This is a genomic window from Ensifer sp. CCNWLY38, assembly GCF_037120565.1.
GTDB classification, from domain to species: Bacteria; Pseudomonadota; Alphaproteobacteria; order Rhizobiales; family Rhizobiaceae; genus Ensifer; species Ensifer adhaerens_H.
Map to the genome: position 1 here is coordinate 237989 of NZ_JBBBBO010000002.1, position 56644 is coordinate 294632.

The 56644-nt window shown below is 63.0% G+C and carries 53 protein-coding genes and 1 riboswitch (2 of these 54 cut by a window edge); of the genes, 32 read left to right on the forward strand and 21 right to left on the reverse strand.

Annotation, left to right across the window (positions count from 1 at the left end; all coding sequences use genetic code 11):
* The 4 genes from V7S54_RS05410 to V7S54_RS05425 all read right to left on the reverse strand — a co-directional run.
* A protein-coding gene (locus V7S54_RS05410) for a quaternary amine ABC transporter ATP-binding protein (RefSeq protein ID WP_065376538.1) crosses the window boundary here: on the reverse strand, positions 1 to 935 show its 5' portion. 112 nt of this gene lie to the left of the window's left edge; only the first 935 of its 1047 coding nucleotides appear in the window; the start codon lies at positions 933 to 935; its stop codon lies beyond the left edge, outside the window.
* Positions 928 to 1839, reverse strand: coding sequence for an ABC transporter permease (locus V7S54_RS05415; protein WP_065376537.1), 912 nt, complete (start codon positions 1837 to 1839; stop codon positions 928 to 930). The genes V7S54_RS05410 and V7S54_RS05415 overlap by 8 nt, the downstream gene beginning before the upstream one ends.
* Before the next feature lie 298 nt (positions 1840 to 2137).
* Entirely contained in the window at positions 2138 to 3136 is a 999-nt protein-coding gene (locus V7S54_RS05420; protein WP_065376536.1) for an ABC transporter substrate-binding protein, read from the reverse strand.
* Between the two features lie 788 nt (positions 3137 to 3924).
* Complete coding sequence (locus tag V7S54_RS05425) at positions 3925 to 4068, reverse strand: hypothetical protein (protein ID WP_093234608.1); 144 nt, start codon at positions 4066 to 4068, stop codon at positions 3925 to 3927.
* Positions 4069 to 4317: 249 nt separating this feature from the next.
* Here V7S54_RS05425 and V7S54_RS05430 point away from each other — a divergent pair, with 249 nt between their 5' ends.
* Together V7S54_RS05430 and V7S54_RS05435 are read left to right on the forward strand one after the other, a co-directional pair.
* The gene (locus V7S54_RS05430; RefSeq protein WP_065376596.1) at positions 4318 to 5775 is read left to right on the forward strand and encodes a cobyric acid synthase; all 1458 of its coding nucleotides are present in this window, start codon (positions 4318 to 4320) and stop codon (positions 5773 to 5775) included.
* A gap of 159 nt (positions 5776 to 5934) precedes the next feature.
* Positions 5935 to 6561: a class I SAM-dependent methyltransferase gene (locus tag V7S54_RS05435; RefSeq protein ID WP_065376535.1), complete on the forward strand. Its 627-nt coding sequence runs from the start codon at positions 5935 to 5937 to the stop codon at positions 6559 to 6561.
* Between the two features lie 36 nt (positions 6562 to 6597).
* Here V7S54_RS05435 and V7S54_RS05440 read toward each other — a convergent pair whose 3' ends face one another.
* Entirely contained in the window at positions 6598 to 8829 is a 2232-nt protein-coding gene (locus tag V7S54_RS05440) for an adenylate/guanylate cyclase domain-containing protein (RefSeq protein ID WP_065376534.1), read from the reverse strand.
* A gap of 238 nt (positions 8830 to 9067) precedes the next feature.
* A riboswitch (cobalamin riboswitch) is annotated at positions 9068 to 9240 on the forward strand.
* A 412-nt stretch (positions 9241 to 9652) separates the two neighbouring features.
* On the opposite strand from V7S54_RS05440, the gene cobU reads away from it, so the two are divergent.
* The 5 genes from cobU to V7S54_RS05465 all read left to right on the forward strand — a co-directional run bounded on the left by cobU (position 9653) and on the right by V7S54_RS05465 (position 16345).
* The gene (gene cobU, locus V7S54_RS05445) at positions 9653 to 10177 is read left to right on the forward strand and encodes a bifunctional adenosylcobinamide kinase/adenosylcobinamide-phosphate guanylyltransferase (RefSeq protein WP_065376533.1); all 525 of its coding nucleotides are present in this window, start codon (positions 9653 to 9655) and stop codon (positions 10175 to 10177) included.
* Between the two features lie 3 nt (positions 10178 to 10180).
* Positions 10181 to 11245, forward strand: a complete 1065-nt coding sequence (gene cobW / locus V7S54_RS05450) for a cobalamin biosynthesis protein CobW (RefSeq protein ID WP_065376532.1) — start codon at positions 10181 to 10183, stop codon at positions 11243 to 11245.
* 101 nt (positions 11246 to 11346) lie between these two features.
* Positions 11347 to 15123, forward strand: coding sequence for a cobaltochelatase subunit CobN (gene cobN, locus V7S54_RS05455; RefSeq protein WP_065376531.1), 3777 nt, complete (start codon positions 11347 to 11349; stop codon positions 15121 to 15123).
* A 152-nt stretch (positions 15124 to 15275) separates the two neighbouring features.
* Entirely contained in the window at positions 15276 to 15920 is a 645-nt protein-coding gene (gene cobO / locus V7S54_RS05460; RefSeq protein ID WP_065376530.1) for a cob(I)yrinic acid a,c-diamide adenosyltransferase, read from the forward strand.
* Positions 15920 to 16345 (forward strand): EamA family transporter, encoded by a 426-nt coding sequence (locus V7S54_RS05465; RefSeq protein ID WP_065376529.1) that lies wholly within the window; start codon positions 15920 to 15922, stop codon positions 16343 to 16345. The genes cobO and V7S54_RS05465 overlap by 1 nt, the downstream gene beginning before the upstream one ends.
* Positions 16346 to 16390: 45 nt before the next feature.
* Here the strand turns inward: V7S54_RS05465 and V7S54_RS05470 are convergent, their stop codons facing one another.
* Positions 16391 to 16984, reverse strand: a complete 594-nt coding sequence (locus V7S54_RS05470; protein WP_065376528.1) for a methyltransferase family protein — start codon at positions 16982 to 16984, stop codon at positions 16391 to 16393.
* Between the two features lie 348 nt (positions 16985 to 17332).
* On the reverse strand, positions 17333 to 17455 hold the full coding sequence (locus V7S54_RS05475; RefSeq protein WP_268753073.1) for a hypothetical protein: 123 nt from the start codon (positions 17453 to 17455) through the stop codon (positions 17333 to 17335).
* Positions 17456 to 18273: 818 nt separating this feature from the next.
* On the opposite strand from V7S54_RS05475, the gene V7S54_RS05480 reads away from it, so the two are divergent.
* Positions 18274 to 18804: an HD domain-containing protein gene (locus V7S54_RS05480; RefSeq protein WP_065376527.1), complete on the forward strand. Its 531-nt coding sequence runs from the start codon at positions 18274 to 18276 to the stop codon at positions 18802 to 18804.
* Positions 18805 to 18938: 134 nt separating this feature from the next.
* Here the strand turns inward: V7S54_RS05480 and V7S54_RS05485 are convergent, their stop codons facing one another.
* The 3 genes from V7S54_RS05485 to V7S54_RS05495 form a co-directional block, all read right to left on the reverse strand.
* Complete coding sequence (locus V7S54_RS05485; protein WP_234793181.1) at positions 18939 to 19256, reverse strand: DUF6678 family protein; 318 nt, start codon at positions 19254 to 19256, stop codon at positions 18939 to 18941.
* Between the two features lie 87 nt (positions 19257 to 19343).
* Entirely contained in the window at positions 19344 to 20129 is a 786-nt protein-coding gene (locus tag V7S54_RS05490) for a TSUP family transporter (protein ID WP_065376526.1), read from the reverse strand.
* Positions 20130 to 20177: 48 nt separating this feature from the next.
* Complete coding sequence (locus V7S54_RS05495; RefSeq protein ID WP_176707611.1) at positions 20178 to 20438, reverse strand: hypothetical protein; 261 nt, start codon at positions 20436 to 20438, stop codon at positions 20178 to 20180.
* Positions 20439 to 20617: 179 nt separating this feature from the next.
* Between V7S54_RS05495 and V7S54_RS05500 the strand changes: the two genes are divergently transcribed.
* From V7S54_RS05500 to V7S54_RS05525, 6 genes are all read left to right on the forward strand, one after another.
* Complete coding sequence (locus V7S54_RS05500; RefSeq protein WP_234793180.1) at positions 20618 to 21052, forward strand: cobalamin biosynthesis protein; 435 nt, start codon at positions 20618 to 20620, stop codon at positions 21050 to 21052.
* Between the two features lie 130 nt (positions 21053 to 21182).
* Complete coding sequence (gene cobA / locus V7S54_RS05505) at positions 21183 to 22022, forward strand: uroporphyrinogen-III C-methyltransferase (RefSeq protein WP_419178184.1); 840 nt, start codon at positions 21183 to 21185, stop codon at positions 22020 to 22022.
* Positions 22019 to 23320 (forward strand): cobyrinate a,c-diamide synthase, encoded by a 1302-nt coding sequence (locus V7S54_RS05510; RefSeq protein ID WP_065376523.1) that lies wholly within the window; start codon positions 22019 to 22021, stop codon positions 23318 to 23320. The genes cobA and V7S54_RS05510 overlap by 4 nt, the downstream gene beginning before the upstream one ends.
* Positions 23317 to 24378, forward strand: coding sequence for a threonine-phosphate decarboxylase CobD (gene cobD, locus V7S54_RS05515; RefSeq protein WP_065376522.1), 1062 nt, complete (start codon positions 23317 to 23319; stop codon positions 24376 to 24378). The genes V7S54_RS05510 and cobD overlap by 4 nt, the downstream gene beginning before the upstream one ends.
* Positions 24379 to 25350 carry an adenosylcobinamide-phosphate synthase CbiB gene (cbiB, locus tag V7S54_RS05520; protein ID WP_065376521.1) on the forward strand — a complete coding sequence of 324 codons (972 nt, stop codon included), beginning with the start codon at positions 24379 to 24381 and terminating at the stop codon, positions 25348 to 25350.
* Between the two features lie 148 nt (positions 25351 to 25498).
* Positions 25499 to 25927 (forward strand): L,D-transpeptidase, encoded by a 429-nt coding sequence (locus tag V7S54_RS05525; RefSeq protein ID WP_065376520.1) that lies wholly within the window; start codon positions 25499 to 25501, stop codon positions 25925 to 25927.
* Between the two features lie 337 nt (positions 25928 to 26264).
* On the opposite strand, the gene V7S54_RS05530 is transcribed toward V7S54_RS05525, so the two are convergent.
* On the reverse strand, positions 26265 to 27002 hold the full coding sequence (locus V7S54_RS05530; RefSeq protein ID WP_065376519.1) for a Crp/Fnr family transcriptional regulator: 738 nt from the start codon (positions 27000 to 27002) through the stop codon (positions 26265 to 26267).
* A gap of 216 nt (positions 27003 to 27218) precedes the next feature.
* Between V7S54_RS05530 and hemN the strand changes: the two genes are divergently transcribed.
* From hemN to V7S54_RS05570, 8 genes are all read left to right on the forward strand, one after another.
* A complete protein-coding gene (hemN, locus tag V7S54_RS05535) occupies positions 27219 to 28568 on the forward strand; it encodes an oxygen-independent coproporphyrinogen III oxidase (protein ID WP_065376594.1) in 1350 nt (449 codons plus the stop codon).
* A 207-nt stretch (positions 28569 to 28775) separates the two neighbouring features.
* On the forward strand, positions 28776 to 29060 hold the full coding sequence (locus V7S54_RS05540) for an acyl carrier protein (protein ID WP_089044188.1): 285 nt from the start codon (positions 28776 to 28778) through the stop codon (positions 29058 to 29060).
* A 130-nt stretch (positions 29061 to 29190) separates the two neighbouring features.
* Positions 29191 to 29676, forward strand: a complete 486-nt coding sequence (locus V7S54_RS05545; RefSeq protein WP_065376518.1) for a 3-hydroxyacyl-ACP dehydratase FabZ family protein — start codon at positions 29191 to 29193, stop codon at positions 29674 to 29676.
* 1 nt (position 29677) lies between these two features.
* Entirely contained in the window at positions 29678 to 30880 is a 1203-nt protein-coding gene (locus V7S54_RS05550) for a beta-ketoacyl-ACP synthase (RefSeq protein ID WP_065376517.1), read from the forward strand.
* Positions 30881 to 30892: 12 nt separating this feature from the next.
* Entirely contained in the window at positions 30893 to 32176 is a 1284-nt protein-coding gene (locus tag V7S54_RS05555) for a beta-ketoacyl-ACP synthase (protein ID WP_065376516.1), read from the forward strand.
* Positions 32177 to 32278: 102 nt separating this feature from the next.
* Complete coding sequence (locus V7S54_RS05560) at positions 32279 to 33307, forward strand: zinc-binding dehydrogenase (RefSeq protein WP_065376515.1); 1029 nt, start codon at positions 32279 to 32281, stop codon at positions 33305 to 33307.
* Between the two features lie 11 nt (positions 33308 to 33318).
* Positions 33319 to 34248, forward strand: coding sequence for a lipid A biosynthesis lauroyl acyltransferase (locus V7S54_RS05565; RefSeq protein ID WP_065376593.1), 930 nt, complete (start codon positions 33319 to 33321; stop codon positions 34246 to 34248).
* Between the two features lie 363 nt (positions 34249 to 34611).
* Positions 34612 to 35322: a PAS domain-containing protein gene (locus tag V7S54_RS05570; RefSeq protein ID WP_057254468.1), complete on the forward strand. Its 711-nt coding sequence runs from the start codon at positions 34612 to 34614 to the stop codon at positions 35320 to 35322.
* 95 nt (positions 35323 to 35417) lie between these two features.
* Here V7S54_RS05570 and V7S54_RS05575 read toward each other — a convergent pair whose 3' ends face one another.
* Entirely contained in the window at positions 35418 to 36830 is a 1413-nt protein-coding gene (locus V7S54_RS05575; RefSeq protein ID WP_234793179.1) for a DUF1254 domain-containing protein, read from the reverse strand.
* Between the two features lie 275 nt (positions 36831 to 37105).
* Positions 37106 to 37606, reverse strand: a complete 501-nt coding sequence (locus V7S54_RS05580) for a hemerythrin domain-containing protein (RefSeq protein ID WP_065376513.1) — start codon at positions 37604 to 37606, stop codon at positions 37106 to 37108.
* 189 nt (positions 37607 to 37795) lie between these two features.
* Here V7S54_RS05580 and ccoN point away from each other — a divergent pair, with 189 nt between their 5' ends.
* The 4 genes from ccoN to ccoP are packed head-to-tail and all read left to right on the forward strand — an operon-like array spanning position 37796 to position 41206.
* On the forward strand, positions 37796 to 39427 hold the full coding sequence (ccoN, locus tag V7S54_RS05585) for a cytochrome-c oxidase, cbb3-type subunit I (RefSeq protein ID WP_065376512.1): 1632 nt from the start codon (positions 37796 to 37798) through the stop codon (positions 39425 to 39427).
* 13 nt (positions 39428 to 39440) lie between these two features.
* Positions 39441 to 40172 (forward strand): cytochrome-c oxidase, cbb3-type subunit II, encoded by a 732-nt coding sequence (gene ccoO / locus V7S54_RS05590; RefSeq protein ID WP_065376511.1) that lies wholly within the window; start codon positions 39441 to 39443, stop codon positions 40170 to 40172.
* A 13-nt stretch (positions 40173 to 40185) separates the two neighbouring features.
* Positions 40186 to 40338, forward strand: coding sequence for a CcoQ/FixQ family Cbb3-type cytochrome c oxidase assembly chaperone (locus tag V7S54_RS05595; RefSeq protein WP_057254226.1), 153 nt, complete (start codon positions 40186 to 40188; stop codon positions 40336 to 40338).
* A 4-nt stretch (positions 40339 to 40342) separates the two neighbouring features.
* Positions 40343 to 41206: a cytochrome-c oxidase, cbb3-type subunit III gene (gene ccoP / locus V7S54_RS05600; RefSeq protein ID WP_065376510.1), complete on the forward strand. Its 864-nt coding sequence runs from the start codon at positions 40343 to 40345 to the stop codon at positions 41204 to 41206.
* 283 nt (positions 41207 to 41489) lie between these two features.
* Here ccoP and V7S54_RS05605 read toward each other — a convergent pair whose 3' ends face one another.
* From V7S54_RS05605 to V7S54_RS05620, 4 genes are all read right to left on the reverse strand, one after another.
* Positions 41490 to 42386, reverse strand: a complete 897-nt coding sequence (locus V7S54_RS05605; RefSeq protein WP_065376509.1) for a hypothetical protein — start codon at positions 42384 to 42386, stop codon at positions 41490 to 41492.
* A 404-nt stretch (positions 42387 to 42790) separates the two neighbouring features.
* Positions 42791 to 43144: a VOC family protein gene (locus tag V7S54_RS05610; RefSeq protein WP_065376508.1), complete on the reverse strand. Its 354-nt coding sequence runs from the start codon at positions 43142 to 43144 to the stop codon at positions 42791 to 42793.
* A 4-nt stretch (positions 43145 to 43148) separates the two neighbouring features.
* Positions 43149 to 43559, reverse strand: coding sequence for a polyketide cyclase (locus V7S54_RS05615; RefSeq protein ID WP_065376507.1), 411 nt, complete (start codon positions 43557 to 43559; stop codon positions 43149 to 43151).
* Between the two features lie 64 nt (positions 43560 to 43623).
* Positions 43624 to 44421, reverse strand: coding sequence for an AraC family transcriptional regulator (locus tag V7S54_RS05620; protein WP_065376506.1), 798 nt, complete (start codon positions 44419 to 44421; stop codon positions 43624 to 43626).
* A gap of 312 nt (positions 44422 to 44733) precedes the next feature.
* Between V7S54_RS05620 and ccoG the strand changes: the two genes are divergently transcribed.
* The 5 genes from ccoG (at position 44734) to gndA (ending at position 50856) form a co-directional block, all read left to right on the forward strand.
* On the forward strand, positions 44734 to 46308 hold the full coding sequence (gene ccoG / locus V7S54_RS05625) for a cytochrome c oxidase accessory protein CcoG (protein ID WP_065376505.1): 1575 nt from the start codon (positions 44734 to 44736) through the stop codon (positions 46306 to 46308).
* Positions 46305 to 46802 (forward strand): FixH family protein, encoded by a 498-nt coding sequence (locus V7S54_RS05630; RefSeq protein WP_065376504.1) that lies wholly within the window; start codon positions 46305 to 46307, stop codon positions 46800 to 46802. The genes ccoG and V7S54_RS05630 overlap by 4 nt, the downstream gene beginning before the upstream one ends.
* Entirely contained in the window at positions 46799 to 49090 is a 2292-nt protein-coding gene (locus tag V7S54_RS05635; RefSeq protein WP_065376503.1) for a cation-translocating P-type ATPase, read from the forward strand. Before V7S54_RS05630 ends, V7S54_RS05635 begins: the two co-directional genes overlap by 4 nt.
* Positions 49087 to 49245, forward strand: a complete 159-nt coding sequence (gene ccoS, locus V7S54_RS05640; protein ID WP_043615060.1) for a cbb3-type cytochrome oxidase assembly protein CcoS — start codon at positions 49087 to 49089, stop codon at positions 49243 to 49245. The genes V7S54_RS05635 and ccoS overlap by 4 nt, the downstream gene beginning before the upstream one ends.
* 180 nt (positions 49246 to 49425) lie before the next feature.
* The gene (gene gndA / locus V7S54_RS05645; RefSeq protein WP_336408418.1) at positions 49426 to 50856 is read left to right on the forward strand and encodes an NADP-dependent phosphogluconate dehydrogenase; all 1431 of its coding nucleotides are present in this window, start codon (positions 49426 to 49428) and stop codon (positions 50854 to 50856) included.
* A gap of 131 nt (positions 50857 to 50987) precedes the next feature.
* Here gndA and V7S54_RS05650 read toward each other — a convergent pair whose 3' ends face one another.
* The 4 genes from V7S54_RS05650 to V7S54_RS05665 all read right to left on the reverse strand — a co-directional run bounded on the left by V7S54_RS05650 (position 50988) and on the right by V7S54_RS05665 (position 54995).
* Entirely contained in the window at positions 50988 to 51239 is a 252-nt protein-coding gene (locus tag V7S54_RS05650; RefSeq protein ID WP_210183827.1) for a hypothetical protein, read from the reverse strand.
* A 168-nt stretch (positions 51240 to 51407) separates the two neighbouring features.
* Entirely contained in the window at positions 51408 to 51668 is a 261-nt protein-coding gene (locus V7S54_RS05655; RefSeq protein WP_141679581.1) for a hypothetical protein, read from the reverse strand.
* A 340-nt stretch (positions 51669 to 52008) separates the two neighbouring features.
* Positions 52009 to 53631, reverse strand: coding sequence for an ABC-F family ATP-binding cassette domain-containing protein (locus tag V7S54_RS05660; protein ID WP_065377093.1), 1623 nt, complete (start codon positions 53629 to 53631; stop codon positions 52009 to 52011).
* Positions 53632 to 53939: 308 nt separating this feature from the next.
* Positions 53940 to 54995 carry a LacI family transcriptional regulator gene (locus V7S54_RS05665; RefSeq protein ID WP_336408417.1) on the reverse strand — a complete coding sequence of 352 codons (1056 nt, stop codon included), beginning with the start codon at positions 54993 to 54995 and terminating at the stop codon, positions 53940 to 53942.
* 520 nt (positions 54996 to 55515) lie between these two features.
* Here V7S54_RS05665 and V7S54_RS05670 point away from each other — a divergent pair.
* A protein-coding gene (locus V7S54_RS05670; RefSeq protein ID WP_065377091.1) for an ABC transporter substrate-binding protein crosses the window boundary here: on the forward strand, positions 55516 to 56644 show its 5' portion. It continues 107 nt past the right edge of the window; only the first 1129 of its 1236 coding nucleotides appear in the window; its start codon is at positions 55516 to 55518; the stop codon falls past the right edge of the window.

The following is a 56644-nucleotide window of genomic DNA, read 5'->3' on the forward strand; positions in this document are numbered from 1 at the left end:
GAGACCCGGGCAGCGGTCATCATGCGGGCGGCCGATTCCAGCACGGTGCCGGTTACGAGCGGTACGCCTTCGGCATTGCCCGAGAGCGGGCGCATGATCGTCTCGACATTGATCACCCGCCCACGGTTCACTTCCTTGACGAAAGCGGTGATGTAGTCGTCGGCCGGCGAAAGCACGATCTCCTGGCCGGTGCCCTGCTGCACCACGCGGCCGTCGCGCAGGATGGCGATCTTGTCGCCGAGGCGCAGCGCCTCGTCGAGATCGTGGGTGATGAAGACGACGGTCTTCTTCAGTTCCTTCTGCAGGTCGAGAAGCACGGTCTGCATGTCGACGCGGATCAGCGGATCGAGCGCCGAATAGGCTTCGTCCATCAAGAGGATATCGGCATCGTTGGTGAGCGCGCGGGCAAGGCCGACGCGCTGCTGCATGCCACCCGAAAGCTGGTTCGGATAGTGGTTCTCGAAGCCCTTGAGGCCGACGCGCTCGATCCAGCCACGGGCGCGTTTCTCGCTTTCCTTGCGCTCGACGCCCTGGATCTCCAGCCCGTAGACCGTGTTGTCGAGCACGGTGCGGTGCGGCAGCAGTGCGAACTTCTGGAACACCATCGCTGTCTTGTGGCGGCGGAATTCCCGGAGAGCGTCGTCGTTCATCTTGCAGACGTCGACACCGTCATAGAGCACTTCTCCGGATGTCGGGTCGATCAGCCGGTTGATGTGGCGGATCAGCGTCGACTTGCCGGAGCCGGAGAGCCCCATGACGACCATCACGCTGCCGGCGGGCATGGAGATGTTGATGTCCTGCAGGCCGAGCACGTGGCCGTGCTGCTCGTTGAGCTCGGCCTTGCCCATGCCCTTCTTGACGGCGTCGACAAAGTCGCCGCCGCGGGGCCCGAAGATCTTGTAGAGGTTCTTCACCTCGATCGCGTGACTAGCCATGGATAACCTCCGAGTGCTTCTGCAGCCGCTTGCCGAAGGCCTGGCTGGTACGGTCGAAAATGATGGCAATGCCGACAAGGGCAAAACCGTTGAGGAAGCCAACGGTGAAGAACTGGTTGGCGATCGCCTGCAGCACGTTCTTCCCGAGCCCGCCGACGCCGATCATCGATGCGACGACGACCATCGCCAGCGACATCATGATCGTCTGGTTGATGCCGGCCATGATGGTCGGCAAAGCCAGCGGCATCTGCACGTTCTTCAGCTTCTGCCAGGTTGACGAGCCGAAGGCGTCGGCCGCTTCCAGCACTTCCTTGTCGACGAGGCGGATGCCGAGATTGGTGAGGCGGATCATCGGTGGCACGGCATAGATGACGACGGCGATCAGGCCCGGCACCTTGCCGATGCCGAAGATCATCACGACAGGGATCAGGTAGACGAAGCTCGGCATGGTCTGCATCACGTCGAGGGTCGGGTTGACGAAAGACTGGACCCGATCCGAGCGCGCCATCAGGATGCCGATCGGAATGCCGATCAGAATCGAAATGATGGTACAGACGGTGACCATGGCGAGCGTGATCATCGTGTCGTTCCAAAGCCCTACGAGGCCGATGGCGACCATAGACAGCGCCGTTCCGATGGTGACGGCGGTGTTGCGACTGCCGAAATAGACAACCGCGACCATGAGCGCCAGAACCACGATCCAGGGCGAGCCGACGAACAGGCTCTCGAGATAGTTCAGAAACCATTGAAGCGGCTGCACCACCGTGTCGATGGCATCGCCGTAGGATCGCACGAAACCCTTGAAGCCGTCGTCGACGGTCTTGCGTGCCAGGCGGATCGTGCTCTCGTCAATGGCAGGGAACTTGCAGAGCAAAGCTGGCAAGACACTGCAGATGGATGCCATATGTTTCCCCTTCTTGGCCGGAAGTTTTTTATTTCGCCGGCTGCATATCGGCATCGATCGTCTCGATGCGGGCGCAGACTTCTTGCGTGGCCTCTGCGGGCCCCGGCGTTAAAAATGTGTCAGCGAAATGTGGCGTCCGCTTTGCTGATAACGACGCGAACGCACACGGTTCGCCGCCTCTGGAACGATGTGCGCTCAAATCAACCCGCAGGCAGGCGCCATTGTTCCTGTTGCAGGACATGGTCGCAAGGACGGGCAGGCGAGCGTCCATGCCGCTCCGCCTGCCTCAAGCTTGCGATCAGAGTGCCGCCTTGACCTTCTCGGCCACTTCCGGGCTCACCCACTGCGTCCACATATCCGGGAACTCTTCGAGGAAGTGCTTGGCGGCATCCTCGTTGGTGCCCTGGTTCTGGTCCATCCAGGCGAGAACCTTGTTGACCGTGCCGTTGTCCCACTTGCGCGCCTTGACATAGTCCATGGCGACGCTTGCCTTATCGGCGAAGGACTTGGTCACGACCGTAAAGACGTCCGAGACCGGGTAGGAATTGACCTTCGGGGTCGGGCAATCCGGAACCGCGGTGCAGGCATCCCAATCGGCCTTGTCGTGGTCGACGCCGAAGGAGAGGCGGGTCATTTCGTACTTGCCGAGAATGGCGGTCGGCGCCCAGTAGTAGCCGAGCCAGCCGGTCTTCTTTTCGAAGGCGTTGGCGATCGAGCCATCGAGGCCGGCGGCCGAACCGGTATCGACCAGCAGGAAGCCGGCCTTTTCCGCGTCCAGTGCCCGATAGAGATTGGCGGTCGAGACCTGGCAGTTCCAGCCCGACGGGCAATTGTGAACGGCGGCCTTCGACGAATCTTCCGGTGACGGGAAGAGTTCCGGATGCTTCAGGGCGTCCTGCACCGTCTTGATGTCAGGATGCGCGTCGGCGAGGAATTTCGGGATCCACCATCCCTCGACGCCGCCTTCGCTCAAGATCTTGGCCGCTTCGATCAGCCGGCCTTCCTTGATCGCAGCGTCGAGCGGCGTGCGTACGGCGTTGACCCAGAGTTCCGGCGCCATATCGGGTTGCGCCTTCTCGTTCATCGAGGCGAAGGTCGGCATGGTGTCGCCGGTGACCAGCGTCACGGTGCAGCCGTAACCGTTTTCGAGAATGAACTTGTCCACCTGGGCGGCAACGCCGGCGGAAGCCCAGTTCATTTCGGCAATGCTGACTTCACCGCATTCCGCAGCCTGTGCCGAACCCGCCAGAGCGTAGAGGCCCGCGGCGAGAATGGTGGAAGCGAGGAGTTTCTTCATGTTGCAAGACCTCCCAGTCTTTATTTGCAGCCAATATCCAAACGGGAATCCACGGCGGATGCCGAGCATCCTCCGTCACCCGGAGCAATCATGCAGCCTGGGGTTCGGCATCAAATCAAGCCAAGGTTCACCCTTGCTGCGGACGGTGCGGGAGTTCGTTTTCAGCCCTGGCCGCGGAACCCTGTCGCCAGCCAATCTCCTCTTATACCGCCAGCCAAGCCTAAGTATTCTCGTTGAGAAATCAACCTCTTCAATCAGAACGTCGGGTCGCCGCCGCTCTTTGCGCGTTCTGTCTGCGACATCGCCGGCGGGCGGTTTTTGAGCATGAGAAAGGCCGAATTTAAGCAATAACGACAATTCCTGCCGCAAAAAATGGCGCTATGCGCCACATCGTTCGAATCCCTGTCGAGATCCTGACGTTTCCTGTCGTGATTGCGTCACGGCGATTGTCGCGCATGTCGCGAAAAAAATTCAAAAAAAGCCGGAATTCATCTTTGGTTAAATCCTCACTAACCATCCGGTAACGATGTCCAGCTAATTGTTCTTCTCGCGGCGGGGGACTGCCGCGGGTCCGGATCAGGTAGTGCGTCCCGGATTTCTAGCGAACCTTCGGTGCGTTACCCCGAAGTGACCAGGCGTTTTTTTTGGCGGCCGCATCCCTCTGTCGAGGTTGATGCGGCCTTCGCATTTCAGCACCATCCCGGACATAAAAAAACCGCCCCGGATGGGGCGGTGGAGGAGGCTCTGGGAGGAGAGCTCGAAGGGGCATCTACGCCCCGATCGCGGACTTAGCCGACGTTCGACGTACGGATGAAACCGAGCGGGCCGAAGGGGGCGTCGACGACGAGGTTGCGCACGCGCGACTGGCTGGTCGGAACCTTAGAGTTCCAGGCGATCTGGACGAAGTTGGGCTTGCTGAAGATGTACAGCATGGACGTAAACCTTGAGAGGCCGGAGGCTATCCCCCGGAGCGTGTTGCTATGCCGCTGATATAGGTGTGCGCTGCAATAAATTGAATGCCAAACTCGCCATGCGATGTCGCATTTTGGCTACCGGTCGCGGCATTTTCGACAAGCCTTACGAAAGGCCGAAACAATGCGTGAGAAGCCTCGCTCAATTGCGGCGAAATCGTGTCGAAACAGACCTTTGCCGTTGACCGTTTCAGTGTTACCGATGGCCGCATGACACGCAGGATCATGTTGCAGGGAACCGGCTCGGATGTCGGAAAATCGGTACTGGTGGCGGGGCTCTGCCGGCTCGCCGCCAATCAGGGCTTAAAGGTCCGGCCGTTCAAGCCGCAGAACATGTCGAACAACGCCGCCGTCTCCGACGACGGCGGCGAGATCGGCCGCGCGCAGTGGCTGCAGGCGTTGGCGGCGCGCGTGCCGTCGTCGGTGCACATGAACCCGGTGCTGTTGAAGCCGCAGTCCGATGTCGGCAGCCAGATCGTCGTCCAAGGCAAGGTGGCGGGGCAGGCCAAGGGCCGGGAGTACCAGGCTCTGAAGCCGAAGCTGCTTGGCGCCGTGCTGGAAAGCTTCGAACAGATCTCGGCCGGCGCCGATCTCGTGGTGGTGGAAGGCGCCGGTTCTCCAGCCGAAATCAACCTCAGGGCCGGCGATATCGCCAATATGGGTTTTGCGACGCGCGCCGACGTGCCGGTCGTGCTTGTGGGCGATATCGATCGCGGCGGCGTGATCGCCTCGCTGGTTGGCACCCATGCGATCCTTTCGGATGACGATAGGCGCATGGTGACCGGCTACCTCATCAACAAGTTCCGCGGTGACGTCACGCTGTTCGATGATGGCATCGCCGCCGTTGACCGCTTCACCGGCTGGCCTTGTTTTGGCGTCGTGCCATGGTTGAAGGCGGCGGCAAGGCTGCCGGCAGAAGATTCGGTCGTGCTGGAGAAACTGACGCGCGGCGAGGGGCGGGCGCTGAAGGTCGCCGTGCCGGTGCTGTCGCGCATCGCCAATTTCGACGATCTCGATCCGCTGGCCGCCGAGCCGGAGGTCGATCTCGTCTTCGTCCGGCCGGGCAACCCGATCCCCGCCGATGCCGGCCTCGTCGTCATCCCCGGATCGAAGTCGACCATCGGCGATCTCATCGATTTTCGGGCGCAAGGCTGGGATCGCGATCTCGAGCGCCATGTGCGCCGCGGCGGCCGTGTCATCGGCATTTGCGGCGGCTACCAGATGCTCGGCCGGCGCGTGACCGATCCTCTCGGTATCGAGGGTGGCGAACGTGCGGTCGAGGGCCTTGGGCTGCTCGACGTCGAAACCGAAATGGCGCCGGAAAAGACGGTGCGCAACAGCCGCGCCTGGTCGCTGGAGCATGACGTCGCGCTCGAGGGCTACGAGATCCACCTGGGCAAGACGCAAGGCGCCGATTGCGACCGTCCCTCGGTGCGCATCGACAACCGTGCGGATGGCGCGCTTTCCGCCGATGGCCGGGTGATGGGCACCTATTTGCATGGCCTGTTTTCGAGCGATGCCTATCGCACAGCACTTTTGCAGAGCTTCGGCATCGAAGGCGGCGCCAGCAACTATCGCCAGTCGGTCGATGCGGCGCTCGACGATGTCGCCGGCGAGCTGGAGGCGGTCCTCGACCGGTGCTGGCTGGACGGGCTGCTTGGTCGATAGCTGAGCAAAGGGCTGCAGCCGCGATCGGCGGGGGCGGGGTTCCTGGCGACAGGAAGGCACCTGGCGGAAAGCCCAGCATGTTCCGCCGTTCCGCTGTAGAATTCTTTGGCAAGGAGGGAGAGCCCGGCTGTGGTCGCGTGCTCAGAGATAGGTGTTGCGATGCAGGACGAAACTAGACGAGCCCATTGGGATAAAGCCTATCAGTCGAAAGGCGATGCGGGGGTAAGTTGGTTCGAAGATGCGCCCACCGTTTCGCTCGACCTCATCCGCAGGCATGCGGCGATCGCCACCTCGTCGCTGATCGATGTCGGCGGCGGCGCCTCGCGGCTGGTGGATGCGCTGCTCGACGAGGGCATGAAATCAATTACGGTGCTCGATCTATCGCCGTGCGCACTGGATGCCGCCAAGAAAAGGCTCGGTGCCCGTGCCGACGATGTCCGCTGGGTCGCCGCCGATGTGACCGGGTGGAAGCCGGATCGCAACTACGACATCTGGCATGATCGTGCCGCCTTTCACTTTCTGATCGATCCCGACGACCGGGCTGCCTATATCGAGCGGCTGACCGCCGCCGTCCTGCCGGGCGGATACGCCGTTATCGCCACCTTCGCGCCCGATGGTCCGGAGCGCTGCAGCGGCCTGCCGGTGGTGCGCTACGATCCGGCGACATTGGCCGACGCGATCGGGCCATCGTTCCGTCTGGTCGAGCATGTCGAGCACCAGCACACGACCCCGTGGAATTCGACTCAGGCCTTCCAGTTCAGCGTGCTGCAGCGGATGACGCTCTAAGGCCGCAACCGGTTTGGCGCCTGCGCCGCTTCGTGGCTAGCGCACCTGCGAGAAGGTGAAGGCTCTGTCGCCGTGGTACCAGATGAACTCGTTTTCCCGGGCGCTCAGTCCTCCGGGGTTCCGCGAGACCACCCCACAAAGGTTCGTCGTTTTCAGCCACAGGAAACAAACCTCGTCCTTCTCGAACCGGACCTCGACGTTGCTCATCCGACCGGCGCCGAGCGAAGCCCAGTCTCCCGTCAAGGTGGCGATGCCCTCGGGCGAAACGACCGCTTCATGTTCCTCGCCCGAATCCAGCATGCGTCCACGCAACCGGTGCCCGAAAAGCAACGAACGGAGCTCATCGGCTGGCAGCCTGTTGCGGTTGCCCACGTCGGTGTTCATCAGGGTTTCAGGCACGCCCGCCAGGCGCAATCCCTGATAGAACCTCTGCCCGGCATGCGGCTGTGCCAGGTCCAACGGCGGCTGGTCTGAAAGGCAGACCGGCGTTCCGCCACGGCTGATGCGAAGCGCGTCGTAGCGGGCGACGGCCGCCTCAGCCTCCGCGCGGTGACCGAGATGTCCGGCGGCAGAGGCAAGGAGAAGGAAAGGACCGTCATCCTGGGGGTTGAGTGCGATACTGCTTTTCGCCGCGGCCGCTGCCGCTTCGAAATCCTCGAGGCTGAACTGCGCCAGGCCGAGGACGTACAGGAAGAAGGACGGGGAGTGCGGATCGAGGCGGATCGCCGTGCGGATATAGGGCAGGGCCTCCGCCGGCCGACCGGCGGATGTCAGCACGAAGGCCGTCAATGCGTAGCTCCAGGAGTCGCCGGGTTCCAGCGCGATCGCTTCCTTGAGGTCTGCGAGCGCGTCGGCATGCCGCCAGTCCGCTTCGGCAAGGAGGGCCGCTGCCTGATAGGCGAGTGCCGTCTTATGTTTCTGCGCCATCCGCAGAAACTGCCGCGCCTTGGCTCGCGCCTCGAAGCGAGTGATGCCCAGCTGATAGTGCCAGCGCCACAGATAAATGCGCGCATAGACCATGGCTGCGGCGGCATAGGCGCGCCCATAGGCGGGATCGAGCGCAATCGCCTGATCGAAGTAGGGCAGTGCCTTCGCGAAGTCTTCGGGCGTCGTGCGCCGGTGATGCTCCCAGCCGCGCAGGAATGCATCGAAGGCCGCCGGCACGGCCGTTTCCTTGCGCCCGAAGGCCATCTGCTGGTCAGGATCCAGCCGCAACGCAAGCGCTTCGGCAATGCCGCGCATCACTTCGTCCTGTAGCGCAAAGGCGTCGGTGAGCGATCCGTCGAACTTTCCGGCCCAGACGTGTCCGCCATCAAGGGAATCTATGAGCTGCGCATTGATGCGAAGCTGCTCTCCGGCACGCTGGACGCTGCCTTCAAGCACATATCTGACACCGAGCTCTTCCGACACCTGCCTGGCTGTCACCGACTTGCCCTTGTAGGTGAAGGTCGAGTTGCGCGCGATGACGAACAGGCCGGAGATCTGGGCCAGTTCGGTGACAAGGCCGTCGGTCATGCCATTGGCGAAAAACTCCTGCTTGGGGTCATCGCTGACATTGGCAAACGGAAGCACGGCGATCGAGGGCTTGTCTGCCTGGCTGAAGTCCACGGCCTGAGCCGGACGGATGTCGGCAGGCGGCTGCCACGGGCGCCACCAGGCGGCACCGACGGCGGCTGCGAATGCCAGGGCAGATGCCGCTGCCAGGGCGGCCCAGCGTCTCCGGCGGTGCGCCCTGGCCTTCGGTTTGCGGGCGTGGGCTTCGTCCAACCAGAGACGGTAGGTCCGAACCGGTTTTTCGACGTGTTTCAGGCGCTGCTCGCCGAGAAAGACGAAACCGACGTCGAGGTGCTTCTCGACCTGGTCATAGGCGGTGCCGGAGATGACGATGCCGCCCGGTTCGGCCAGGCTCTGCAGGCGCTCGGCGATGATGACGCCATCGCCGTGAATGTCGTCGCCCTCGACGATCACGTCGCCAAGATTGATGCCGATACGGAATTGCAGCCGCCCCGCGTCCACGCCGCGACTTTCAGATTTGGCGCGCTGCACCTCGACCGCACACCGCACGGCCTCGACGACGCTGTGGAACTCGACCAGCAGGCCGTCGCCCATGGTCTTGATCAGGCGACCACGATGGGCGGTGATCCTTTGTTCGAACAGGTCGTGCAGATCGGTCTGAAAGCGGGCGCAGGTACCCTCTTCGTCGGCTTGGGTGAGCAGCCCATAGCCGCACACGTCGGCAATCATCACGGCGGCGAGCCTGCGTTCCATGTGCCTACCGGATAAACGAAGCCCCTCGGTTGCGGGATGGTTCAGCGACCTTTGCGCGTCCATAGGACGCGCGGCGCTCCAGTTTAACGCAACATCTGTCATTGCTAAAATATGTTCGTTCGCGACATGCCATTCGCCTCATGTCCGGTGCGGCATCACGCTCGAAAAATCGTCGCGCGACGCAAGTCGGGCAGGGAGGTGTCGCAAGCGTCGATTGACTTTGCGGCGCCCGCTTCCTAATCATCGGATGTTGGATGGTTCCTCCTTGTCGTGGCGATCAGGAGGAATAATTGGGAATGTGACGGATGGACCCAAACCGGGCATCCTTATCGCAGCCGACCCCGCGACTGTAGAACGGTCAGGGTTCGCCATCGGGTTCAGGGTCAGGCCTGCCGGCCGATTGCATGGGGCAATCGCGGCAGTTTGAAACGGAACCGGAAAAGCCACTGGCGTGGCATCGTGATCAGCCGGGTTGGACGCCTCTTCTTCTACGAATCGTCCGCCTTTCACGAAGCCGCCCACAGCGCCGCGCGTCGGAGACGACGCGCAGAGGTTCGCTGTGGCACTGGAAAGCGCCGGGAAGGTGAGGCGGGCCGCTCGGGTCCTGACATCGGAACCTCGTCCATTCTGGGCGAGGCGATGTGGGGCCTCGTGACGCCGTGAGCCAGGAGACCTGCCACCCGACATGGGCATTCCGCCCGAGGAGACGTGTCGTCTCCAACGCCATCACGGAGGTTGTTTTGGCTCTCAGATACTTTCCCGAACGCGCCGCCGGCGCGTCGAACTGGTGTTGCCATCTGCCGCTGACCTCGGCGCAGCGGCGATGAGCAATCAGAGCGCCGGACCGGTCCTGGTCCTCGGCGGCGCCCGTTCCGGCAAATCCAGCTTTTCCGAGAAGCTCGTCGAAGCGTCCGGTCTCGCCCTGCATTATGTCGCCACCGGCCGTGCCTGGGACGACGAAATGCGCGCGCGCATCGACCATCACAAGACGCGCCGCGGCGAAGGCTGGACGACGCATGAGGAGCCTGTCGATCTCGTCGGTATCCTCAGGCGCATCGACGACCCCACCCATGTCGTTTTGATCGACTGCCTGACCCTATGGGTCACCAATCTCATGCTCGAGGAGCGCGACATCGAGGCGGAGTTTGCGGCGCTTGCCGCCTACCTGCCGCAGGCGCAGGCGCGCCTTGTTTTCGTTTCCAACGAGGTCGGCCTTGGCATCGTGCCCGAGAACCGCATGGCCCGCGAGTTTCGCGACCATGCCGGCCGGCTTCACCAGATCGTTGCGGAGAAATCCGCTGAAGTTTACTTTGTCGCGGCCGGTTTGCCGCTGAAAATGAAGGGTTGATAAATGACCACTGCGAAAGCCAGCCACGGCAAGATCCCGGCGACTGTCATCACCGGGTTCCTCGGCGCCGGCAAGACGACGATGATCCGCAACCTCTTACAGAACGCCGACGGCAAGCGCATCGCGCTGATCATCAACGAGTTCGGCGATCTTGGCGTTGATGGCGACGTGCTGAAGGGTTGCGGTGCCGAGGCCTGCAGCGAGGACGACATCATCGAGCTTACCAATGGCTGCATCTGCTGCACGGTTGCCGATGATTTCATCCCGACCATGACCAAGCTTCTGGAGCGCGAGAAGCGCCCTGACCATATCATCATCGAAACCTCGGGCCTTGCCTTACCGCAGCCGCTGGTCGCCGCCTTCAACTGGCCGGATATCCGCAGCGAAGTGACCGTCGATGGCGTCGTGACCGTGGTCGACAGCGCCGCCGTTGCCGCCGGCCGCTTTGCCGACGACCATGACAAGGTGGATGCGCTGCGCGTCGAGGATGAAAATCTCGACCATGAAAGCCCGATCGAGGAGCTCTTCGAGGATCAGCTGACCGCCGCCGACCTGATCGTTCTCAACAAGACCGATCTGATCGACGCTTCCGGCCTCAAGGCCGTTCGCGACGAGGTTTCCTCGCGCACCAGCCGCAAGCCGACCATGATCGAGGCGAAGAACGGCGAAGTGGCTGCCGCCATTCTGCTCGGCCTCGGCGTCGGCACCGAAGGCGACATCGCCAACCGCAAGTCGCATCACGAGATGGAGCATGAGGCGGGCGAGGAGCACGACCATGACGAGTTCGACAGCTTTGTTGTCGAGCTCGGCGCCATTGCCGACCCGGCTGCCTTCATCGACAGCCTCAAAGGCGTGATCGCGGAGCATGACGTGCTGCGCCTGAAAGGTTTTGCCGACGTGCCCGGCAAGCCGATGCGCCTGCTGATCCAGGCTGTCGGCGCCCGCATCGACCAGTATTATGACCGTGCCTGGGCGGCCGGCGAAAAGCGCGGCACGCGCCTCGTCGTCATCGGCCTGCACGACATGGACGAGGCGGCGGTGCGCGCAGCCATTGCTGCGCTCGTCTGATCGCTCATTGAATGAAATGATCTAACGCATTGAAATAACGCAATTCCGGACGGAAGCCGCATCCCGCGCTTCGGTCCGGAATTGCCCGAACGGACAAGACCATGCATCTGCTTCTCGCCCAGAAGGGAACGATCGCCGACGGCAACGAGGCGATCGACCTGGGGCAAACGCCGGCCGATATCCTGTTCCTGTCGGCCGCCGACACCGAGCTGTCCTCGATCGCCGCCGCCCATGGTCACCGCGATCAGGGCGCCAGCTTGCGCATCGCCAGCCTGATGAGCCTGATGCACCCGATGTCGGTCGACACCTATGTCGAGCGCACGGCGCGCCATGCGAAGCTCATCGTGGTCCGACCGCTCGGTGGCGCCAGCTATTTCCGCTATCTGCTCGAAGCCCTGCATGCAGCCGCCGTCACCCATCGCTTCCAGATCGCAGTGCTGCCGGGCGACGACAAGCCGGATCCCGGACTTGAACCCTTTTCCACCGTCGCGGCCGACGACCGCCAGCGGCTCTGGGCCTATTTCACCGAAGGCGGCGCCGACAATGCCGGCCTGTTTCTCGACTATGCCGCGGCGCTGGTCACGGGCGCAGAGAAGCCGCAACCGGCGAAGCCGCTCTTGAAGGCCGGCATCTGGTGGCCGGGCGTCGGCGTCATCGGCGTTCGGGAATGGCAGGTACGTGTTCAAGAAGGGATGGTAGCGGGGGAGGGATTCGAACCCCCGACAGTCGGGATCTGCTTCTATCGCGCCCTGGTCCAGAGCGGTGAGACCCGGCCGGTCGAAGCCCTGATTGACGCGCTTGCCGCCGAAGGCATGCGCGTCTTGCCTCTGTTCGTATCCAGTCTGAAAGATGCCGTTTCCGTCGGCACGCTGCAGGCGATCTTCGCCGAGGCCGCACCCGACGTGGTGATGAACGCCACCGGCTTTGCCGTTTCCTCGCCCGGCGCCGACCGCCAGCCGACGGTGCTGGAATCGACCGGCGCGCCGGTATTGCAGGTGATTTTCTCCGGCTCGTCGCGGGCGCAATGGGAAACGTCACCGCAGGGGCTGATGGCGCGCGACCTCGCCATGAACGTGGCGTTACCCGAAGTCGACGGCCGCATTCTCGCGCGCGCCGTCTCCTTCAAGGCAGCGTCGATCTATGATGCGAAAGTCGAGGCTAACATTGTTGGCCATGAGCCGCTCGAAGACCGGGTGCGTTTTGCAGCCAGCCTTGCCGTCAACTGGGCAAAGCTGCGTCGCACCGAACCCGCCGAGCGGCGGATCGCCATCGTCATGGCCAATTATCCGAACCGCGACGGCCGTCTCGGCAATGGCGTCGGGCTCGATACGCCAGCCGGCACCGTCGAGGTGCTTCGCGCCATGGCGCGGGAAGGCTATGCCGTCGGCGAGGTCCCTGATGATGGCGACGCGCTGATGCGCTACCTGATGGCCGGCCCGACCAATTCGGCAGGCCGCGATCGCGAAGTCCGCGAGAAGATTTCGCTCAGCGATTACAAGCGCTTCTTTGATTCGCTTCCGAAACAGATTCAGGATGAAGTCGGCGGCCGCTGGGGCGCACCGGAGGCCGATCCGTTCTTCCTCGATGGTGCCTTCGCGCTGCCGCTTGCGCGTTTCGGCGAGGTCATCGTCGGCATCCAGCCGGCGCGCGGCTACAACATCGATCCGAAGGAAAGCTACCACTCGCCTGACCTCGTGCCGCCGCATGGCTATCTCGCCTTCTATGCTTTTCTGCGTCGTTCGTTCGGAGCGCAGGCGATCGTGCATATGGGCAAACACGGCAATCTCGAATGGCTGCCGGGCAAGGCCTTGGCGCTGTCTGAGACCTGCTATCCCGAGGCGATCTTCGGGCCGCTGCCGCATATCTATCCCTTCATCGTCAACGATCCGGGCGAAGGCACGCAGGCCAAGCGCCGCACCAGTGCCGTCATCATCGACCATCTGACGCCACCCTTGACGCGGGCCGAATCCTACGGACCGCTCAAGGACCTCGAAGCCCTCGTCGACGAATATTACGACGCCGCCGGCGGCGACCCGCGACGGCTCAGGCTCTTGAGCCGCCAGATCCTCGATCTCGTTCGCGACATCGGCCTCGACAGCGATGCCGGTATCGACAAGGGCGACAGCGACGACAAGGCGCTGGAAAAGCTCGATGCCTATCTCTGCGACCTCAAGGAAATGCAGATCCGCGACGGCCTGCACATCTTCGGCGTGGCGCCGGAGGGGCGCCTGCTGACGGACCTTACCGTGGCGCTGGCGCGCGTTCCGCGCGGCCTCGGCGAAGGTGGCGACCAGAGCCTGCAGCGGGCGATCGCGGCGGATGCGGGACTCGCCTTCGACCCGCTCGATTGCGTGATGTCGGACGTCTGGACCGGCGTAAAACCAGCGATCCTTGCCGACATCTCCGACGCCCCGTGGCGCACGGCCGGCGATACCGTCGAGCGCGTCGAGCTTCTGGCGGCGAAGCTCGTCTCTGGTGAGGAGCCTTGCCCAGCGGACTGGACCAACACCAAAGCCGTGCTCGATGAAATCGACACCCGCCTCAAGCCATCCATTACCGGTTCTGGCGCCGCCGAAATGGCCGGTTTCCTTACCGGTCTCGACGGCCGCTTCGTCGCGCCCGGTCCTTCCGGCGCGCCGACCCGAGGACGTCCGGACGTGCTGCCGACCGGCCGCAACTTCTATTCCGTCGACAGCCGCTCGGTGCCGACGCCGGCCGCCTACGAGCTCGGCAAGAAATCCGCCGAGCTGCTGATCCGCCGCTACCTGCAGGATCATGGCGAGTGGCCGTCCTCCTTCGGGCTCACCGCCTGGGGCACGGCGAACATGCGCACCGGCGGCGACGATATCGCCCAGGCCCTGGCGCTGATCGGCGCCAAGCCCGTCTGGGACATGGTCTCGCGCCGGGTCACGGGCTACGAGATCGTCCCCCTTGCCATGCTAGGACGGCCGCGCGTCGACGTGACGCTGCGCATTTCCGGCTTCTTCCGCGATGCCTTCCCGGACCAGATCGCGCTCTTCGACAAGGCGATCCGCGCCGTCGGCGCACTGGAAGAGGACGATGCCGACAACATGATTGCCGCGCGCATGCGCGCCGAGACGCAGCGGCTGGAGGCGGAAGGCGTGGACGCCGCAGAGGCCGCGCGCCGCGCCTCCTATCGCATCTTCGGCGCCAAGCCCGGTGCCTATGGCGCCGGCCTGCAGGCGCTGATCGATGAGAAGGGCTGGGACAGCCGCGCCGATCTCGCCGAGGCCTATCTCACCTGGGGCGCCTATGCCTATGGCGCCGGCGAGGAGGGCAAGGCCGAGCGCGACCTTTTCGAGGAGCGACTGCGCAGCATCGAGGCGGTGGTGCAGAACCAGGACAACCGCGAGCACGACCTGCTCGACAGCGACGACTATTACCAGTTCGAAGGCGGCATGAGCGCTGCCGCCGAGCATCTCGGTGGCACCAGGCCGGCGATCTACCACAACGACCATTCCCGGCCGGAAAAGCCTGTCATCCGCTCGCTGGAGGAGGAGATCGGCCGGGTCGTGCGGGCGCGCGTCGTCAATCCCAAGTGGATCGATGGCGTCATGCGCCACGGCTATAAGGGCGCCTTCGAGATCGCCGCCACCGTCGACTACATGTTCGCCTTTGCCGCGACCACGGGTGCTGTGCGCGACCATCACTTCGAGGCCGCCTATCAGGCCTTCATCGTCGACGAGCGCGTGACGGACTTCCTGCGCGACAAGAACCCGGCCGCCTTTGCCGAGCTTGCCGAGCGGCTGCTGGAAGCGATCGACCGCAATCTCTGGACCCCGCGCTCGAATTCGGCGCGGTTTGAACTTGGTGGCATCAGCGGCGCCGCCACCCGGCTTCGCGCCGGCAATGAATAGAGCGGTTCCGGGCAACGGTTTTCCGTCCGGAATTGCTTGGAAGCAAAGACTTGGGTTCCGTTTCGCGTTCAGTGAAACACGGAAAAGGAACAGATGCGGGATCAGAGCTGCGGTTTGCATCCATCCCGCCAACCGGAATTGAGGGAGTTATCATGAGCGATGAGACAACAAACAGCGGCGAACCGATTGCCGAGAAGGACGATGCCCGCCACGCCATGAAGATGGCGAAGAAGAAGGCCGCCCGCGAAAAGATCATGGCGACCAAGACCGACGAGAAGGGCCTGATCATCGTCAACACCGGCAAGGGCAAGGGCAAGTCGACCGCCGGTTTCGGCATGATCTTCCGCCATATCGCCCACGGCATGCCCTGCGCCGTCGTGCAGTTCATCAAGGGTGCGATGGCGACCGGCGAGCGCGAGTTGATCGAGAAGCATTTCGGCGACGTCTGCCAGTTCTACACGCTCGGCGAAGGTTTCACCTGGGAAACGCAGGACCGCGCCCGTGACGTGGCGATGGCGGAAAAGGCCTGGGAGAAGGCGAAGGAACTGATCCGTGACGAGCGCAACTCGATGGTGCTGCTCGACGAAATCAACATCGCGCTGCGCTACGACTATATCGATGTCGCCGAAGTCGTGCGCTTCCTCAAGGAAGAGAAGCCGCACATGACCCACGTGGTCCTGACCGGCCGCAACGCCAAGGAAGACCTGATCGAGATCGCCGATCTCGTCACCGAGATGGAACTGATCAAGCATCCGTTCCGCTCCGGCATCAAGGCGCAACAGGGCGTCGAGTTCTGATGAGCCAGAGCTGGCAGTTCTGGGCGCTGCTTTCGGCAGCCTTCGCTGCCCTGACGGCCGTGTTCGCCAAGGTCGGGGTCGCGCAGATCAACTCCGACTTCGCGACGCTGATCCGCACCGTCGTCATTCTCTGCGTGATCGCCGGCATCGTGGCCGCCACCGGGCAGTGGCAGAAACCTTCGGAAATTCCCGGCCGCACCTGGCTGTTCCTGGCACTATCAGGCCTTGCCACCGGCGCCTCGTGGCTTGCCTATTTCCGCGCGCTGAAGCTCGGCGACGCCGCCCGCGTCGCCCCGATCGACAAGCTGTCGATCGTCATGGTCGCGATCTTCGGCGTTCTCTTCCTCGGCGAAAAACTCAACCTGATGAACTGGCTCGGCGTCGTGTTCATTGCTGCGGGGGCACTGCTTCTGGCGGTGTTTTAAAGTCTGGCCGCGTTCGCACAATGTGAGCCGCGCGAGCGGTCGAAATCAGATCCACCGGCGGACACGCCCGCAATAGGCACTGTATGCCTCGCCGAACGCACGGCCGAGGTGGGTTTCCTCCATGCGGATCTGGTAGGAGATCGAGATCCAGGCTGAAAGCGCCAGCGCCACCGAGACGACGTTGGGGACGGCCAGCACGGTGCCGATCAGTGCGGTGACCATGCCGACATAGATCGGGTTGCGCGAGAAGGCGTAGAGACCGGAAGTCACCAGTGGCGCGTCCTGTTCCTCGGGAATGCCGATCTTCCAGGAGCCGCGCATCGCCCATTGCGAGAGCATCGTCAGTCCGCCGCCGAGCGCCATCAGCACGAGGCCGATCGCGGCGATGGACGGCGTGTCGAGGAAGGGGATACGGCCGAGGGAGGCATCGACAGCTTGCGGAAAGGCGGCGACCGCCAGCAGATGAACCACCAGCGCCGCCACGATCACGCGAAAGAGCTTGCCTGCAAACCCCTCGGCATCGTCGCCATAGGTCAGCACGACGGGTGAGCGGCCGGATTGAACGCGGCGCAGTATCGCCAGCGCCAGAGTGAAAAGGCCGACGATAAGCATCAGGATGGCGGGCAGGGTGGTGAACATCGGAACCTCTGGGCAATGACAGGATGACGCTTGCGGCCGGGCGGCCTGTGTGACGAGGCTCTGACTCGTCCGCGACGCATTTCCGGCAAGTTGCAATCTCTAGCGGCTAGAGGTTCAAGGGGTTGCACACTCGACTTTCGTTTTGGTTACCGCATGTTGTATCGGCGAGTGTCGATGACAGGGAATGCTCGTCGGGTCCTATGGAGGATGTCACCGCCATATCCGCACATTGCCTAGATTCAGACAAGCCAGATCGCCCCATGACCACCCAATGACCGACATCTATGCGCAGGGTGGTCGCCTTCAGTTTCCAGCAAGCGATCCGGCGTTGGTTTGTCCTGATCGTTCTTAGTGGTCCGAGAGTTCCTCGGCCGTTGCGGCGATCTCGGAGCCACCGAACGCGCCGTCGACATACTTGAAAACAAGTATGCTCATGATCGAGGCGACTATTGCAATCACGACTATACGCATTCGGCTTTCCCGGTGGTCGTTGCGATCTACAGCAACACCCGGCGAAGGCCTTGGTTCCCGCATGTGGTCTAGTTGATTGGAACAATTGCAGGCGTTGCCGATGGGGCGGTCTCTAAATCCGGCCGAAACGCAAGAATGCTTATTACGAGAGCGACGAGAACGCAGATGAGCATGAGGAAGGCGATACCAGCTTTGTCCATGCCCCGACATCAGACTTTCAATGTGGGCAAATCGAGGCAGCGGCATAGCCGCGTTTAGGGTTTCTCTCTGTGCGGCGGGGCCTTGATGCGGCTTCTGGAAGCACGCATATAGATGCACCACATGGTTTAGATCGCGGGTGAGCCTTGAAGACCGTTGCTAGAGTTGCGTTTGCTATCGCATCGCTTTTGATAATCGCATCATGCAGTGAAACCGGTTCAGCCCAAACGACCAAAGCCAGCGTATCCGCGGTCCAGGAGGCAGCCAAAGCAAAGGCGGTTCCCAAGCCAAAGATGAGCCGAAAGCAGAAAGCCGCAGCGGAAGCTGAGGCAAAGGCGCGTGCTGAAGCGCGCAGTCCTCGGCAATGCAAGACCCCTAAACAGATATGTGGTTACGGCGCCGGGCCAGCAGGTGAAGAATGCTCATGCTGGTCAACCACAGGCGCGCCCGACGTTGGTGTGACAGTCAAGTGACGTTCACTTAAGTCGCGGCATCGGGTTCCAGTCTCGGCGAGCCGGGAACGCGCGTCGGGTCTCAGAGTGTCGATGATAGGGAATGCCCGCGGTTTAAGGGAGAACCTTCGGCGTAAATGTGATGCAACTTGAGATCGGAATTGAGCCATGGAAGCCGGTGTTGAACGAAGAGAGAAGATGACTGACCTCGAGCGCCGCACCCTCCAGTTCGCAACCCGTGCACATGGGGACCAGAAGCGTAAGTATGACGGTCGGCCGTATATCGTTCATCCGATCGCGGTGGCAGAAATCGTTCGCAGCGTTCCCCACACGCCTGAGATGATCGCGGCGGCGCTGCTTCACGACACGGTCGAAGACACTGACGCAACGCTGCTGGACATCAACGGGGCGTTCGGGCCCAAGGTGGCCACGCTTGTTGCGTGGCTCACCGACATTTCCACGCCGTTCCACGGCAACCGGCAGATGCGCAAGGAACTGGATCGCCAGCACCTGGCTTTGGCGCCTGTCGCGGCGAAGACTATCAAGCTCGCCGACCTGATCGACAATGCGATATCGATCAGGACCGGCGATCCGAACTTTTGGAAAGTATTTGCCGCCGAGAAGAAGCGCTTGCTGGAGGTCCTGGGCGATGCCGATGAAACTCTTCTCGAGAAGGCGCGTACTCTAGCGCCGGAATGAGGGTGGATGGGCCCCGTGACCGGGCGGCAAGGGCTGTCTTTCGCCAGCGACCATGCAGCCAACCAGAAACCCGAGGTCGCCAAAATGCAGATTGCGCATACACGCGGCCCCTGCCAGCCAAAAGCTGTGTGGGCCTATATGTAGTCGACTGCCTGGCCACGCTCGGTGTAACCGAATACCCTAAAACCGCTGTCAGTTTCTTTGCCAGGCAAACGGATGCGTCTTAGAGCCGCTCTGATCATTTCGCGGTGTTCGGTGTCTTGGGCGATGATGTCGACATAGAGGATGCTCTCATATCCGCCTGCGCGAAAATGATAGAACCACTCGCCGTCTGGAGGAGAATAGTAGCCGTTTACGTCTCTGGCCTGGAAGGGCGTATGTGCATCCAGCCGGTACATGGCGAGGCGCAGTTCGTCCCATCTTGTGTTGTTCATGACCGGGTGCAGTTCCATTGCCTCGCCTCCGACAAGCTGAATCGACAGGACCGGAGCCTGACAGACAAGTGGCCGAGAGTACATTGAAGGACGAGGCCCCCGCCCTCAAAGCCCCAGCCAGATCCTTAAGGGATGCGTCGGATCTGCCAGCAGGCGGACGGCCAGCGCTATCGAGACGACGACCAGCAGCGGCTTGATGATCTTGGCGCCCTTGGCCATGGCATAGCGCGAGCCGACCTGGGCGCCGAGGAACTGGCCGACGCCCATCATCAGGCCGACCTTCCACAGGATGGCGCCGAAGAAGAGAAATACGCCAAAGGCGCCGACGTTGGAGCCGAAGTTGAGGAACTTCGTATGCGCCGTGGCCTTGAGCACGCCGAAGCCGGCAAGCGTCACGAAGCCGAGCATGAAGAAGGAGCCGGTGCCGGGACCGAAGACGCCGTCATAGAAGCCGATCAGCGGCACAAGCGTCAGCGTAAACACGAAGGGCGTGATCCGACGGTGCTGGTCGACATCGCCCATGTTCGGCTTCAGGCCAAAGTAGAGCGCGATGGCGATCAGCAGGAAGGGCAGCACGGCCTTCAGCACGTCGCCGGGAACGATGGTTGCAAGCAGCGCCCCCAGCACGGAGCCCGCCGCCGACATCAGCGCCATCGGCAATTGCTCTTTCAGGTTCACATGACCGCGCCGCGCATAGGAAAGGCTTGCCGAGCCCGAGCCGAACAGCCCTTGCAGCTTGTTGGTGCCGAGCGTTTGCAGCGGCGGAATGCCGGCGATCAGCATGGCTGGAATGGTGATCATGCCGCCGCCGCCGGCGATCGAATCGATGAAGCCGGCGATGAAGGCGGCAACGAACAAGAAGGCGAGCAGGTGGAAGGCGAGGTCTTGCACGGGAGGGACTCGGGGAGAGGGAGACGTATGGAGTTTTGCCGCCTTGTGTCAGAGCCGGGCGCGATTTGCAAAGCCTTCCGTTGCGGCGTTCCCGCCGTTGCAGTGTCGAAATGACGAAACTGCCAAGGATTCAAAACCTTGCCCTGAGTCGCTGTGTTTCTGGGTGGAGGCGCCGACGATCGTGGGATGGTCGGAAACGGCCGGCACAGACGATCTGCCGGGCAACTGTCCGCCTTCGCCAATCGCGACATGGTGATGGCGCAATCCGGTTTGACCGGTCTCCCGCGCTCCGGTAAAAATGACAATCATGCGACGGCGTCCGCTTCGGCGGACTGAAAGAGCGTCCGGTGCGGCCGACCCAGCCAGGGGGCCATCAGCCGGTGCTGTCCAGATCGGCTGAGGAACGGTTTGTTCCTGCCGGCGCTTCGTTAAGGAGAACCGACGAAGGGAGCCGGCCGCCGATGGCATCGGTTAGGGGATCAGCACAAATGAAAGAAGAGGCCGGGCTGGTGCTCGGGCTCGGATGCGAGCGCCGCACGCCGGCCGAAGAGGTGATCGCGCTTGCCGAGCGCGCCCTGGATGACGCGGGTGCCAGTGCCGGCGATCTGCGGCTGGTCGCCTCGCTCGATGCCCGCGCCGAGGAGCCGGCGATCCTTGCGGCCGCGAAGCATTTCTCCGTTCCTGCAGTCTTCTACGACGCGGCCACGCTGGAGGCCGAAGCCTCCCGTCTCGCCAATCCCTCCGAGATCGTCTTTGCCCACACCGGCTGTCATGGCGTGGCCGAAGGGGCAGCGCTTGTCGGTGCTGGCAGCGAGGCGATGCTGATCGTGCCGAAGATCGTCTCCGCGCATGCGACGGCGGCGCTTGCCGGGCCGGCGGCATTGCGTGTCGAAGAGGGCCGGCAGGCGGCGAAGGTCGTCTGATGCGTTTCTATGTTGTTGAATTGAATCAATCTTTTGTCCGGGTTCTCTCTGAAATGGAATCCGGTTCTTCGCAGGTCGAGTTAGGCGCACCGTCAGGTGGTGCCGGTATACAGGTGAGGCAGCACGCATGATCGACGACCTCTTTGCCGGATTGCCGGCGCTCGAGAAAGGTTCGGTCTGGCTCGTCGGCGCCGGTCCGGGAGACCCGGGCCTTTTGACGCTGCATGCGGCCAATGCGCTGCGCCAGGCGGATGTGATCGTGCATGATGCGCTGGTCAACGAGGACTGCCTGAAGCTCGCGCGGCCGGGCGCCGTTCTGGAGTTTGCGGGCAAGCGTGGGGGCAAACCTTCGCCGAAGCAGCGCGACATCTCGTTGCGCCTTGTCGAATTGGCGCGCGCCGGCAACCGGGTGCTGCGGCTGAAGGGTGGCGATCCCTTCGTCTTCGGCCGCGGCGGCGAGGAGGCGCTGACGCTGGTCGAGCACCAGGTGCCGTTCCGCATCGTGCCGGGCATCACCGCCGGCATCGGCGGCCTTGCCTATGCCGGCATTCCCGTCACCCACCGCGAGGTCAACCACGCCGTCACCTTTCTCACCGGCCACGATTCCTCCGGCCTGGTACCCGATCGCATCAACTGGCAGGGCATCGCCAGCGGCTCGCCTGTCATCGTCATGTACATGGCGATGAAACATATCGGCGCGATCACCGCCAACCTCATTGCCGGCGGCCGTTCGCCGGACGAGCCGGTTGCCTTTGTCTGCAATGCGGCGACGGCGAACCAGACGGTGCTCGAAACGACGCTGTCGCGCGCCGAGGCCGATGTCGAGGCGGCGGGGCTTGAGCCACCGGCGATCGTCGTCGTCGGCGAGGTGGTGCGGCTCCGGGCAGCGCTCGACTGGATCGGTGCGCTTGATGGCCGCAAGCTCTCGGCCGACCCCTTCGCCAACCGCATTCTCAGGAACCCGGCATGAGCGGACTGCTGATCGCCGCACCGTCGTCGGGCTCGGGCAAGACGACGGTGACGCTCGGGCTGATGCGGGCGTTGAAGAGGCGCGGTGTTGCGATCGCGCCCGGCAAGGCGGGCCCCGATTACATCGATCCCGCCTTCCATGCGGCAGCAACCGGCGAGCCCTGCTTCAACTTCGACCCCTGGGCAATGCGGCCGGAACTGCTGCTTGCCAACGCTTCGCATGCCACGACCGGTGGCCGCACGCTGATCGTCGAGGCGATGATGGGCCTGCATGATGGCGCCGCCGACGGCTCCGGTTCTCCCGCCGATCTCGCGGCGACGCTCGATCTTGCCGTCATCCTCGTTGTCGATTGCGCCCGCCTGTCCCATTCGGTGGCAGCGCTCGTTCGCGGTTATGCGGATCATCGCGACGATATCCGTGTCGTCGGCGTCATCCTCAACAAGGTCGGCAGCGACCGGCACGAGATGATGCTGCGCGACGCGCTGGAGCGGGTGCGCATGCCGGTTTTCGGTGTGCTGCGGCAGGACAGTGCGCTGCAACTGCCGGAGCGCCATCTCGGCCTCGTGCAGGCGGGCGAGCATGGGGCGCTCGAAGGTTTCATCGGGGCGGCGGCGGCGCGGGTGGAGGCCGCATGCGATCTCGATGCCATCGGCCGCGCTGCGACGATCTTTCCGCGCGGGTCGGTCACGAAGATCGAACGCTTCCGGCCGCTCGGCCAGCGCATCGCGGTGGCGCGCGATATCGCTTTTGCCTTCTCTTACGAGCATCTGCTGTTCGACTGGCGTAGGGGCGGCGCCGAAATCTCGTTCTTCTCGCCGCTCGCCGACGAAGCGCCGGATCCGGCTGCCGACGCCGTCTATCTGCCGGGCGGCTATCCGGAACTGCATGCGGGGCACTTAAGTGCCGCATCAACCTTCCGTTCTGGCATGCATTCCGCAGCGGAACGCGGCGCCCGGATCTTCGGCGAATGCGGCGGCTACATGGTGCTCGGCGAAGGGCTTGTCGCCGCCGATGGTGCACGCTACGACATGCTCGGCCTGCTGCCGCTGGTGACCAGTTTTGCCGAGCGCAGGCGGCACCTCGGCTATCGCCGCGTCGTGCCTGTCGACAACGCCTTCTTCGATGGACCCATGACGGCGCACGAATTCCACTATGCGACCATCGTCGCCGAAGGTGCGGCCGAACGCTTGTTTTCGGTGAGCGACGCTGCGGGTGAAGATCTCGGGCACGCAGGCCTGAGAAGCGGCAATGTCGCCGGCTCCTTCATGCATCTCATCGATATCGCAGGCGCGCCATGAGCGCACGGATCGTCCACGGCGGCGGCATCACCGAGGCCGCAGCGCGCTTTGGCGGGCGGCTCGAGGACTGGCTCGATCTTTCGACCGGCATCAATCCTTGCCCCGTCGCCGTGCCCCCGGTGCCTGAACGCGCATGGCACCGGCTGCCGGATCGGCAGACGGTGGATGATGCGCGCCTGGCAGCCGCGGAATATTACCGCACCAATGGCGTGCTGCCGTTGGCCGTGCCGGGCACGCAGTCGGCGATCCAGCTTTTGCCGCGTCTCATGCAATTCCAGCAAAAGTGCGAAGCGGTTTTGCGTCCGGGACCCAATGAAAACGGGAAGACGCCGGCAAACAGGCGCGTCGCGATCTTCGGGCCGACCTATGGCGAATATGCCCGTGTGCTGTCGGCGGCCGGCTTTGCCGTCGATCGGGTGGACGATGCCGATGCGCTCAGCGCCGAGTATGCCCTGGTCATCGTGGTGAACCCCAACAATCCGACTGGCCGTGCCTTCGCGCCCGCCGAACTTCTGGCGATGGCGGCGAGGCAGAAGGCAAACGGCGGGCTGCTGCTGGTCGACGAAGCCTTCGGCGATCTGCAGCCGGAGTTGAGCGTTGCCGGCCATGTGCGTGATGAGGGCAACCTCATCGTCTTCCGCTCGTTCGGCAAGTTCTTCGGGCTCGCCGGCCTGCGCCTCGGCTTCGTCGTCGCGACGGAGCCTGTGCTTGCATCCTTTGCCGACTGGCTCGGCCCCTGGGCTGTCTCCGGCCCGGCGCTGACGATTTCGAAAGCGTTGATGCAGGGCGATACCAAGGCGATTGCGGCCGGCATCCTCGAGCGGCGCGCCGGCCTCGATGCCGCGCTTGATGGGGCAGGGCTCAAGCGCATCGGCGGCACCGGGCTATTCGTGCTGGTCGAGCATCCGCGTGCCGCTCTGCTACAGGAGCGGCTCTGCGAGGCGCACATCCTCACGCGCAAGTTCGACTACGCGCCGGAGTGGCTGAGGATCGGTCTGGCGCCGGATGCGGCGGGCGACCGGCGACTGGCGGATGCGCTTGCGCGGATGGAGCTCTGAATGTCCGAGACCATCCTTCTCATCCTCGCGCTGGCGTTGGTGATCGACCGCGTCGTCGGTGACCCGGATTGGCTCTGGGCGCGTCTGCCGCATCCGGTCGTCTTCTTCGGCAAGGCGATCGGCTTCCTCGATGACAGGTTGAACGGCGAGGATCTGGAGGACGGCGTGGCCAGGTTTCGTGGCGTTGTCACCATCGTGCTGCTGCTTGCCGTCAGCGCCTGGTTTGGCCACCTGCTGCATCGCCTGTTCGCCACTCTCGGTCCGGTCGGCTTCCTGCTGGAGGCGGCGCTGGTCGCCGTCTTCCTGGCGCAGAAGAGCCTTGCCGATCATGTGCGGCGCGTTGCCGAGGGCTTGCGGCAAGGAGGGCTCGAAGGTGGGCGGGCGGCCGTTTCGATGATCGTCGGCCGCGATCCGAAGACGCTGGACGAACCGGCGGTCTGCCGCGCGGCGATCGAAAGCCTCGCCGAAAACTTCTCCGACGGCGTCGTGGCGCCGGCCTTCTGGTATGCGGTCGCCGGTCTGCCCGGTCTGCTCGCCTACAAGATGCTGAACACGGCCGACTCGATGATCGGCCACAAATCGCCGAAATATCTGCACTTTGGCTGGGCCTCGGCGCGGCTCGACGATCTTGCCAACCTGCCGGCAGCACGGCTCTCGATCCTGCTGATCGCCGCCGGCGCACTGATCCACCGTGGCGGGCGCGCCGCCAAGGATACGTTGACGTCGGCCCTTCGTGATCACGGCCTGCACCGCTCGCCGAATTCCGGCTGGCCGGAAGCGGCGATGGCGGGGGCGCTCGATCTGCAGCTTGCCGGTCCGCGCGTCTATGGCGGGGTCAAGGTCAGCGAGCCGATGATCAACGGTCCGGGCCGTGCTGTGGCGACGAGCGAAGACATTGATGCCGGCATCGCTGTATTCTACGGCGCCTGCACGGTGATGACCGTTTTTGTTCTTGCCGTCGCGATGATTTGATCGTTTTGGCAGCTCCCGTCTTGCGAAATCGAGCTTTGCATTAAGACTTTGCTTTCCATATGTATTAAGATTGCTTCATGCCCGGCCGTTTATACTCTTCGGACGTCTGGTTCCACGGGTAAGTGTTTGTCATCCCGGAGAGAGAGGCATGCGGAATGCGTTTTTGACTGTGCTCGTTGCCGCTTTGATGCAGTTTTCCGTTCAGCCGGCGAACGCCGCCAATCTCATTGCCAATATCAGCCTGTCCTCGCAGACCATGACCGTCAAACAGAACGGCGTCGTCATGTATCGCTGGAAGGTGTCTACCGCCCGCAGGGGCTATGTCACGCCGCGCGGCAGCTGGAAGGCCAAATGGCTCTCACGCTACCATCGCTCGCGCAAATACGACGACGCGCCCATGCCCTATGCGGTGTTCTTCAATGGCGGTTACGCCATTCATGCCACCTATGACATCAAGCGCCTCGGCCGCCCGGCATCGCATGGCTGCGTGCGGCTGCATCCGAACAACGCCGCCGAGTTCTTTGCGCTGACGCGCGAGCATGGGCTGAAGAACACGCGGATCGTGATAGCGCGCTAAGTGGAACTGCCCCTCATCCGGCTGCCGCCACCTTCTCCCCGCAGGCGGGGCGAAGGTGCTTGTGGCGCTGTTTCCGCTTCATCATCGGCGGCCTTCTTTGGGGGGCTGGATCATTTCATTGTTCATCGAAACACTGAAGTGATCTAAGTCTTTGAAATTACGCAAATCCGGACGGAAAACCGCTTCGCACTTTTCCTGGAATTGCTCTAACCGCAGGCCGCGTTCCCTCTCCCCGCCTGCGGGGAGAGGGTTAGGGTGAGGGGCTATTTCGCTGCTGGAAAACTCGGTGTAACACCGCAAATCTGCGAGCGTCTTCGCAGCTACCGGTGAGCGCGGCTCAGTCGATCCCGCCGACATGCATCAGCCGGTCGAGGCTCGGCACGGTGACGTGGCGGCTGTTTTCGATGCGGATGACGTTTTCCTTGCGCAGCTTGGTGATCTGCCGGCTGACGGTTTCGATCGTCAGGCCCAGATAGTCGGCGATGTCGGCGCGCGAAAGCGGCAGGTCGAATTCGTTCGCGGTCCCCTGTTCGGGATCGATATGGGTGGCGATGATGTAGAGGAAGCTCGCTACCTTCTCCTGAGCGGTCTTGCGGCCGAGCGTCAGCATCCAGTCGCGCGCCTCGTCGAGCTCCTTCAGCGCCTGCTCGTGCAGCCGGTGTTCCAGCCCCGGCGCCTCCGAGACGAGCCGCTCGATGACGTTGCGCGGGAAAGCGCAGATGTCGGTGTCGACTGCGGCTTCCGCCGTCAGCGCGCTTTCTCGGGTGAAGGGGCGGCCCATGAAATCGGGCGCGAATTGCAGGCCAACGATCTGCTGGCGGCCATCGGCCAGAACCTTGCTGAGCTTGACGACGCCGCTGATGATATTGGCATAGCTGTCCGTCGTCTCGCCCTGGCCGATGACCTCGCGGCCGGGCTCGATGCTGCGGCGGGTGGAATGGCGGCTGAGGTCGAAAAGCTGATCCGGCGTGAGCGTGCCGCAGACGCCGCCATGGCGTGCCTCGCAGGCGGCGCAGACGGTTGGAATGTCCGAATTGTGGATATCCTTGCGGCGATGTTCGTTCACGATCTGCAATTCTTTCTACCTGCATTCCGTTGGTCTCTGGCTGACCAAAGAGGATGCAGGTCGTTAAATCAAGAGTTGACAGGTGCTAATTTCGAAAGCGCGAAACAATGTCTCATGTTGAATTGCGCATTGTCAATTTTAACGTGTTAATTCGCCAACTTGATCAAAATCAAAGGCGTCTTCGCGCATCCGTCCTATGGCATCGTCATGACAGCGGAGAGATCGATGGAAGACGCGCTCATCCACAAGCATGCAGGCCCGGTGCCGCGCTACACCAGCTACCCCACCGCCCCGCATTTTTCCGAGACGGTGGGCACGGCGGACTATGAAAGCTGGCTCGATGCGATCGGCGCGGGGGAGGCGATTTCGCTCTATGCCCATGTGCCCTATTGCGATCGGCTCTGTTGGTTCTGCGCTTGCCACACCAAGCAGACGCTGCGCTATGAGCCCGTGGCAACCTATCTCGGTGGCCTGCACCGCGAGGTTGCAGAAGTCGGCGGACGGGTGGGCCGCGAGGCCAAGGTGACGGCGCTGCATTTCGGCGGCGGCTCGCCGACGCTCATTCGGCCGGATGACATGATCGCGCTCAAGCACAGCTTCACGGATCACTTCACCTTCGCGCCGGATTGCGAGATCAGCGTCGAGATGGATCCAAATGACCTCGATGAGGCGCGCCATGATGCGCTGGCCGCGATCGGCATGACACGGGCGAGCTTCGGCATCCAGGATTTCGATCCGGTGGTGCAGAAGGCGATCAATCGCATCCAGACCTTTGAGCAGACGCGCGGTGCGATCGAGGCATCCCGGGCGAGGGGTGTTCACTCGGTCAATTGCGACGTCCTTTACGGGCTTCCCTATCAGAGCCTGCAGTCGCTGGAGCGCACGATGGAGGCGGTGCTTTCGCTTGATCCCGATCGTGTCGCGCTCTTTGGCTACGCGCATGTGCCATGGATGAAGACGCATCAGAAGATGATCCCGGACGAAAGCCTGCCCGGCGTGGTCGAACGTTTCGCCCAGATGACGCGGGCTGCCGAGATGCTGGTGGCGGCGGGCTACGACGCCATCGGCATCGACCATTTCGCAAAACCTGAGGACAGCCTGGCGCGCGCCAGCCGGGAAGGGCGTCTCCGCCGCAACTTCCAAGGCTATACGGACGATGCCGCGGAAACACTTGTTGGCCTTGGTGCCTCGGCAATCGGCCAGTTCCGTCAAGGTTATGTCCAGAACATGCCGGCAACGGGCGAATACCTGCGCCATGTGGAGAACACGGGGCTCGCTGCCGTTCGCGGATACCGCTTCACGCCGGACGACCGGCTGAGAGCGAAGGTGATTGCCGACATCATGTGCCGTTTCGCTTTCTCCTTTGACGAGGTCGAACAGGCATTTCCGGTGCTGGCCGGCGCGGTGATCGAGGAAGCGCGGCTGTTTCGGGCGCGCGATGCCGACGGGTTGACGACGATCGAGAACGGCATCTTCCGCCTGACCGAGCGCGGCCGACCCTTTGCCCGCTCGGTGGCGGCTGCCTTTGACGCCTATCTCGGTAACGGCCGTGGCCGGCATTCGGTGGCGGTCTGACCTATGCGATGCGTATGCCCGCGAAAACCAGGTTTTCGCCAAGGCTTATGCGCTTCTTAGCAGGCAGAGCGCCTTGTGCGCGCCGACGGGCGCGCGGCGCTCTGGCAACACCGGTTTCCAATTTGCAAACCGTTGCCATCTAGGCCATTGGCTTTTGCGGCGCATTTACCTATAGGATCGCCGAGACTCGACATAGAATAAAGAGGTATGCGCGTGACAGCTACATTCGACAAGGTTGCCGACATCATCGCCGAAACCAGCGAGATCGATCGCGAGACGATCACGCCGGAAAGCCACACGATCGACGATCTCGGCATCGACAGCCTGGACTTCCTCGACATCGTGTTTGCGATCGACAAGGAATTCGGCATCAAGATCCCGCTCGAGCAGTGGACGCAGGAAGTCAACGAAGGCAAGGTTTCGACCGAAGAGTACTTCGTTCTGAAGAACCTCTGCGCCAAGATCGACGAACTGCGGGCTGCCAAGGGCTGATCGGGCTTTCGCCCGAGCCTTGCCGCACCAATTCCAATGCCGCCCGTCGCGCCTCGCGCTTGACAGGCGGCATTGGCGTTTTTACTTGAGCCCGAAACGAACGGCCCGAAAACGAACAGGGTGAGCCTCAATGCTCCTTGAATACTTCCAGATGATCGATCGTGTCGAAACGGTCGATCTTTCGGCTGGCCGGCTGACGGCGCGGTCCGTGGTGCCGCAGAAGAGCCCCGTGTTCGAAGGCCATTTCCCAGGCTATCCGCTGGTTCCGGGCGTGCTCCTGATCGAGACCATGGCGCAGGCCTCCGGTTTCCTGGTGCTGGCCGCCACCAATTTAGCAGCCATGCCCTTCCTGATGTCGGTCGACGGCGCCAAGATGCGCACCTTCGTCGAGCCTTCGGCCGAACTCGAGATCGAGGCCTTCCTCGAGCACGAAGGTTCGGGCTTTGCAGTGACGAAGGCAAAGATCACCTCGGCCGGCAAGAAGGTGTGCGACGCCCAGCTGAAACTGAGGACGATGCCGTTCGATCAGGTTCCGCTCGGCGATATCGTGCGCAAGCGGGCCGGGGAAGTGGGTCTGATGGCGGCTCTTTCGGCGACAGCCGGTTCGGAGAAGTAAAATGAGCAAATCCGCAAACGACGTTGTCATTACCGGCGTCGGTATCGTCACCAGCCAGGGCGTCGGCGTCGAGCCGCATCTGGCGCTGCTCACCGCCGGCACATCGCCGGCCGTGCGGGTCGAGACCGAGAAGTTCAGCCCCTATCCGGTGCATCCGCTGCCGGAAATTGACTGGTCGCAGCAGATCGCCAAGCGTGGCGACCAGCGCCAGATGGAAAACTGGCAGCGCCTCGGCGTCTTCGCCGCCGGCCTGGCGCTCGATGACGCCGGCCTCAAGGACAATCTCGAAGCCTGCGGCAGCATGGACATGATCGTCGCTGCCGGTGGCGGCGAGCGCGACATCAATGTCGACTCGCTAATCGTCGACGAAGCGCTGAAGCGCAACGACCGCGAACAGCTCCTCAACGAAAAGCTGACGACGGAACTGCGCCCGACGCTGTTCCTCGCCCAGCTTTCCAACCTGCTCGCCGGCAACATCTCGATCGTGCACAAGGTCACCGGTTCGTCGCGCACCTTCATGGGCGAGGAAGCGGCCGGCATCTCGGCGATCGAAACCGCCTTTGCCCGTATCAAGGCCGGCCAGTCGAGCCACACCCTCGTCGGCGGCGCGTTTTCGGCCGAGCGTCTCGACATCATCCTTTTGATCGAAGCGATCCAGGGCCACGCGCTCGGCGACTGGCACCCGATCTGGTCGCGCAAGGCTGACAGCGGCGGCGGCATGATCCTCGGTTCCGTCGGCGCCTTCTTGGTGCTGGAATCGCGTGAATTTGCCGAAGCCCGCGGCGCCCGCATCTATGCCTCGATCGACGCGATCGGCGGCGACCGCGGCGCACGTGACGGCGGCAAGCTCGAAGCCCGCCTGGCCGATCTCGCCAAGCCTGCGGACAAGCTTGATGCGGCCTCGACCGTCGTGTTCTCCGGTACCTCCGGTTTCCATGATCTCGTGGTGCGCGAAAAGGCGTTCCTCGACAAGACGTTTGCAGGCGCGCCGGTGCGGGCCTATGGCGGTCTCGTCGGCCACAGCATCGAGGCGCAGTTCCCGCTGGGGCTCGCGTTGGCAGCGCTGACGCTGGGCGAGGGCGCCAAGGTGCCTGCCTTTGACGCCGGTGCGGAAAAGCCGATGACGGCGGCGGCGAAGAGCGCCGTGGTCACCACCATCGGCCATTCGCGCGGCGAAGGCGTCGCCGTCCTTTCGGCGGAATAACAGGAGCGGACCATGAGCAACGCTTACAAGGACCACCTCGGCCGCCCGATCATTGCCATCACCGGCATGGGCGTCATCACCTCGCTCGGCCAGGGTGTCGAAGACAACTGGGCAGCGCTTTCGGGCGGTGTCTCGGGCATCCACAAGATCACCCGCTTCCCGACGGAAGGCTTGAACACGCGCATTTCCGGCACGGTCGATTTCATCGACATTCCCGCCGACAATTCCGTCGAGCGTTCCTATGCCATGGCGCGCGAAACGACGCTGGAGGCCTTAGCGCAGGCTGGCATTTCGGGCGACTTCAACGGCCCCTTGTTCCTGGCAGCCCCGCCGGTGGAGCCGGAATGGAGCGCGCGCTTCGAGCTTGCCGACCGTTCGCCGCCGTCGGAGCGTCCGGGTGACGCCTATAACCGCTTCCTCGCCGCCATGCGCCAGAAGGCCGATCCGGTGTTCCACGAGGCCGTGCTATTCGGCTCGATCTCCGAGCGTCTTGCCGATCGCTTCGGCACGCGCGGCCTGCCGGTGACGCTGTCGACCGCTTGCGCTTCGGGCGCCACCGCGATCCAGCTCGGCGTCGAGGCGATCCGCCAGGGCCGCACCGATCGCGCGCTGACGGTTGCGACCGATGGTTCGGTCAGCGCCGAGGCACTGATCCGCTTTGCGCTGCTCTCGGCGCTGTCGACCCAGAACGATCCGCCGGAAAAGGCCTCCAAGCCCTTCACAAAGGACCGCGATGGCTTCGTCATCGCCGAAGGCGCGGCAACGCTGGTGCTCGAATCGCTGGAAGCGGCGGTTGCCCGCGGCGCCCGCGTCTACGGCATCCTCAAGGGTTGCGGCGAGAAGGCCGATCTCTTCCACCGCACGCGCTCCTCGCCGGACGGCGGCCCGGCGATCGCGACGATCCGCGCGGCCCTTGCCGACGCCGGTATCAATGAAAACGGCATCGGCTATATCAACGCCCACGGCACCTCGACGCCCGAAAACGACAAGATGGAATATCTGTCGATGTCGGCCGTCTTTGGCGAGCGCCTGCCGTCGATCCCCGTCTCGTCCAACAAGTCGATGATCGGCCACACGCTGACGGCCGCCGGTGCGGTCGAGGCGGTGTTCTCGATCCAGACGATGCTGACCGGCACGCTGCCGCCGACGATCAACTACCAGAACCCCGATCCGGCGATCGTGCTCGACGTGGTGCCGAACGTGAAGCGCAGCCAGCAGGTGACTGCGGTGCTGTCGAACTCGTTTGGCTTCGGCGGCCAGAACGCCAGCCTTGTCATGACCGCCGAGCCGGCCTAAGCCGGAAACACGTGAGTTGCAGCGCCGCTTGCGCGTCCCGATGGATGCGCGGCGCTGTGAAAATTCAAGACGCAAACATGCCGCCAAGGCAGAGGAAGAACCATGCGCGCCCTGCAACTGCTCGATGACCGCAAGCTCGAAATCACCGACATTCCGGAACCGGAAGCGCCCGGCCCGGGCGAGGTGACGCTGCGCGTCAAGGCGGTCGCCCTCAACCATATCGACGTCTGGGGCTGGCGCGGCATGGCCTTTGCCAAGCGCAAGATGCCGCTCGTCATCGGTGCGGAAGCATCCGGCGTTGTCGACAGCATCGGCCCGGGCGTTTCGAGCGTGCTGCCGGGTCAGCTCGTGTCGATCTATGGCGCCCGCACTTGCGGCCTCTGCCGTCCGTGCAAGGAAGGCCGCGACAATCTCTGCGAACATGTCGGCGGTGTGCACGGTTTCCACCTCGATGGCTTCGCGCAGGAAAAGATCAACCTGCCGGCGCGCCTGCTGGTGCCGGCACCTCCGGGCGTCGATGCGGTCGCTGCAGCCCTTGCCCCGGTCACCTTCGGTACCGTCGAGCACATGCTCTTCGACAATGCCAAGCTTGAGCCGGGTGAAACCATCCTCGTCCATGCCGGCGGCTCCGGCATCGGCTCGGCGGCAATCCAGCTTGCCAAGAAGATCGGCTGCACGGTGATCACCACCGTCGGTTCCGACGACAAGATCGAGAAGGCGAAGGCGCTCGGCGCCGATCATGTCATCAACTACCGCACCGACCGCTTCGAAGGCGTGGTGCGCAAGCTCACCAAGAAGAAGGGCGTCGACGTCGTGTTCGAACATGTCGGCAAGGACACCTGGGCGGGCTCGATGCTTTGCATGAAGCGCGGCGGCCGCCTCGTCACCTGCGGCTCGACCTCGGGCGTTTCCACCGACATGAACCTGATGATGCTGTTCCAGCAGCAACTGAAGCTGCTCGGCTCCTTCGGCTGCCGCATGGAGAACATGGCGAACGCCATGCAGAAGATGGCCCGCGGCCTCGTGCATCCGGTCATCGATACTGAAATCAGCCTCGATCAGATCGACCGGGCGCTGGAGCGCATGGAATCGCGCCAGATCTTCGGCAAGATCATCCTGAAGATGGATTGATCCACGTGCGCATGTTGATCACACGGCTGGTGCTGGCGGCGGATCGTAGCCGCCAGTGGCTGATCGCGCAGTTCGTTTTCCTGCTTTTGACGATCCTGAAGATGTTTCCCGCCGACGGCGCGATCCGCTTCATGGATCGCGCCGTGCGCTTCATCGGCCCGAAGACCAGCCGGCAGAAGCTGACGCTGACGAATCTGCGCAACGCTTTTCCTGAGAAGAGCGAGGCGGAGATCAATGAGATCGCGCTCGAAAGCTGGGGCAATATGGGCCGCATGGCGGCCGAATATGTGTTCCTCGACCGGCTGTTCGATTTCGATCCGGAGCGCACGACGCCCGGTCGCGTCGAGGTGTCGGGCATCCCATTATTCCTGGAGCTGCGCGACAATCCGCGCCCCTTCATCGTCTTCACCGCGCATAGCGGCAATTTCGAGATGCTTCCGGTTGCCGGCTCCGCCTTCGGCCTCGACGTGACCGTTCTGTTCCGTCCGCCGAACAATCCTTATGTGGCGGAAAAAGTGTTCAAGTTCCGCGAGGAGCGCATGGGCAACCTCGTGCCGTCCCACGCCGGCTCGTCCTTTGCGCTCGCCCGCCAGCTCGAAAAGGGCCTGGGCGTCGGCGTTCTCGTCGACCAGAAGTTCCGCAAGGGGTTGAAGACCAAGTTCTTCGGCCAGGACGTGCAGACCAATCCGCTGCTGGCCAAGCTTGTCCGCCAGTTCAACTGCGAGGTCTATCCGGCCCGCTGCATAAGACTGCCGGGCGGCCGTTTCCGGCTGGAGCTGGAGCCGGCAATCGCCATTCCCCGCAAGCCTGATGGCAATGTCGACGTCACCGCCACGGCGCAGGTGCTGAACGACAAGGTGGAAAGCTGGGTGCGCGAATATCCGGGCCAGTGGCTCTGGTATCACGACCGCTGGCACATCAAGCGCTACCTCAAGGACTGATTCCCCTCCGTACGACTGTTCGCGCTCGCGCTTGCCTCACGGCAGCCTTGGAATGCGGCGCGTCCGATTTCGGTTCGCCGGACTTCACTTTCGTGGTCCGTCCGCGGCAGCGCATGCCGTTTTGTCCCGAAATTGCTTCAAAAGGTTAAGTTTTTCTTTCTGCTGTTGAACACTAACGCAATGAGTGTAAACTCAACGTTGTCTCGTGAGGGGAAGACTGCAAGCGCTTTGGGTGGCCGGAGCGGTGTGGTTTTACACGGAAAGGGTGGGGAAGCCTCAAAACTAAATCAGTGTCTGCAGCATCAACGCCTATCTTGTAAGTGCATCGAAGCGGCTCTGCCGTGGGGGAATTGGGGTTTCGAATTGAACGCACTGATTGAGCTGTTCTGGTTCAAGTATTCGCAGCTGCAGTATGCCGTACGCACGGCAGACGAGCATTTGATCGGCATTCTGGATCGCGAATTGGATCCGATCCTCAGATCCGTCTACGACGAGAAGGCGGTGAGCGTCGAAGATGCCCGACTTCAGTTCCAGTTCCTGATCGACATCCTGCGCGTCGAAGCCGACGACATCTCCTGCGTGCTCAGGCATTCACAATTGCTGCAATCGCTGATCAACCGCTATTTTGCGGCGACCGGCGCGGAGAAATTCGCCGACCTCCAGCTCGAACGGCTGCCGGCCCAGCCGAGCAAGGGCAGGGCGGATGAAGGCCTACTCAACGAGGCGATCCTCGACAGCTTCCCGGATCGGATTGCGGTGATCACGCCCGACTACCGCTACCTCTACACAAATCCGCGCAATGCCGACCACCTGGAGAGCCGCCCGATGGATCTGATCGGCCGGCACATCGTCGAGTTCATCGGCATCCAGCGCTTCGAGCAGCGGGTGAAGTCCTATCTCGATCGCTGTTTCGCCGGCGAGGTGGTCGACTATACCTTCGCCAAGACCGTCGATGCGCGCACGGTCGTCGTGCGTTGCCGGCTGACGCCCTGCATGTCCAGCTCCGGAAAACTCATCGGCGCCATCCTGGTGATCCAGGAACATGCCGACCGCCGCCGCGCGATCGCGGCCTGACACGTCATTGCCGGCGCTACCAATCAAGAGAGAGTGAGGACTCCAAAGACCCGGCCGGGGATCGCGAAGTCGAACCCGCGGGCGAACTGAACTGACTATGGTGTCTTGGTCATGGGCGGATGTTTCCACATGCCATTGAGCGCCTCGTCTTTCGGCCAATAGAGCCGCATCGCGACGAAGAAGGGACCCTTGGGCGCCGGCAGCCAATTCGGCTCCTTATCCTTGCCCGGCGACTCGTTTTGCACGTAGAAGGTGTAGCCGCCGTCGGCATCCTTCACAAATTGCGGGAGCATCGGCTTGTTAAGCAAATAGCGGTTGATCGGATTGGCAACCAGCAGGCTCGCGGGCAGATCATACATCGTCAGCGACCAGAAGGCGTTGACCGGCGGCATCTTATCGGCGGCGAAATGGACGGTGTAGCGGTTGGCGCCGTCGAGCTTCTGCCCTTCGACGTCAGTGGCGTAGACCGGGTACATCGCCTCCTGCTTCGAATTGCCGTAAATGCCGAGAACGGCCGCCGCCATGCGGTAGAGATAATTGTTCTTCAGGTATTCGCGCGTGCCGAAGAGGTCGCCCGAGGTCACCGTTCCGGCGTCGATCTGCTTCTTCAAGCCCTCAAGATCGGCCCAGGCATCGGCCATACCTTGCTCGATGGCGGTCTTGATGTCCGGCGAGAGCGCCGCAACGTCTATGGTCTTGCCTGCACCAACCCCGATCTTGGCAAAACGCGCCATCAACTCGGTCTCGGATGGATTAGTCGGGCAGAACTGCAGGACGAAATTCAGGATGTTGAAGAACTCCAGCGACGTCTTCTCTTCGTCCGGCGAAAGCGGCTTGGTGAAGTCGATTGCGGGAGCGGCCGCAGGCGCCGCCCCGCCGAGAAACGCCGAAAGCGGCTCTGCCTTGTAGCGATCCTGGATCTTCTTCACATTGTCTAAGTCGTCGGGGTTGAATAGCTGCGTGCGATAGGCCCCGAGAACGAGATCGGTCTCGGCGCGAAACACCTTCTTGATGCCCGCAGGCGTCTCGCCTTTCCAGCTCGGGCCGGCGACCAGGAAGCTGCCGCCGTCGTTGCCGGTCGTGCGGCTGCCGGCATAGTCGAAGTTGAACGTATAAGCGTCGATGAGCTGGATGCTGAAGTACCGGTCCTTCTCGATCACTGGTACGGTGAGGACCATCGGCTCCGCACGCAGGTCCATGCCGATCATCGAATAGGGCGTGTCGGAGTTGGGCGTCTGGATCGCCGTATCGGCGGGGGTGTAGACGCGGGGGATGTTCTTGAGGTGGTTCCACGGCGCCTTGTATTCCGGGTTCTTGTCGTCGACGAAATAGGCGTATTGGATGCGGTAGCTGTCCACCATCGGAAAACCGTAGATATAGGCTTCCTTGGCGATCTTTCGTGCCTCGTCAGGCGTGATTTCGCTCTGGGCGGCCGCAGTGCCTGGGAAGCGCAATGACGGGATAAGGGCGATCCCGCCGACAAAAGCTCTTCGTGTGATCGTTGTCATGGTCATCGCCTTCATCGGTTACCTCTTATGAGATTGGCGCATGACGTTCTGCATCGTTCACCAGCGCCGTGTGGACCTGTGAATTCGCAGGAGAGATGAGTAGGTGCCTGAAATTTTATACAGATATTTAACGTACGCTACCGCACATCACCAGAATGATTGGGGCCGCGTTGCTCCCAAACTGCAATCCAGTTTCGCGTATAGCGCGAATGGCGCTGCGCTTACAGCCGCGAACAATCCTACCTTGCCGCGTGCCGACCGCCCCGTCTGCCGGTTCACCCGACCGGCGCGGTGATGCTGCGCAAACATTCCTGTTCGAAGCCGACGTGCCGCCTGAGGCTGGTGAAGAAGCCGCGCAGCATGTAGCCGGCGGTTTCGGCATTGACCGTCTGATCCGCCGCGCCGAGGCGCTCCAGCATTTCCGTCAGTTCTTCGGCGAAGCACTCGTCTTCGCAGTGCTCGTATTTCAGCCGCTCCAGCGTTGGGCCGATCGTCGGGTCGCCGCGGAAGGTGCGCTCGATCCACGGGAAGACCAGGCTTTCCTCGCCGGAATGCATTTCGCGGATCATCGGTCCGAGCACCTTGGCGGCGTAGACGCATTTCTGCCGATCGATTTCTGCAGGCAGACTGTCGGCGATCTCCTCGAGACAGTTGCAGAGCGCAAGCTGCTCCTCATGCGCGCGGGCGAGCCATGCGAAAGGCTCGGCCACCGGGACAGTGCGGGGCGGCGGCTCCAGCCGGCTCCGGATTCGTCCCTCCTCAAAAGTCTTTTTCATCAGCTTCAGACGCCGGCTCCCACGGCGCTCCCTATTGTTTGCCGAGGATGAACCATTCGAGGTGGCGCAGCCTTGATCTGAATCAAGGCCAACGAGCCCCGATTCTGACACTTTCCGGCCAGCTGCGGTGGCGCGCCTCGTTCTGGGGCGTGTCTCTGCGTGCGATCGGACCAAGTTGGGGACCCAACCATGAAATACACATTCGAGATGATCCTGCTCGGGGTCGGTGCTTTCCTGGCGCTTGTCGGCGCCGGGTTTGCCCAGGACCGGCACTTTGAGGCCCATATGTGGGTGCTGTTCTTCGTACTCCTCGCCGGCACCATCATGCTGATGCGACGCATCGAGTTCAGCCCGGCTTCCGCCGGCAGGGCGCCACCACCACCGCCGCAGTCGGAATATTTCGACGAGGTGGTCAAGTATGGCGTGATCGCCACCGTCTTCTGGGGCGTCGTCGGCTTTCTCGTGGGCGTCGTGGTTGCGCTCCAGCTCGCCTTTCCCGACCTCAACATCGAGCCCTGGTTCAACTTCGGCCGCATGCGGCCGCTGCACACTTCGGCGGTCATTTTCGCCTTCGGCGGCAACGCGCTGATCGCGACGTCCTTCTACATCGTCCAGCGCACCAGCCGCGCGCGCCTTTTCGGCGGCAATCTCGGCTGGTTCGTGTTCTGGGGCTACCAGCTGTTCATCGTCATGGCGGCCACCGGCTACCTGCTCGGCATCACCCAGTCGAAGGAATATGCGGAGCCGGAATGGTATGTCGACCTGTGGCTGACGATCGTCTGGGTCGCCTATCTCATCGCCTTCCTTGGCACGCTTCTGACCCGCAAGGAGCCGCATATCTATGTGGCCAACTGGTTCTACCTCGCCTTCATCGTCACGATCGCAATGCTGCACATCGTCAACAACCTGGCGGTGCCGGTCTCCTTCCTCGGCTCGAAGAGCTACTCGGCCTTTGCCGGCGTGCAGGATGCGCTGACGCAATGGTGGTACGGGCATAACGCCGTCGGCTTCTTCCTGACGGCCGGCTTCCTCGGCATGATGTATTACTTCATCCCCAAGCAGGCCAATCGCCCTGTTTATTCCTACCGCCTGTCGATCATCCACTTCTGGTCGCTGATCTTCATGTACATCTGGGCGGGTCCGCACCACCTGCACTATACGGCGCTGCCCGACTGGGCGCAGACGCTCGGCATGGTCTTCTCGGTCATGCTCTGGATGCCCTCCTGGGGCGGCATGATCAACGGCCTGATGACGCTTTCGGGCGCCTGGGACAAGATCCGCACCGACCCGATCATCCGCATGATGGTGATGGCCGTTGCCTTCTACGGCATGGCGACCTTCGAAGGTCCGATGATGTCGATCAAGACGGTCAACTCGCTCAGCCACTACACCGATTGGACGATCGGCCACGTGCATTCGGGTGCGCTCGGCTGGAACGGCCTCATCACCTTTGGCGCCATCTACTATCTGACGCCCAAGCTGTGGAACCGCGAGCGGCTCTATAGCGTGCGCATGGTCAACTGGCACTTCTGGCTCGCCACCCTCGGCATCGTCGTCTACGCGGCGGTCATGTGGGTTGCCGGCATCCAGCAGGGCCTGATGTGGCGCGAGTACGACGACCAGGGATTCCTCGTCTATTCCTTCGCGGAATCGGTCGCGGCCATGGTTCCCTACTACGTGCTGCGTGCTCTTGGCGGCGCACTGTTCCTCGCCGGGGCTCTGCTCATGGCCTTCAACGTAACAATGACCATCCTCGGCCGCGTGCGTGACGAAGCTCCGATCTTCGGTGCTGCTCAGCCCGCGCTGAAAGCTGCGGAATAGGAGGGCATAGACCATGTCCATTCTCGACAAACACGCGACCCTTGAACGCAACGCGACCCTGCTGCTCGTCGGCTCGCTGCTCGTCGTCTCCATCGGCGGCATCGTGGAAATCGCGCCGCTCTTCTATCTCGAAAACACCATCGAGAAGGTAGAGGGCATGCGGCCCTATTCGCCGCTGGAGCTTGCCGGTCGCGACATCTATGTGCGCGAAGGCTGCTACGTCTGTCACAGCCAGATGATCCGTCCGTTCCGCGACGAAGTGGAGCGCTACGGACACTACTCGCTGGCGGCGGAATCCATGTACGACCATCCGTTCCAGTGGGGCTCCAAGCGCACCGGACCGGATCTTGCCCGGGTCGGCGACCGCTACTCCAACGAATGGCACGTGCAGCACATGATCGAGCCGCGCTCGGTCGTGCCGGAATCGGTCATGCCGAGCTACGCCTTTCTCAAGGAGACGACGCTCGACGTGAACAACATCGCCGCGAACCTGAAGGCGAACAAAGCGGTCGGCGTTCCCTATACGGACGAGATGATCGACAACGCGCTTGCCGACATCAAGGCGCAGGCTGATCCGAATGCCGACACCTCCGGCGTCGAGGCGCGCTATCCGAAGGCCAAACTCGGCGACTTCGACGGCAACCAGCAAAAGCTGACGGAGATGGACGCGCTCGTCGCCTATCTGCAGATGCTTGGCACGCTGGTCGACTTCTCCACCTACGACGACACCACCGGTTATCGCTAAGGGAGACACGCACATGGAAACCTACACGGCCATGCGCCAGTTCGCCGATAGCTGGGCGCTCCTTGCCATGACGCTCTTCTTCCTGGGTGTCGTCGGCTTCATCTTCCGGCCCGGCGCCAAGAAGGCTGCCGATGATGCCGCAGCCATCCCCCTGAAGGAGGATTAGTAGAATGGCGGACAAACACGTCGACGAAATCAGCGGCGTCGAGACCACCGGCCACGAGTGGGACGGTATCCGCGAACTGAACAACCCGATGCCGCGCTGGTGGGTCTATACCTTCTACGCGACCATCGTCTGGGCGGTCGGCTACATGATCGTTTATCCGGCGGTGCCGCTTCTGACGGACGCGACCAAGGGCGTGCTCGGCTATTCGAGCCGCGCCGAGGTGAGCGCCGAACTCGCCAGCGCCAAGGCGGCCCAAGCCGGCAATCTCGAAAAGATCGCCTCGAGCTCGATCGAGCAGATCATTGCCGATCCGCAGCTGCAGCAGTTCGCCGTTTCCGGCGGCGCATCGGCCTTCAAGGTCAACTGCGCCCAGTGCCACGGCTCGGGTGCTGCCGGTTCCGCCGGCTTCCCGAACCTCAACGACGACGACTGGCTCTGGGGCGGCAAGCCCGAGGAGATCTACCAGACGATCGCCCACGGCATTCGCTACAACGGCGACGGCGAGACCCGCGTTTCGGAAATGCCGTCCTTTGCCGAGATCCTGCAGCCGGAAGAGGTCAAGCAGACGGCCGCCTACGTCGTCAGCCTTACCGGCACACCGTCGGACGTCTCGATGGTCGAGCCGGGCAAGGCTCTGTTCGAGGCCAATTGCGCTTCGTGCCATGGCGCCGACGCCAAGGGCAACCGCGAGTTCGGCGCGCCGGATCTTGCCGATGCACTGTGGCTGAACGGCGAGGGCGAGCAGGCGATCATCGCCCAGATGAAGACGCCCAAGCACGGCGTCATGCCCGCCTGGCTGCCACGCCTCGGGGATACCACGGTCAAGCAGCTTGCCGTGTTCGTCCATTCGCTGGGCGGGGGCGAGTAAGACACTACCCTAGCGCTCGAATATGCCGCTGCCCCTCATCCCGCTGCCGCGACCTTCTCCCCGCAGGCGGGGAGAAGGGAAACGCGGCGCCGGCATTACCAATCTCGAGCGTTGAGGCTTGGCGACAGAGAGCGCGCCCAGCCTCTCTCTCCCCGCGTGCGGGGAGAGATGTCCGGCAGGACAGTGAGGGGCGATCCTAAAGTCGCACGGTGACGACGCCGAGAAAATTCGGGCAGGGACGGCTGACAAGAGGGTGGGGCCGCGTCGAAGGACGCGGCCTTTGTCATTCCAGCGCGGCGGCGATGGTGGCGCCAACCACCACGCTCGACAGTGCGGTGCCGAGAAGCAGCGACGTGTTGACCGGCTTCTTCACCACGGTGCCGAAATTGAAGAGGTTCATCGGCAAAAGGTGAAAGCCGCCGCCTTCGGGCTTGCTCGACGGCGCTTCCATGAAGCATTCATCGTCGAACCAGATCCAGTCGTCGCGCCAGGTCCAGCAGCCGTGCTGGCGATAGATGCTCGCCACCTGCTCGGCAAAGCCCTTGTCTGCGGGCAGGCGGATGTAGTCATGCGGCTTGCGGCTGAAATACTGCATGGCGAGCGGCATCGAGCGCTCGGTGCAATAGTTCGACATCCAGAGCTTGAAGCCGATCTCGCCACGCAGCCGGTCGAGCACGCGGAAGACCTGCACGTGATCCTCATGGCCGTATTCGCCCCAGGGATTGTGGGTGAAGACGTTCATGTCGGGCTTCAACAGCGGCCGCAGCGTGCGGTAGAGCGTTTCGTAGTTGTCGCGATAGGCTTGTGCGATCGGCCGTGTGGAGTGGCGGAAGCTGCCGGGCATGATCTGCGACAGCGACTTCTTGACGATGCGCTTGGCCTCTCGGCGCGTCCCTTCGGTGCCGAACTCCATGCCGAAGGGGCCGGGCTTCGGGTTGGTCCAATCGGCGCAGTCGAAGGAACCGGTTTCCTCCATTTCGAGAAACCGCACATTGCCACGCGGGTAGGCCTTGATCGCAGCGGCGCGCGCGTCGCCCATCTGTGGTTCCGACCAGATATCGCGGTAGAGGATGATCACTTCGTCGACCTCTCGGAGGATCGATGTGAACCACAGCAGTTCGTCGTCGGGATGGGCGCCGATGATCACGGAGTTTTTCAGGAAATCGTGATTGTCGGCCATGCTCTTGCGCCCTTATGTTCTTCGCGCGCAATTTTGGCGTGTAGAGATTAAACCGACGTAAAGTGAGAGTGGGCGTCCACAGGGTACGTTAGGAGTGCCATTGCCATCTCGGTCGGTTGATCGCCGGTCACGCTGAGTAAGAGTCGCGCGTGTTGCGGCATCCGCGGCATCCCAGGACTCCCTCATCCCTGTGCATGTCACAGGGATCCAGCCACGCCGCGTCCGCGGCGCGAGAGATCCCTCCAAATGTCGAGCGTCGGCAGCCCCGCATCTCCCGCCGTGCCGACGCACGGCTGCTGGATCTCTGTGACAAGCACAGAGATGAGGGTGGAGATGGCTGCGGTCGCTCGGCCTGCCGAAGGTGCAGCCCTCGTTCCCGCGCCCGTCTGGGCCGTCGACTGCCCTTACTGCGCCGACCAAACCGCCAGCTCGTATCCATCCGGGTCGGCGAAATGGAAGCGGCGGCCGCCGGGGAAGGTGAAGATCGGCTTGACGATCCTGCCGCCTGCCTTTTCAACGCGGGCCAGCATGTCCTCGAGGTTGTCGGCATAGAGGATGATCAGCGGTCCGCCGCTGCCGACGGGACCCGTGGTGGTGAAGCCGCCGGTCAGCCGGCCGTCCTGGAATTCGCAATATTCCGGGCCGTAGTCGGTGAAGGTCCAGCCGAAGGCGCCGCCGTAGAAGGCCTTGGCGGCAGCGATGTCCGAGACGTTGAACTCGACATAGTCGATGCGGCTGTCGTTGCCCTTGTTACCCATTTTCCTACCTGTCTTTTCCGGATTCCATGATTGATTTCAAAGTGGCGAGATCCTTCGCCACCCAACCGGCGTCGCCGGCAAATTGTTCCACGCTCATGCCCGGCTGACGCAGCAGCGTGAACATCACCTCCGCCCCGTCGCCGTTCGGCACGACGCGCAGCGCGTTATGAACCTCGGTGCCGTCTGCGAGCGTGACGAGATGATCGACGACGCCGAAATCGTTGTCGGAGGCAAAGCGCACGCGGGCATCGCCGAGCGGTCCCGGCGCCAGCCAGTCCTCGCCGTCACGTGTCAGGCCCGACGAGAGGCCGGACGCCCAGCGCGGCATGTTCTCGGGCTTGGCCATGAAGGCATAGACCTCGCGCCAGTCGCGGGCGATGGTGGTGTGGATGATCTTTGCTTCAAGTGTCGCCATGCGTGGTTCTCCTGAGCGAGGAAGTAGCACGGGTGGCCTCGCCGGTCTTGAACGAAACGGCCAGTCAGGCGGCTCGCCGGTGGCCGCCAAGCTGGCGGCGGATTTCCGCCGGTGAAAGTGACGTCAGTTCCTTGGCCTCACGCGAAAGATGTGCCTGGTCGGCATAACCGGCATCAAGGGCGAGGATGCCGAGGCCTGCGGATGGCGCGCTGCGGCATGCCCCAAGGAAGCGTTGCAGACGGAGAATGCGGTCGAGGGTCTTGGCGCCATAGCCGAAATGTTCGTGGCAGCGGCGGCGCAGCGTCCGTTCGCTGGTGCCGGTGGCGGCGGCCAATGCGCGGATGGGGTTGTCGGACGAATCATGCCGTTGCGTGAGATGGGCGAGGGCGGCTGCGACATCGCCGGGCGGCGGGGAGACGGCCGGTGAGCGCTCCAGCACCGCTGCCGCAAGGATTTCGGCGCGGCTCGCATCCGGCGCATCGTGAAGCTTGGCATCAAGTTCGCGCGCGGCTTTGCCCCAGAAGGCATCGAGCGGGACGATTTGACCGGTGATTTCCGAAAGCGATGTGCGCAGAAACGACGCGGCGACACCCGGCCGGAAGCGCAGGCCGATGACCTTGGCGCCGGGGGCGATCACTGGAAAGGCGGCGGTCCGATCGGGTCCGGCAACCACGAGGCCGCGATTGGACCAGAGGATGTCGACGCAGCCGTCGGGCACGACCGCGATCGGCGCGGGCGATCCCGCCGGCATCTGGTGGCTCCACAGGCATTCGACATGGCCGCCAAGCGCGGCTGGCGCGGCGCGCTCGCGATAGGTGCCGCGCTGTTTGGCCAGCGTCAGGGGCTCGAGGGAGCCGTGCATGCTTTCTCCTTCGCGACTGTCCTGCCTTGCCTTCAGCATAGCCGATATAAGGAAACATGCAGCAATTCAAAGTGCTACGGCGACCTTTGCGCGTCTGATAAGGCGCGCCGCGCTGGGTGCAGATGGGCCAGAGCGCAAAGCCCTTGGCGTCCTTCCGCACCAAAGGTCGTTGCCGACCGCTGCGGTTCCGATGGCTCGGACGTTTCGCCGCATGGCGCGGCCTTAGGCCGCAAACTTGACACAGATCAACGTTTTCGGCGGTCAAATCGGGCAAGACATGGCTCAATACGCGATATCCGGGATGTCCCACTTATGAACTCTCAATCCGCCGCCAACGCCGCATCCGTCGAACGCCACGAGGCCGAACCGGTCAATGCGGCGCATGTGCGCAAGCCGCTCTACGAAAAGCGCAAGAAGATCTTCCCGAAACGGGCTGAAGGCAGTTTCCGCCAGTTCAAGTGGCTGGTGATGCTGGTGACGCTCGGCATCTATTATCTGACGCCGTGGATCCGCTGGGATCGCGGCGAACATGCGCCAGATCAGGCGGTGCTGGTCGATCTCGCCGCCCGCCGCTTCTACTTCTTCTTCATCGAAATCTGGCCGCAGGAATTCTTCTTCGTGGCCGGCCTGTTGGTCATGGCGGGCTTCGGCCTGTTCCTCGTCACGTCAGCCGTCGGGCGCGCCTGGTGCGGCTATACCTGTCCGCAGACGGTGTGGGTCGACCTCTTCCTGGTGATCGAGCGCTATATCGAAGGCGACCGCAATGCCCGCATGAAGCTCGATGCCGGCCCCTGGACGGTGGACAAGATCGTCAAGCGGGTGGCGAAGCATTCGATCTGGATCCTGATCGGCATTGCCACTGGCGGCGCCTGGATCTTCTATTTCGCCAATGCCCCGACGCTTCTGAAAAGCTTCGTTTCGCTGGAAGCGCCAACCGTCGCCTACATGACCGTCGGCATCTTGACCGCCACCACCTATGTCTTCGGCGGCCTCATGCGCGAGCAGGTCTGCACCTATATGTGCCCCTGGCCGCGCATCCAGGCGGCGATGCTCGATGAGAATTCGCTGGTCGTCACCTATAACGACTGGCGCGGCGAGCCGCGCTCGCGCCACCAGAAGAAGGCCGTTGCCGCCGGGGAGGCCGTCGGCGATTGCGTCGATTGCAACGCCTGTGTCGTCGTCTGTCCGATGGGCATCGACATCCGCGACGGCCAGCAGCTCGAGTGCATCACCTGCGCGCTCTGTATCGACGCCTGCAACGGCGTCATGGACAAGGTCGGCCGTGAGCGCGGGCTGATCTCCTATGCGACGCTGAACGACTATGCCGCCAACATGGCGCTTGCCACCAATGGCGGCACGACGACGATCGACCCGGGCCGGGTTCGCAACGCGGATGGCGCCTTCTCCGACAAGGTCCGCCATTTCAACTGGAAGATCGTCTTCCGCCCGCGCGTGCTCGTCTATCTCGGTGTCTGGACGCTCGTCGGTATCGGCCTCATCTATGCGCTCTTGTCGCGCGACCGGCTGGAGCTCAACGTGCTGCACGACCGCAACCCGCAATTCGTCGTCGAGTCTGATGGTTCGGTGCGCAATGGCTACATGGTCAAGCTCTTGAACATGATCCCCGAACAACGCACGATCACGCTCGCGATCGACGGCATGTCTTCGGCGACCATGCGCGTCGCCGGCCAGGCGGCGGGCGACGGCCGCACCTTTGCGATCGGCGTCGATCCGGACAAGGTGACGGCGGTCAAGGTGTTCGTGACGCTGCCGAAGGACAAGCTTGGCGAAGCGGCTGACGGTTTCAGCCTGATCGTCGAGGATCCGTCGAGCCACGAGCGCGACGTCTACAAGGCCAACTTCAACAGCCCTGGAGCGGCGAAATGATCACCAAACAGGCAAAGGCACCGCGGCCCTTCACCGGCTGGCATATGCTGGGCGTCATGGTGCTGTTCTTCGGCACGATCATCACCGTCAACCTGATCATGGCCTGGAATGCCAGCCATAGCTGGAGCGGGCTGGTGGTGCAGAACACCTATGTCGCCAGCCAGCAGTTCAACGGCAAGGTGAAGGAGGCGAAGGCCTTTGCCGCCAGCGGGCTCGAAGGCAAGCTCAGTGTCGAGAACGAGGCGCTGCGCTACACGCTGACGCGACAGGGCAAGCCGGAACTGACCGCGGACAAGGTGGTCGCGGTCCTGAAGCGCCCGGTCGAGGAGCATGAGGATGTGACGGTCGAGATGGCGCATCAGGACGAGGGCGTCTTCGTTGCCGCCGCGACGCTGAAGCGCGGCCAGTGGATCGCCGATATCACCGCGACCAAGGGCGACACGGTCGTCTATCGCCAGGCCATCCGCTTCATGGCGCCGGGAGCAGCGCAATGAGCTGCTGCGCTCCTGGAACCGAAATGGCTCTGGAGATCGACAGGGCCGGGCAGGGACTGCCAACCTCGGAAGAGCTCTGGCTGACGAGCCGGTCCCTTGGCGGCGGGTTGCGCCAGACGGACCTCAGCGTACCCGGCGTGCACTGCGGCGCCTGCATCGCGACACTTGAGGGCGCCTTGAAAGCGCGGCCCGAGGTCGAGCGGGCGCGCGTCAACCTTTCGTCGCGGCGGGTGTCGGTGGTCTGGAAGGAAGAACTCGACGGCGCCCGCACCGATCCGCGGGAACTGGCGCGCACCATCCGCGCCCGCGGCTACGAGACCCATCTCTTCGCGCCGGGCGAGGAAGACGGCGACCAGACGCTGAAGCAGCTGGTGCGCGCCGTCGCCGTTGCGGGCTTTGCCTCGGCCAATATCATGCTGCTTTCCGTCTCCGTCTGGTCGGGCGCAGAGGCGGCCACGCGCGATCTCTTCCACTGGATCTCGGCGCTGATTGCCGCCCCAACGCTGGTCTATTCGGGGCGTTTCTTCTATGCGTCGGCCTGGAACGCGCTGAAGCACGGCCGCACAAACATGGACGTGCCGATCGCGCTCGCGATCACGCTCTCCTTCTCGATCTCGCTCTATGAGACGATCACCCATGGCACCCATGCCTGGTTCGACGGAACCGTGATGCTTCTGTTCTTCCTGCTGATCGGCCGCACGCTCGATCATATGATGCGCGGGCGGGCGCGCTCGGCGATCAGCAGCTTGGCCAGGCTGTCGCCGCGCGGCGCGATGGTGCTCGATGCGGACGGCGGGCGCGAATATCGCCCGGTCGACGAGATCAAGCCGGGCGAAAGGCTGGCGATATCAGCCGGTGAACGCATCCCGGTCGATGGCCGCATTCTCGTCGGCGCCAGCGACCTCGATCGCTCGATCGTCAATGGCGAGAGTGCGCCGGCGCCGGTCAAGGCAGGCGACAGCGTCGAGGCGGGCACGCTGAACCTCACCGGACCGGTGACGATCGAGGCGACCGCTGCGGCGCGCGACTCGCTGCTTGCCGAGATCATGGGGCTGATGGAGGCCGCCGAAGGGGGCAGGGCACGCTATCGCCGCATTGCCGACCGGGCGGCGCAATATTATTCGCCGGCGGTGCACCTCCTGGCGCTTATGAGCTTCATCGGCTGGATGTTCGTCAATGGCGACTTCCACCATGCGATGCTGGTCGCGGTCGCGGTGCTGATCATCACCTGCCCCTGCGCTCTCGGCCTTGCGGTGCCCGTCGTGCAGGTCATCGCCGCCGGACGGCTCTTCCAGAACGGCGTCATGGTCAAGGACGGCTCGGCCATGGAGCGGCTTGCCGAGATCGACACGGTGCTGCTCGACAAGACGGGCACGCTGACGGCGGGCGAGCCGCGGCTCGTCAATGGCCAGGATATTCAGCCCTCCGTGCTGGCGACGGCGGCCGGACTTGCCGCTTACTCGCGCCATCCGCTGGCCATGGCCATTCATGATGCGGCGACGGTTGCGCCCGTCGTCAGCGGCGAGATCCGCGAGATTCCCGGTGCCGGCATCGAGGCCCGCACGGAAGCGGGCATCTACAGGCTCGGCAGCCGGGCCTTTGCCTGTGGCGACGCCGGCGAGGCGAGCGGCCAGTCGGAGACGATCCTGTCGCTCGATGGCCGCGACCTTGGCTGCTTCCGCTTCGAGGATCGGCTTAGGCCCTTCGCCCGCGAAAGCATCGAGGAACTCGGTCGCCTGGGCCTGTCGACCGGCATTCTCTCCGGTGACCGCGAGCCTGTCGTGGCGGCCCTTGCCTGCCGGGTCGGCATCAACAGCTTCAAGGCTGAGCTGACGCCGCGTGGCAAGGTGGACGAATGTGCGGCCGCTGCCGAAGGCGGTCATCGGGTGCTGATGGTCGGCGACGGCATCAACGACGCTCCGGCGCTTCGCGCAGCCCATGTCTCGATGGCCCCGGCAACGGCCGCCGATGTCGGCAGGCAGGCGGCGGATTTCGTCTTCCTGCACCAGGGGCTCAATGCCGTGCCGATGGCGATCGACACGTCGCGCCGGGCTGGGCGGCTGATCCGCCAGAACTTCGCGCTGGCGATCGGCTACAACGTGATTGCCGTTCCGATTGCGATCCTCGGCTATGCGACGCCGCTGATCGCAGCGGTTGCGATGTCGACTTCTTCGGTGATCGTCGTTGCCAATGCCTTGCGTCTGCGCGCAGCCACCGGCAATGTTGCAGAGGAGGCGCGCGACGGCCAAGCGCCTGCCGCCCTTCGTCCAGTCGGGAATGCCTCATGAACACGCTGATCTATCTCATTCCCATCGCGTTGTTTCTCGGCGGTATCGGTCTCGTCGCCTTCCTCTGGGCGCTGAAGAGCGGCCAGTACGAAGACCTCGAAGGCGCTTCCTGGCGGGTGCTCGACGATGGCGACGGCAAGCCCGAAAAGAAGTGATTTTGTCAGGAATCGCTTGTCGTTAATCGATTTGAATGCCAAAACATCCTCCGCCGTCGCTTCTCGCGCCAGGGCCTTCGACAGAGCCCGCCGCGAGAGGGCGAAGTTCAATTCGAAGGGCCGGCACCGACGCGCTTATCCCGATCGCGCCCGGCACTTCTGTCCAATGGAGGCAATCACGTGTCACAGGCGGAAATCGGCCTAATCGGTCTCGGCGTCATGGGCTCGAACCTGGCGCTCAACATCGCTGAAAAAGGCAACAAGATCGCGGTGTTCAACCGCACCGTCGAGGCGACGCACAAGTTCTACGCGGAAGCCGGCGAACTCAAGGGCCAGATCGTGCCCTGCGACACCATCGAAGCGTTTGTCGCCGCCATCCGCCCGCCGCGCCCGATCATCATCATGATCAAGGCCGGCGAACCGGTCGACCAGCAGATGAAGATCCTCGAGCCCTACCTTTCCAAGGGCGACATCATGATCGATGCCGGCAACGCCAACTTCCGCGACACCATGCGCCGCTTCGAGGCGCTGAAGGACAGTGGCCTGACCTTCATCGGCATGGGGGTTTCCGGCGGTGAAGAAGGCGCGCGCCACGGTCCGTCGATCATGGTCGGCGGCAAGGAGGAGTCCTGGAAGCGCGTCGAGAACGTTTTGACCTCGATCGCCGCGAAATACGACAACGACCCCTGCGTTGCCTGGCTCGGCGAAAACGGCGCTGGCCATTTCGTCAAGACCATCCACAATGGCATCGAATATGCCGACATGCAGATGATCGCCGAGATCTACGGCATCCTGCGCGACGGCCTGAAGATGTCGGCGACCGAGATCGGCGACGTCTTCGGCACCTGGAACAAGGGGCGGCTCAACTCCTACCTGATCGAGATCACCGAGAAGGTGCTGAAGGCCGCCGATCCCCTGACCGGCAAGCCGATCGTCGACCTGATCCTCGACAAGGCCGGCCAGAAGGGCACCGGCAAGTGGTCGGTGATCGAAGCGCAGAACATGGGCGTGCCGGCAACCGGCATCGAGGCGGCGGTGGCGGCACGCAGCATCTCCTCGATGAAGGACGAACGCGAATCGGCCGAGAAAATCCTCGGGCTTCCTGAGGTCGGCGCCTTCCAGGTGGCCGACAGGGCCGCCTTCATTAGGGATCTCGAAAGCGCGCTGCTGGCCGCCAAGATCGGCGCCTATGCGCAAGGCTTCGCCGTGATGTCGGCGGCGTCGAAGGAGTTCAACTGGAACCTGCCGATGCCGACCATTGCCAAGATCTGGCGCGCCGGCTGCATCATCCGCTCGCAGTTCCTCGACGAGATCACCACCGCCTTTACCAAGGCACCGGACGCTGCCAATCTGATCGTCACCCCGGCCTTTGCCGCCATGGTCAAGGAAACCGACAGCGCGCTGCGCCGCGTCGTCTCGGCTGCCGTTCTCGGCGGCCTGCCGGTGCCGGCCCTTGCCTCAGCGCTCGGCTACTTCGACAGCTACCGCCGCGGCCGCGGCACGGCCAATGTCATCCAGGCGCAGCGCGACTTCTTCGGCGCCCACGGCTTCGACCGCATCGACGGCGCCGACAGCCATCACGGTCCGTGGGGCAGTGGCCTCAACGGCTAAGTCTCGACGATAGAGCAGCTTGCGACGGGGCGGCCTTGGCTGCCCCGTTTGCGTTTTGGGGCTGATGCCGTCGCTTCGTTCGGACAAGATGCGAAAGCGCGTCGCGATCTTTCAGATTCGCTCCTTGCGCTTCAAGTTTTTGATATTTCGCATCTCGTTATCGCAAAACCGCTGCGCACTTTTGCGTGACACGCTTTAGCCCGCATCGATGAGGTCGCTGATATCCCTGTGCCGCCCGATGCCCCCGGATTGGAGCAGGATTTGATTGGCAGGACCGCGAACACCGAGGCGATCATCAGCACAATAATGATCAGCACCAGCCTGTCGGTGAAGGTGGCTCGAAAGATCTGCAGCACATAGTGCTTGGTCTTCATCGTGCCCACGCGCTTTCATCGCCATCTGCATATGATGGCTTCCGTGCACCGTGGACGTCATGCGTCCGTTCATGTGAATTTGCTTGCTTCGTCGGGAAACTGCTGACGTCGCGTATTGTTCCGGGAAGGGCGGCTGGCGCTGCGATTGCCGCCAGGCGCTTTTGCCGATGGGCGTGATTAACGCCGATAGGCGTTGCGGTCGCCACCCGAGCGGCGGCGCTGTGCCCGCAGCTTGCCCAGCCTTCTCGGCGGATCGATAAAGATCACCAGCAGAAACCCGACGGCCATAAGCACGTATGCCGGGATGCCGGTCGCCGCGCTGCCGAAGAAAGCGCAAAGGGTGGCCAGCCCTAGGTATATGCCGATGGTGAAGGGGTTGGATACAAAGCCCCATATGCAGTCCGTCATTCGGTCTTTCCATGAAAATTTCGGTGTCATGCCGAACATCACCTGTATGAAGTGATTGGCAGCAGATGCTGCGATGGCGCCCCAGCCAGGCCAGCAATATGTGACCGGTGAGCGTCGCGGCAATGACACTCAGACCTTTGGCTGCGCGAATCGGACCAAGGTCCCATCGCTTTCAAGCGGCCATCCGGTAGGATCTGTAACAGCTGCTACGGTAGCGCTTCACAAGAACCTAGTTTTTTCAGTACCGATTTAGAGCGGAGTCGCGTTGTGTGTCCGGGCTCTGCTTGTGGACCCTCGGTCCCCGCCGAGGAAGGCGGGCACTGCGAATGCTGGGCGCCGGCGCGCGACGCCCAGCTCGCTCATTTTCGTGTCAGCTCCGCAGACCGGGAGCTTCCTGGCCGGTGCGGGCGACATATTCCGTGTAACCGCCGCCATACTGGTGGATGCCGTCGGGCGTCAGTTCGAGCACACGGTTGGAAAGTGCTGCCAGGAAGTGGCGATCGTGCGAGACGAAGAGCATGGTGCCTTCGTAGTCCGCGAGCGCCTTGATCAGCATTTCCTTGGTGTCGAGGTCGAGGTGGTTGGTCGGCTCGTCGAGCACCAAGAGGTTCGGCGGATCGAACAGCATGATTGCCATCACCAGGCGGGCCTTCTCGCCACCGGAAAGCACGCGGCACTTCTTCTCGACATCGTCGCCGGAAAAGCCGAAGCAGCCTGCAAGCGCGCGAAGCGGCGCCTGGCCGGCTTGCGGGAAGGTGTCTTCAAGCTGCTGCAGGACCGTGCGATCGCCGTCGAGCACGTCCATGGCATGCTGGGCGAAGTAACCCAACTTGACGCTGGCGCCGAGCGCGACGTTGCCTGCGTCCGGTTCGGTGGAGCCGGCCACGAGCTTCAGAAGCGTCGACTTGCCGGCGCCGTTGATGCCCATGATGCACCAGCGCTCGCGGCGGCGCACCATGAAGTCGAACCCTTCATAGATGCTGCGGCTGCCGTATTTCTTGTGCACGCCCTTGATGTTGATGACGTCTTCGCCGGAGCGGGGCGCCGGGCGGAATTCGAATGCGACGCTCTGGCGGCGCTTCGGCGGCTCGACCCGGTCGATCTTGTCGAGCTTCTTCACCCGGCTCTGCACCTGGGCCGCGTGCGAGGCGCGGGCCTTGAAGCGCTCGATGAACTTGATCTCCTTGGCGAGCATCGCCTGTTGGCGCTCGAACTGCGCCTGCTGCTGCTTCTCGTTCTGGGCGCGTTGCTGCTCGTAGAAGCCGTAGTCGCCGGAGTAGGCGTTGAGCGAGCCGCCGTCGATCTCGATGATCTTGGTGATGATGCGGTTCATGAACTCGCGGTCGTGCGAGGTCATCATCAGCGCGCCGTCGTAGTTCTTGAGGAAGTCTTCGAGCCAGATCAGGCTTTCGAGATCCAGATGGTTGCTCGGCTCGTCGAGCAGCATCACGTCGGGCCGCATGAGGAGGATGCGGGCGAGCGCCACGCGCATCTTCCAGCCGCCCGAGAGCGCGCCGACGTCGCCGTCCATCATCTCCTGGCTGAAGCTTAAGCCCGCCAGCACTTCGCGGGCGCGGCCCTCGAGCGCATAGCCGTCGAGCTCCTCGTAGCGCGCCTGCACTTCGCCGTAGCGCTCGATGATCGCATCCATCTCGTCGAGACGATCCGGGTCGACCATGGCGGCTTCGAGCTCGCGCAGTTCGGCGGCGACCTCGCTGACCGGACCGGCGCCGTTCATCACCTCTGCGACGGCGCTGCCGTCGGCCATTTCGCCGACGTCCTGGTTGAAGTAGCCGATGGTGATGCCCTTATCGACGGCCACCTGGCCCTCGTCGGGCACTTCCTCGCCTGTGATCATACGGAAGAGCGAGGTCTTGCCGGCGCCGTTCGGGCCGACGAGGCCCACCTTTTCGCCGCGGTTGAGGGCGGCGGAGGCTTCGATGAAGAGGATGCGGTGGCTGAGCTGCTTGCTGATGTTTTCGATACGGATCATGTCTGCGGTAGCCTGAAGGGAGGAGCGGGGCGCCGTCGCGCCCAATTGTTGCCCCGGCCTGTCGCAGGTTTCTGCGTCACAAGCAAGACTTCAGGGTGTTTCCGAGTCTTTTCACGAGGCGCACTACAAGCTCTGGCTTGGTCGGTTGCGATACGACAGGGCATTTCCTCGGCCCTCATTCCTGTGCCTGTCACAGGAATCCAGTCGGGCCCAAGTCTTTGGGCCGAAGAGATACTTCGGCGCCGCGGACGCGGCGCTGCTGGATCCCTGTGACGGGGCACAGGGATGAGGGTGGAGAAGTCTTCGGCTCAGGCCCGCAAACCGCGGGTGATCGGCGGCTGGAATTCCGGCTGGCTGAGGCTCTGCAGCGTTTCCGGCGGTTGGCCGTCGATATGGCCGATGACCGCCTTTGCCAATTCGCGACCGGCAACGCGGATGTCCTCGTACATGGTCATCACCTCCGGACGAAGCCAGCGCAGGAAGTCGCTCGGGGACTTCGAAACCATGTCGCAGTCTTCGCCGAGTTTCTTCTTGGCCATTTCGAGGCCGGCGATCAGCGCGATCGCACCGGAGCCGCTGCCCGAGACGATACCGTCGGGCGCGTCCTCCGAGCGCATCAGCACCTCGAAGGCGTCGCGGATTTCGACCAGAGAATGGTCGATGTTGGTCTGGTGGAAGCCGATTGCATCGGCCTGGAAGTCGCGCAGGCCCCGCTCGAAGCCGGCGCGCATGTGCGAATAGAAGGTGAGGTGCGGCGGCGGCTCGAGCAGCACCAGGCGTCGCCGGCCGCGCGCGACCAGCTTGCGCACGGCCTCATAGGCGAAACGCTCATTGTCGAAGTCGTGATAGGGGTGGACGATGCCCATCTCGGTGCGGCCATGGGTGACGAAAGGCAGGCCGCGCTCGGTCAGAAGTGCCACGCGCGCATCGTGCGGCTCGGTGCGCGAGATGATCACGCCGTCGGCAGCACCGGTGTCGAGGATGTAGCGGATCGGCGCCAGCGCATCCTTGACGGCGCTATACGGTGTCACGACCAGATGATAGGGCGTCCCGCCGAGGATCTCGGTAATGCCGACGACCATCGGGCTGGTGATGCCCATGATCTCTTCTTCCAAGGTCAATACGAGACTGATGACATTGGTTTTGCCGGTTCTGAGGCGCACGCCGGCGCGGTTCGGCTGATAACCGATCTGCTTGGCGACGAGACGCACGCGCTCCTTGGTTTCCGCGCCGATGTCGGGTGCATCCTTCAGCGCCCGTGAAACAGTGGTGATGCCGAGGCCGGTCATGAAGGCGATCGACTTCAGCGTCGGTCGGCCGCCATCCGGCAGCGTTTGCGGCCTGTTCTTCGTCTTGCTGTCCATTGCCGTCACCCGCCCACTCTCTGCCCGCGCGCCGCCAGTTTTGCCCGCCCGGCGGCGAAACGCGTCGGTTCAGCCCTGTCCACTGCTGCCTGCCGCGTCACTTTATCGCCTTATATACGAAAAGCAGCGAGCGGCTATCCTGCTTTGGACCGATAAAATTGCTTCAAATCTGTAACGATACAGTTGCGATGTCGAGCGTTTTCGTTGCTGCACTGCGGAAGATGAAGCGGTCTGGTTGAATCGCACCTTGGAGCGTGTGCTTTCTGCACTTGCGAGATGATGATCTCCACAACGGCGCAGGGTACGCGATGAAATTATATAAATATCAGCTATATAGGTGAGACTTCTGCAAGAGGCGAAGGGGCAGGCGCCGGGCACAAAGCGCTTTGGATGTCCGCTGTCATCTGCACGCAATGGGTGTTTTCTAAGATTCTGTTTAAATCGATTGTAGTGGGTGTTGCGTCTTGTAATCGATTGCATTAAGTTTTTTACGGTAACGTTACAGTGAGGGAGGAGACTCATGAAATTACGTTCTTTCGCAGCCATGCTGGCGACCGCGGTGGCCCTGCCGCTCGGTGCGGCTCATGCTGCCGATCTTGAAGTGACCCATTGGTGGACGTCCGGCGGCGAGGCGGCGGCGGTCGCCGAGCTCGCCAAGGCCTTCGATGCGACGGGCAATCATTGGGTCGACGGCGCGATTGCCGGCTCCGGCGGCACCGCGCGGCCGATCATGATCAGCCGCATCACCGGCGGTGACCCGATGGGCGCCACGCAGTTCAACCACGGCCGGCAGGCCGAGGAGCTGGTTCAGGCCGGCCTGATGCGGGATCTCACCGATGTCGCGACCCGCGAGAAGTGGAAGGAGATCATCAAGCCGGCGAGCCTGCTCGATTCCTGCACCATCGACGGCAAGATCTATTGCGCCCCGGTCAACATCCACTCCTGGCAGTGGCTGTGGCTGTCGAACGCCGCCTTCAAGACGGCCGGCGTCGAGGTACCGAAGAACTGGGATGAATTCGTTGCCGCAGCACCCGCGCTCGAAAAGGCCGGTATCGTACCGCTCGCCGTCGGTGGCCAGCCCTGGCAGGCAGCCGGCGCGTTCGACGTGCTAATGGTGGCGATCGCCGGCAAGGACACCTTCCAGAAGGTCTTTGGCGACAAGGACGAGGAAGTCGCGGCCGGTCCGGAAATCGCCAAGGTCTTCAAGGCCGCTGACGATGCCCGCCGCATGTCCAAGGGCACCAACGTCCAGGACTGGAACCAGGCGACCAACATGGTCATCACCGGCAAGGCCGGCGGCCAGATCATGGGCGACTGGGCGCAGGGTGAATTCGCGCTCGCCGGCCAGAAGGCCGGAACGGATTACACCTGCCTTCCGGGTCTTGGCGTCAACGAGATCATTTCCACCGGTGGCGACGCCTTCTACTTCCCGCTGCTGAAGGACGAAGAAAAGTCCAAGGCGCAGGAAGCGCTGGCCTCGACGCTGCTCGATCCGAAGACCCAGGTCGCCTTCAATCTCAAGAAGGGTTCGCTGCCGGTGCGCGGTGACGTCGATCTGGCCGCTGCCAACGACTGCATGAAGAAGGGCCTGGACATCCTTGCCAAGGGCAACGTGATCCAGGGCACCGACCAGCTGCTTTCGGCCGACA

Bases quoted from the DNA above. Each gene is read 5' to 3' on its own strand.
- V7S54_RS05595 (WP_057254226.1), top strand. From the start codon at position 40,186: ATGGAAACCTACACGGCCATGCGCCAGTTCGCCGATAGCTGGGCGCTC.
- cobD (WP_065376522.1), top strand. From the start codon at position 23,317: ATGAGCGCACGGATCGTCCACGGCGGCGGCATCACCGAGGCCGCAGCG.
- V7S54_RS05615 (WP_065376507.1), bottom strand. From the start codon at position 43,559: ATGGCGACACTTGAAGCAAAGATCATCCACACCACCATCGCCCGCGAC.
- V7S54_RS05480 (WP_065376527.1), top strand. From the start codon at position 18,274: ATGGAAGCCGGTGTTGAACGAAGAGAGAAGATGACTGACCTCGAGCGC.
- V7S54_RS05415 (WP_065376537.1), bottom strand. From the start codon at position 1,839: ATGGCATCCATCTGCAGTGTCTTGCCAGCTTTGCTCTGCAAGTTCCCT.
- V7S54_RS05495 (WP_176707611.1), bottom strand. From the start codon at position 20,438: ATGATTGTCATTTTTACCGGAGCGCGGGAGACCGGTCAAACCGGATTG.
- V7S54_RS05425 (WP_093234608.1), bottom strand. From the start codon at position 4,068: ATGCTGTACATCTTCAGCAAGCCCAACTTCGTCCAGATCGCCTGGAAC.
- V7S54_RS05485 (WP_234793181.1), bottom strand. From the start codon at position 19,256: ATGGAACTGCACCCGGTCATGAACAACACAAGATGGGACGAACTGCGC.
- V7S54_RS05500 (WP_234793180.1), top strand. From the start codon at position 20,618: ATGAAAGAAGAGGCCGGGCTGGTGCTCGGGCTCGGATGCGAGCGCCGC.
- V7S54_RS05420 (WP_065376536.1), bottom strand. From the start codon at position 3,136: ATGAAGAAACTCCTCGCTTCCACCATTCTCGCCGCGGGCCTCTACGCT.
- ccoG (WP_065376505.1), top strand. From the start codon at position 44,734: ATGAACTCTCAATCCGCCGCCAACGCCGCATCCGTCGAACGCCACGAG.
- cobN (WP_065376531.1), top strand. From the start codon at position 11,347: ATGCATCTGCTTCTCGCCCAGAAGGGAACGATCGCCGACGGCAACGAG.
- ccoN (WP_065376512.1), top strand. From the start codon at position 37,796: ATGAAATACACATTCGAGATGATCCTGCTCGGGGTCGGTGCTTTCCTG.
- V7S54_RS05610 (WP_065376508.1), bottom strand. From the start codon at position 43,144: ATGGGTAACAAGGGCAACGACAGCCGCATCGACTATGTCGAGTTCAAC.
- cobW (WP_065376532.1), top strand. From the start codon at position 10,181: ATGACCACTGCGAAAGCCAGCCACGGCAAGATCCCGGCGACTGTCATC.
- cobU (WP_065376533.1), top strand. From the start codon at position 9,653: ATGAGCAATCAGAGCGCCGGACCGGTCCTGGTCCTCGGCGGCGCCCGT.
- V7S54_RS05655 (WP_141679581.1), bottom strand. From the start codon at position 51,668: ATGACACCGAAATTTTCATGGAAAGACCGAATGACGGACTGCATATGG.
- V7S54_RS05545 (WP_065376518.1), top strand. From the start codon at position 29,191: ATGCTCCTTGAATACTTCCAGATGATCGATCGTGTCGAAACGGTCGAT.
- V7S54_RS05660 (WP_065377093.1), bottom strand. From the start codon at position 53,631: ATGATCCGTATCGAAAACATCAGCAAGCAGCTCAGCCACCGCATCCTC.
- V7S54_RS05550 (WP_065376517.1), top strand. From the start codon at position 29,678: ATGAGCAAATCCGCAAACGACGTTGTCATTACCGGCGTCGGTATCGTC.
- V7S54_RS05620 (WP_065376506.1), bottom strand. From the start codon at position 44,421: ATGCACGGCTCCCTCGAGCCCCTGACGCTGGCCAAACAGCGCGGCACC.
- V7S54_RS05475 (WP_268753073.1), bottom strand. From the start codon at position 17,455: ATGCGTATAGTCGTGATTGCAATAGTCGCCTCGATCATGAGCATACTT.
- V7S54_RS05580 (WP_065376513.1), bottom strand. From the start codon at position 37,606: ATGAAAAAGACTTTTGAGGAGGGACGAATCCGGAGCCGGCTGGAGCCG.
- V7S54_RS05510 (WP_065376523.1), top strand. From the start codon at position 22,019: ATGAGCGGACTGCTGATCGCCGCACCGTCGTCGGGCTCGGGCAAGACG.
- hemN (WP_065376594.1), top strand. From the start codon at position 27,219: ATGGAAGACGCGCTCATCCACAAGCATGCAGGCCCGGTGCCGCGCTAC.
- V7S54_RS05605 (WP_065376509.1), bottom strand. From the start codon at position 42,386: ATGGCCGACAATCACGATTTCCTGAAAAACTCCGTGATCATCGGCGCC.
- cbiB (WP_065376521.1), top strand. From the start codon at position 24,379: ATGTCCGAGACCATCCTTCTCATCCTCGCGCTGGCGTTGGTGATCGAC.
- V7S54_RS05575 (WP_234793179.1), bottom strand. From the start codon at position 36,830: ATGACAACGATCACACGAAGAGCTTTTGTCGGCGGGATCGCCCTTATC.
- V7S54_RS05635 (WP_065376503.1), top strand. From the start codon at position 46,799: ATGAGCTGCTGCGCTCCTGGAACCGAAATGGCTCTGGAGATCGACAGG.
- ccoO (WP_065376511.1), top strand. From the start codon at position 39,441: ATGTCCATTCTCGACAAACACGCGACCCTTGAACGCAACGCGACCCTG.
- V7S54_RS05440 (WP_065376534.1), bottom strand. From the start codon at position 8,829: ATGGAACGCAGGCTCGCCGCCGTGATGATTGCCGACGTGTGCGGCTAT.
- V7S54_RS05435 (WP_065376535.1), top strand. From the start codon at position 5,935: ATGCAGGACGAAACTAGACGAGCCCATTGGGATAAAGCCTATCAGTCG.
- V7S54_RS05465 (WP_065376529.1), top strand. From the start codon at position 15,920: ATGAGCCAGAGCTGGCAGTTCTGGGCGCTGCTTTCGGCAGCCTTCGCT.
- V7S54_RS05470 (WP_065376528.1), bottom strand. From the start codon at position 16,984: ATGTTCACCACCCTGCCCGCCATCCTGATGCTTATCGTCGGCCTTTTC.
- V7S54_RS05560 (WP_065376515.1), top strand. From the start codon at position 32,279: ATGCGCGCCCTGCAACTGCTCGATGACCGCAAGCTCGAAATCACCGAC.
- V7S54_RS05630 (WP_065376504.1), top strand. From the start codon at position 46,305: ATGATCACCAAACAGGCAAAGGCACCGCGGCCCTTCACCGGCTGGCAT.
- V7S54_RS05430 (WP_065376596.1), top strand. From the start codon at position 4,318: ATGACACGCAGGATCATGTTGCAGGGAACCGGCTCGGATGTCGGAAAA.
- V7S54_RS05555 (WP_065376516.1), top strand. From the start codon at position 30,893: ATGAGCAACGCTTACAAGGACCACCTCGGCCGCCCGATCATTGCCATC.
- cobO (WP_065376530.1), top strand. From the start codon at position 15,276: ATGAGCGATGAGACAACAAACAGCGGCGAACCGATTGCCGAGAAGGAC.
- ccoP (WP_065376510.1), top strand. From the start codon at position 40,343: ATGGCGGACAAACACGTCGACGAAATCAGCGGCGTCGAGACCACCGGC.
- ccoS (WP_043615060.1), top strand. From the start codon at position 49,087: ATGAACACGCTGATCTATCTCATTCCCATCGCGTTGTTTCTCGGCGGT.
- V7S54_RS05540 (WP_089044188.1), top strand. From the start codon at position 28,776: ATGCGCGTGACAGCTACATTCGACAAGGTTGCCGACATCATCGCCGAA.
- V7S54_RS05525 (WP_065376520.1), top strand. From the start codon at position 25,499: ATGCGGAATGCGTTTTTGACTGTGCTCGTTGCCGCTTTGATGCAGTTT.
- V7S54_RS05665 (WP_336408417.1), bottom strand. From the start codon at position 54,995: ATGGACAGCAAGACGAAGAACAGGCCGCAAACGCTGCCGGATGGCGGC.
- V7S54_RS05565 (WP_065376593.1), top strand. From the start codon at position 33,319: ATGTTGATCACACGGCTGGTGCTGGCGGCGGATCGTAGCCGCCAGTGG.